Raw genomic sequence first — 51659 nt, forward strand, 5'->3', positions numbered from 1 at the left:
AAAGATCAACACGCCCTAGTTAATTATCGGTTTGCCATTAATATAATTAACCCCTAATAATTGATAAACTCACCTTTTGTTTATTGTTTATCAACCAAGAGTGTTCAATGGATAAGTTAACCAGCATGAAAGTCTTCGTCTATGTGGTGGAACAAGGTAGCTTTCGCAGCGCCGCAAACCACTTCAACCTGTCGGCGACCATGATAAGCAAACATGTCCATTCCTTAGAAGCCAGTTTGAACTCTCAGCTGATCCACCGCACCACGCGTAAGCAATCGTTAACCGATTCAGGACAGCTTTACTATCGTGAGTGTAAGCGAATTCTCGAAGACATCAGCAATGCAGAGAACCTGATTCAAACCTTAGAAAATCAACCGCAAGGCACGGTAAAAATTAACTGCCCAGTTACCTATGGAAACAAGGTGCTCGCCCCTATCGTGGCCAAATTTCTCGCACATCACCCAACCATCAACGTTGAGCTGATGTTGAATAATGACCTTGTCGACCCTTATTCATCCGACATTGACCTGATTGTGCGAATTGGCGACCTGTCCGATTCAAGCTTGGTCGCAAGGTATTTAGGGGATTATGAGATGTGTTATTGCGCGGCGCCCGAATACCTTAACCAACATGCTCAGATCAGAGTATTAGAAGACTTGGCACAACACCCATCGCTTGGATTCAGTTACAGCAGCCAAGCTCCTCACGCCACACCGAATAAAGAACGTGTGCGCTTGATGTCGAATAATGGTGATGTGTTGCGGTATGCCGCCCTGCAGGGTGTGGGCGTGTTGTTGCAACCGACTATCTTAGTCGCAGAAGAGATTGATCGTGGAGCGCTGTTGGAAATCCTACCCGGCATGGCGCCGTTACCAAAGCCGATTCACTTGCTCTACAAAACCAAGCAACTGTCGTTGAAGAACAGAACCTTTGTCGAGTTCTTGTTAGCTGCGTTTGCTGAGTAACTAAGCGCTTTCTAAACAACAAAGACCGCTAGACTGTTTGCCATTGGCTCATCAAGCGCTTGCCAAGATCAGAGGGCGTGGTGTTATGGACGATCATCTCATCACATTGGTTGAACACCATGAAGTGTTTTAGTTCATCGCATAAAGCATGAACCAACGACTCATGGTTTTTAATTCGCTCTTCCACAACCAAGTTACGGATATTGAGCAAACCACTCTTCCTGTCGACCTTGCAATCCATTCGTGCCACCAGCTCACCTTGCCACAGAATCGGTAAGCTAAAATAACCAAACTGACGCTTGGCCTCTGGAACATAGCATTCTAGGAGGTAATCAAAGTTGAACAATGATTGCATTCGCTTTCGTTGAATCAGCAGGTTATCAAACGGAGACAGTATCTTAAGCTTGGTTCTGGAAAGAGGTTGATTCAGCAATTCAAAAGCACCTGGCAGGACATAGTAATCAGAGCCTTGAATATCTACTTTCAGAACCTGCTTATCTTCAAGCATCTGTTGGAGTGCTCTCTGAATCAAAGGCTTTGTGTTCTTGAGTAGGTAGCTCATTTCCGACGCTATTCCAACTCCGTTAGCCTCTAAATAACGTGTTATCAGATGCTCGATGTACTCTTGTTCTGTCGGCTCAGAGGTATCAATTCCGCTCGGTAAAACTCGCTCGGTTAGGTCATACACCTTATGAAAGTTAACTCGGCTTGGCACCATTAAGTCGCCTTGCATGAACAATGTTTCTAATGCTTGCTTGGCCGGTTTACCGCCCCAACCGCCGGGGTTTGGCCTATCCCCTTCAAAATCTTTCGCCATCAACGGCCCTTCATTCTCAATACGTTTGAGAACATGAGCCATCAGTGCGTCATTCTTTTTATACCAATGCTTGAGCTTACCGCTCGCAAAGCCATTCTTGCGGTGTAGGCTGAATCGGAAGTCACGCATGGGTAAATACGCGGCGGCATGCGACCAATACTCAAATACTTCTCGACGCTCTAACAGCTTATCAAGATGGTTCAGTTGGTAGTCTTGATTTCGATTCCACAACGTATGATGGTGGGCTCGCTGAATCACAGAGATGGTATCAATTTGCACATAGCCAAGGTTTTCAATCGCAGACAACGTGTTCGCCAAAGCGCCCCCATTGCGTTGCTTTTTAGGTGGCAACTTCTTAGGCGGCAGCTTTTGCGAAAGCAATACCAGTTTTTGCGCTTGAGCGAGTGACAGTGATTCCATGAAATTCAGACTCTAATTGATAGCAATGATCCGTTTATGATTCAGCAATAAGCTCTTGAAGAATCTGCTTGTAGGTTTCTACCGTCTGCGCGCCCGTTACTGCACTCTTACGGTTGAACACCACAGTAGGAACCGCAGAGATCCCCATGCGTTGCCATTCAAACTCTTGCGCTTCAATTTGCTTCAAGTTGTCGGTGTTCTTTAGGCGCTTCAGTGCCTTCGTTGAGTCTAAGCCAACCGCTTCAAGCTCTTGTGCAATGACTTCAAGATCGGACAGGTCTTTTTGCTCTGTGAAGTGAGCAGCAAAGAAGCGTAGCTTTAACTCAGTCTGTTTGCCGTGCGCTAGTGCAAAATCGAGAAGTACATGTAGATGACGTGAATTGACCATTCTCATACTGTCATAGAAATTGAAATCGAACCCAACCGCTTGGCCACGAGCAGCCAGTTGCTCACGCGAACTTTGACTCTCTTCTGCGCTAGAACCGTATTTTCTCATTATATGGTCACGCAGGTTTTCACCTTCTTGCGGCATATCAGGGTTAAGCTCAAACGGCTGCCATTCAAGTTCAATTTGCTCTGCTAAGCCAAGCTCAGCAATAGCTTGCTCTAAGTTTTTGTAACCGACCACGCACCACGGGCACATTACGTCAGAAATAATATCGAGTTGAAGTTTCTTGCTCATCGTCATTCCAAATGATCATTGATAAGGCATGTCCGCTGTATAAGCAGGCATCCAATTTATCTTCAGACTACAACAACCTGAACAATCGTTCAAATTTAACTAACTGGATCTGTAGCCAACAAAAAAGCCAACTCATGTTCACGAGTTGGCTTTCATAAAAATCTGTTGGAGCTTAAGAGCGTTACGCTAGCAGCTTCTTAAGCACTTGGAATACACCTGCATCAACGTTACTTGGCGCGCCAAAACGCGCGATCTCTTTTAACTTTGGATGTGCATTTTCCATCGCGTAAGAGTGGTAGCTCTCTTTAAGCATTTCCAAGTCATTCAGGTAGTCACCAAAACTCATGGTCTGCTCGTAAGTGAAACCTAATGTGTTCTGTAGATGTTTAATCGCCGCGCCTTTTGACGCTTCAGCGTTCATCACATCCAACCAAATTTTCGCACTGACAACCACTTGGTAGTTCTCACCAAACTTGGCATCAATAGTTGGGTTCACTTTCTCTTGTGAACCGTCGAAGTGACAGATAGCCACCTTGATGAAATCGTCTTCTACCGCCAGTAAATCTTCTACTTTCTCACGGCGATGGTAGTACTTAGAGATCTCCGCTAGAGCACGCTCATCTTTGGTTTCGATGTATGCAGACTTCTTACCACATAGCACCACATGCGCGCCTTCAATAGCTCGAGCTTCTTTAATGATCTCTTTGATGGCATCAGTATCAAGTAAGCAGCTGTAAAGCTCTTGGCCTTTATGCATCACCAATGTGCCGTTTTCAGCAACGAACATCATGCGATCTTTTAGCGGGGCAAAGGTTTCCATCAAGCTGTAGTACTGACGACCCGATGCCGCAGCAAAAATAATGTCTTGAGCTTCTAAGCGCTCGTAAAGGTTGAAAAATTCTGGGTCTAACTTTCCGTGTTCATTAAGCAGAGTGCCGTCCATATCAGCAGCGATAAATTTGATGTTCTGTTGTGGCATTTCAGGGCTTACCTATTAGTAAAAATTAAAGTGCAAATTATGATTTTTCGTTATCTTGTGTAACGGTTCTAGGTTCGATTATATCGCTAGAGTCGCTGGTGAATACAATGCTTATTTTACCGCCTGTCAGTCACTGTTTCACATCTTTCCAAGGCAAACGCTAACAGAAGCGCATTCCAGTTTGAAGGGTTAAGTCCTACATACAAGATGTGCGTTAGGTCACACTCCACTATATTCTTTCCTGTCTCTCCATCACTTTATTCCGACCACAGTCATTATGATTTTAGCTATTATTACGACCTTGCTTTGCATCGTTACCGTCAAGTTTCTAATCACACTTGCGAACTTAGAGCGCCATCGTATTCACATTGAACCTAAAATATCGTTCAAAAGAACTGAGTGGCCGACTGTTTCCGTCATTATTCCTGCGCGAAATGAAGAAGACAATATTGAAATCAGCCTTGGCTCTCTATTGAAGCAGAGCTACCCAAAAGACAAGTTTGAAGTCATTGTTGTTGATGACTTTTCTACTGACTCAACCCGTGCAAAAATAGAAGCATTGATCAGTAAGTTCGACGTTAACGCGCGCTGTATTTCAGGTAGAACGTTACCGACCGGATGGCTTGGTAAGAGCAATGCATGTATGGCTGGCGCACTCAACGCGAGCGGTGAATATGTGTATTTCATTGATGCAGATACCGATTCAGCACCCGCGATGCTACAGAGCGTTATCGACTTTGCTATCCAACAAAAAACTGATCTCTTATCGTTTAATCCAAAACAAACTTTTGCGTCTGTGGCAGAAAAAGCGACCTTGCCGGGCATCTTTCTATCGATCGCATCTTATATGAACTTTAAAAACTCGAACGACATGACTAAGGAAGAAGCGATTGCTAACGGTCAGGCGATGTTGTTTACCCGAAAATCCTACGACGCAGTCGGTGGACACGCCGCAGTAGCAAACGCGATATCGGAAGACATCGCCTTTGCAAAAGTCATGAAGGTCAATGGATTTAAGATTTTCTGGGCATTTGCAGACAAACTAATGAGTACGCACATGTATTCAGACTTCAACTCAATCTGGGCTGGCTTTTCCAAAAACATGAATCTTATTGTGAATTGTCAATCGCAAGCACAAGCTTTAAAAGTCTTCATCAAAGCCAACATCATCGCATGGGCGGGACCGCTTTTGATGCTGGTATCGGCGAACGCCTTCATCAGTGACATGTCTGCCATTCATGCTTATTCGCTCATTGTCAGCTCTGTGATGCTCTTGGTGTCGATCGTCACCTACTTCATTTTGGTTAAGGAACTGTTTGTTCCCGCAAAATTTGCGTTAACCGTACCCTTCGGTATTTGTGTTCAAAGCCTACTCGTGCTGAACAGTTACCGCTTATCTAAAACCAATAAAATCAGCTGGAAAGGGCGCTCATTAACATGATGAATAAGATTATTACTTTGCTTCTTCTTGCTTGTTCAGTTTCGGTGTTTGCATCAGACACCGATGGCTGGTCACTGGCACGCGATAAAAAAGGCATCGAGGTTTATAACCGTAAAATTGAAGGCAGTCACTTTAAAGAATTTCGAGCAGAAGGCGACATCAACGCGTCCCTCACTTCTATTATCGCACTCTTTATCGATATCTCTGTTGGCACGCAATGGGTAGAAAACATCGATGACATGGAAGAAATAGAGCATTTTAGTGCGGCGCACACGATCACCAAAACCTATACCAAGGCACCTTGGCCAGTTGCCGATCGTGAAGCTATCGTAGAGAACGTCATCACTCAAGATCCAGAGACGATGGTTGTCACCATTGATCAGCATGGTAGGCCTGATTACCTGCCAAACAATAATAAAAAAATCATCAGAGTGGCTGAATTAGAGGCGAGTTGGATCCTGACACCAATCGACGAAAACACCACCCATATCTCTTATCGAGTATTGAGTGATCCAGGTGGCGATATTCCGTATTGGCTCATTAACATGGTGGCCGTTTCTCAGCCTTACAACACGCTTCGCGGGTTATCTAAGATGTTGGATTCTGGTGAGTACACCGATCGTCGCCTTGATTTCATCGAGAACTACACGTCACTTTAACAATGCAATGAATACTCTAGAGGTCTATATTGTGAAATTTCCATTCTCTCCAATCGCAGCGATATTGCTTGTAGCATCAAGTTCAGTATTTGCTAATCAAATCATTGTCGATACTAAAGGTGTTGATGAAACACAGTATCACGCCGATCTGTATGAATGTGAGCAATACGCTCAACAAGTGAAGCCTGAAGAGGTCGATTCTCTTGGCAGCGATATTGTCGGTTCAACCGCTAAGGGTGCAGCGCTGGGTGCGGTTGGTGGAGCCGTCTCTGGCGGGAGTGGTCATGATGGTGCGAAAATTGGTGCTGGCATCGGTATTATCAGCGGCGCTTTAAAGCACGGTGCTCAAAAAAGACAATCCGCCGAGCTATCTGAGCAGCAGAAGTTTCAAGTGAATCGTAACTGTATGATCAACCGAGGCTATACCGTTCTTAACTAGCGGATAACCGAGCAAAATGGCGTTTAATCGATGTTCACGCCATTTTGCGTAGCTGAGTCAAAGCAGAGTTCAACCATAGTCCCTGAATCGCCACCTTAAAGTTCGTTCAAATAGACAGTGAGCATTGACCCCTATTTAAAATAGGCTTATCATTAATCGTCTTTTAACGATTAATGAAAGTGAGACGTCAATATGAACTCAACTTGCTCGACATCTGGTGGCTGTTCTCTGCCCATCGAACACGGTGATGCTAAAGCAGAAAAGCAAATGGCCGCACTGGCGAAAGCACTCGCTCACCCAGCAAGAATACGTATATTGAGTATCCTTTCCACGTTAGAAAAATCGGGCGGCTGCTTGAACAGTGATCTGGTGAGTGAATTGGGTTTAGCTCAATCAACGGTATCAGAGCACTTAAGAATATTGAAAGCCTCAGGTTTTATTACGGCTGAGTCGATTCCGCCGAAGATGTGTTACCGCATCGACCGCGACAATATTCAACGCTTCGAATCGATATTTAACAGCATTTTAAAATAGAAGTTCACGCTTGAATGATCGGCTTTGATAGCCTTTACTTTTAAGCGTGTTTTTTTGCCACAACCAATCGTTTTTCGACGATTTACGATATCAACTAAGAGAGATTATCATGAAACCAAAGTTAGGTTTTCTAGATCGCTACTTAACACTGTGGATTTTTATTGCCATGGGCCTTGGTGTACTACTCGGCACCCTATTCCCACAGATCGAACAGTGGAACGATTCAATGTCTGTTGGCACCACTAACATTCCGCTTGCGGTTGGCCTTATCTTAATGATGTACCCACCTCTGGCTAAGGTTAACTACAACCTGCTAGGCACTGTGGTAAAAGATAAGAAAGCCATTAAGCTCTCTTTGATCATGAACTGGATCGTTGGTCCAATTCTGATGTTTGTATTGGCACTAACTTTCTTGGGAGACCACCCAGGTTACATGGTTGGGGTGATTCTGATTGGTCTTGCTCGTTGTGTGGCGATGGTTCTGGTTTGGAACGACATCGGCGGCGGTAACAAAGAGTACGGCGCGGCATTGGTTGCTCTAAACAGTGCATTCCAAGTGGTGAGCTACAGCTTTATGGCGTGGTTGTTCATCAGCGTTCTTCCACCAGTATTTGGTTACGAAGGCATGTTGGTTGATATCTCGATGATCGACATTGCACACAGTGTACTTATCTACCTAGGTATCCCATTCCTAGCGGGCTTCCTAAGCCGTAAGATCCTTGTGTCGATGAAAGGCGAGCAGTGGTACAACGACGTATTTATTCCACGCATCTCTCCAATCACACTGATTGCACTACTGGCGACTATCGTTCTGATGTTCAGCCTGAAAGGTGAAATGATTGTTGAACTGCCAATGGACGTTCTATTAATTGCGGTTCCACTGACTATCTACTTCACTGCGATGTTCTTCATCAGTTTCTTCATCGGTAAAAAGATGGGCATCGAGTACGACAAGAACGCATCAATTGCATTTACAGCAACAGGTAACAACTTCGAGCTAGCGATTGCCGTGGCTATCTCAGTATTCGGTATCAACTCAGACCAAGCGTTTGCAGGCGTTATCGGTCCACTGATTGAAGTCCCTGTGCTGATTTACCTTGTGAACGTGGCGCTTAAGATGAAAGACAAGTACTACAACGGTCAGACGGTTAAACCTAGCGTATAGCATCTACGTCTACACCTAGAACTAGAACTAACAAAAAGCAGCATCACTTTGAACAGAAAGGCTCACACGTTAAACGGTGAGCCTTTTCTTTATTCAGTTTCGTCTAATAGGCCTTTCAATGCTTGTTCAAGCCAAAGTAATGTAGGACCTTTTGAGCGTGTTTTAGACAGAACAAGATCAACCGGAGGCGACCAAGTTTTATGGTCAAATGACACATTCACCTCTACCAAGCGCTGTTTAATAAGCTCTTCTTCAACAAGGTGTTTCGGTAAGTATGCCCAACCGATATCGCTACCAAGAATCATCTCTTTAATGACGATAAAGCTGTTTGACCACCATACCTTTCCGGCAATCAGCGGAAACTGATCCATCACCTTGCCTTTGTCTCCCCTCAACATTAACTGACGATGCGGGAGTAAGTCAGTGAGTTTCGCCACACCTGTTTTTGCGAGCGCATGACTTGGATGACACACAGCAATAAACGGTAAGTGACCGATAAAGCAAGGCTCAGAACCGACATCAAAAGCCAAGTTAGTAAACATTAATCCAATGTCGGCCCTCTCTTCGATAATTAACGGATTGACCTCTGTCGTGGTACACGCAACCAGTTCCACTTCAGTCGCAGGGAATTGTTGACTGAACTGACTAAAGATCTTAGATAGATTCGGGACCAATAGTGAATCATCTAATGCAATTTTGATGAGCCCCTCTTCACCACTGCCCATCGCACTAACCGTCACATTCAGATCTTCAACCTGAAGCACGATCGCTTTCACCTGTTTAAATAACTGCTCGCCCGCTTTGGTTAGTGAAGGCTTTCGAGTCGAACGATCAAAAAGCTCAACATTAAAATCTATTTCAAGATTACTGATGCCTTGGCTCACCGCCGACTGCACCTTCCCCAAATGACGAGCACTGGCAGAAAATGACCCTAATTCAACGGCATACACAAACATTTTCAGTTGTTCAATGTTGTACATTCGGTGTCTCCCAAAACTTACTATCACTATATGTGATGCTAACTATCTTTATATTATCACTTAAGTAGATATTATTTAGCCAAGTCATTAGCCCATCGGCGGCTATTTAATCGTAAAGAGAGTTAGAAAAATGTCACATAAAGAACGCATGTTGCACATGGTGCTATTTGAATTGGTTGCTTTGGTTTTGATGGCAGGGCTTGCAACCTATATTACAGGAAACGGCGCAGGTGAAATGGCAGGCTTAGCGCTCGCAATATCATTGATAGCGATGGCTTGGAACTACGTTTACAACTATGGCTACGACAAAATTTACGGAGCAGACCGAAGCAAAAGAACCACGAAAACACGTATCCTGCACGGATTAGGTTTTGAGCTTGGCTTAATGACAGTGACTCTACCTGTCTTGATGTGGGCTCTACAACTCGACTTCCTAACCGTACTGATCATGGACATCGGCCTAGTTATTTTCTTCGTACTTTACGCGATTGCGTTCAACTGGGCGTATGACTCGGTTCGATATCAATTGGTTGCGAAAGGAAAAGTGGCAGCTCTGGTTTAGAGCGGTAAGTTTGTCTCGTATAACAAGAACATACACCCAAATGAAAACTGCCAAACTACAACATAGTTGGCAGTTTATTCATTTATGCATATAAGCTCATTTGTTAACGCCCTTGTTACATAGCAAAAACATCACACAGCCCTCCCTAATTAAGTCTAATAATCCGCCACTCACGAAGTAGTATCACAAATCCAAACATAAACTCCTCGTACCAGTTGCGCATTCATTTACATATAGGTAGTTTGAGCGGCTTCGCAACCTATCAATTCGAGCAATGACATTCATGCGAGCATCTTTTCCGAGCAAAAGTGTTCGGATTAACATTTCAAGTGACTTTAATTAACAATTTTATGCTCAAACGCTCACTTTTAATGTTCGTTTATTTTCGAGTTCGCAAATATATGCACAATACACGTGCTAGATAAGCAAAACTAAAAAGGACTCGAACATGACAACAAACAAACACCCTTCTTTATTTGGGCAATGCTTGGCTGAATTTATCGGTACAGGATTACTCATATTCTTTGGCGTTGGCTGTGTGGCCGCTCTGGTATTAACTGGTGCGACATTCGGACAATGGGAAATCAGCATCATCTGGGGCTTCGGTGTTGCGATTGCAATTTACTGTACTGCCGGCGTTTCAGGCGCACACATCAACCCAGCCGTAACGATTGCACTGGCCATGTTCCATGGCTTCGATAAAGCAAAAGTGCTGCCTTACATCATTTCGCAACTGCTTGGTGCTTTCTGCTCTGCAGCATTGGTTTACAGCCTGTACAGCAACCTATTTACTGACTACGAAATCGCACATAACTTCGTTCGTAGCAGCCAAGACGCACTATCAACTGCTGGTATCTTCTCGACTTACCCACATGCTTCACTTTCTTTCTTCGGCGCTTTTGCTGTGGAATTCGTGATTACTGCAGTGTTGATGTTTGCCATTTTAGCGTTAGGTGATGAGAACAACGGCGCATCTCGCGGTGCAATGAACCCTCTACTGATCGGTATTCTTATCGCGGTTATCGGTGGTTCTTTAGGTCCACTGACTGGCTTTGCAATGAACCCTGCTCGTGACTTCGGACCAAAACTGTTCGCTTACTTTGCAGGTTGGGATTTCGCACTAAGCGGTGCTCGTGATATTCCTTACTTCATCGTTCCAATTCTTGCTCCAATTGCTGGTGCGTGTTTTGGTGGTTGGTTGTACCCACGTGTTATCGGTGCTTACCTACCAGTAGAAGGCCAAGGCTGCACAATTCCAAACCAATGTGAAACAGAAGAAGAAGCTGAACAAGCTCAAGCTTAATTCCTAAGCGACCCTACATTTACTAAAATATAAATAACAAAAGAAAAAGGATTCTTACCATGACCGAGCAAAAATACATTGTTGCCCTAGACCAAGGCACCACAAGTTCTCGCGCTGTAATCCTCGACCACGATGCAAACATCGTAAGCTCTTCTCAACGCGAATTTACTCAGATTTATCCTAAAGCCGGTTGGGTTGAGCATGATCCAATGGAAATCTGGGCAACTCAAAGCTCTACATTGGTTGAAGCGCTTGCTAAAGCAGGCATCCGCAGCGATGAGCTAGCGGGCATTGGTATCACTAACCAACGTGAAACCACCATTGTTTGGAACAAAGAAACGGGTAAGCCGGTTTATAACGCAATCGTATGGCAGTGTCGCCGTACAGCAGACATCTGTGAAGACCTAAAAGCACGTGGCCTAGAAGACTACGTACGTGACAATACTGGCTTAGTCCTTGACCCGTATTTCTCAGGTACCAAAGTAAAATGGATTCTAGACAACGTTGAAGGCGCTCGCGAAGACGCTGAAACTGGCAAACTACTGTTCGGTACGGTTGATACTTGGTTGGTTTGGAAGATGACTCAAGGACGTGTTCACGTTACGGATTACACTAACGCGTCACGTACTATGTTGTTCAACATCAACGACCTATGCTGGGATCAAAAGCTACTTGATGAAATGGGTATCCCGTCATCAATGATGCCAGAAGTGAAGTGTTCTTCTGAGGTTTACGGTCAAACGAACCTTGGTGGTAAAGGCGGTACTCGTATTCCAATCGCGGGTATTGCGGGTGACCAACAAGCTGCACTTTACGGTCAAATGTGTGTAGAAGCAGGCCAAGCTAAGAACACTTATGGTACTGGTTGTTTCCTTCTAATGAACACAGGCCAAGAGAAAGTCACATCGAAAAACGGCCTTCTAACCACACTGGCATGTGGCCCTAAAGGCGAACCTGCATACGCACTGGAAGGTGCAGTATTCATGGGTGGCGCATCTATCCAATGGCTACGTGATGAAATGAAACTACTGGCTGGCGCAGAAGACTCTGAGTACTTCGCAACCAAAGTAGATTCTTCAAACGGCGTTTACGTAGTCCCTGCATTTACTGGTTTAGGCGCACCATACTGGGATGCTTACGCTCGCGGTACGATTGTTGGCCTGACTCGTGGTGTTAACTCTAACCACATCATCCGTGCAACCTTGGAAGGTATTGCTTACCAAACGCGTGACGTACTAGACGCGATGCAAGCGGACTCTGGCATCAAGCTAGCAAACCTACGTGTTGATGGCGGCGCAGTAGCGAACAACTTCCTAATGCAATTCCAATCAGACGTGCTAGATACAGAAGTTCACCGTCCTGAAGTAACTGAAGTTACCGCTCTGGGAGCAGCATACCTTGCTGGTCTAGCAGTTGGTTTCTGGGACAGCATCGATGAGCTTCAAGACAAAGCAGTACTAGACCGTACGTTCTTGCCACACCACGATGAAGAGAAGCGTAACCGCCGTTACAAAGGTTGGAAGCGTGCTATCAAATGTGCACAAGTTTGGTCTGAGCTGCACGATGACGACGAAGAGTAAAATCGAGCGTTCGAATAATCACTCTCTTATAGATTGAATTGTTCGTTCCTCAGTAAACGAAACTAAAAAGAGCACTATTTTGTGCTCTTTTTTGCGTTTGGAGCCAATTTTTCATGTTTTGATCAACGTTTTTGCGGTTTGGGCATAATTCCTTACCATCATTACTTCTCTCTCCTCATCAATTCGAGCACAATAGCGCGAGTTAATATTTTCGATTGTGACGCGCTAGAACCCATAGCGTGCAGGGAGTGGTAAGTTAAGTGAAGCAGATACCAAGACACCAGCAGATTGTAGACCTGGTAAAAACACAAGGATATGTGAGCACCGAAGAGCTCGTTGAAAAGTTCGATGTCAGCCCACAAACCATCAGACGAGACCTCAATGAACTTGCCGATAGCAACAAAATTCGTCGCTATCATGGTGGTGCAACCATTCCTTTAAGCTCGGAAAACACCTCTTATAACACGCGTAAAGCGCTTAACTTCAACGAAAAAGACGTGATCGCCGACGAACTGGTTAAGCACATCCCAGATGGTGCAACCCTGTTCGTTGATATCGGCACCACGCCAGAATCAGTGGCACGTGCACTCAATAAAAATCACAAACAGCTAAGAGTCGTCACCAACAACATTAACGTTGCCAGCATCCTTCTTCCGAACCCAGAGATCAAGGTTATCTTGGCAGGTGGCGAAGTGAGAAACCGTGATGGCGGTATCGTGGGTGAAGCAACACTCGATTTCGTGAAGCAGTTCCGCCTCGATTTCGGCATTCTAGGGATCAGCGGCATCGACTTTGACGGCTCACTGCTTGATTTTGACTACCATGAAGTTCGAGTGAAGCAAGCTATCATCGAAAACAGCCGCAGCATCTTCCTGGCAGTCGACCACAGTAAGTTTGGTCGCAACGCAATGGTTAAGCTGGGTAACATCTCTCAAGCACACATGGTCTTTACCAATAAACAGCCACCAGAAGAGATCCTGAACATCCTCAAGGATTCATCGATCCCATTGGAAGTGATCGAGACCGCGTCTCAACCACTAGCGTCGGACGAATAAAAAAACGCTCAGAAATCATGTTCATTAAAAGAGCCCATTATTGATAGATCACTTTATCGATAATGGGCTTTTTTGTTACTTGGAAAGTCGCACTTGAACATGATTAATATCACTTCTATGCTCGAATGAGAGTTATTTGGAACCTTCGCTGTCATAAGCGAAGGTTTTTTTATGCGCAAATCACATAAAACGCGCATAAACGAAAATAATAAATGACCGCAAACGAAAGTTAATATACGATTCAATTATGTTCTAAAATGCTCGTTCGCTCAGAAAGAGGTCAAAACCATGAGTGCTCAACAAACTAATTCAAACAATAGTACATCTTCAACTCTAGACTTAATCGTTATTGGCGGCGGCATCAATGGTGCGGGTATCGCGGCAGACGCTGCTGGTCGTGGTCTAAACGTTGGCTTATACGAAGCAAATGATTTCGCATCTGCAACGTCTTCTGCCAGCTCAAAGCTTATCCACGGTGGCCTACGCTACCTTGAACATTACGAATTTCGTTTGGTTTCGGAAGCACTCGCTGAGCGTGAAGTGTTGCTGAGAAAAGCACCTCACGTTGCACAACCAATGCGTTTCCGTTTACCGCACCGACCATTTTTACGCCCGGCTTGGATGATCCGCTGTGGCCTATTCCTTTACGATAACTTAGGTAAACGTACGACGCTTCCTGGAAGTAAAACGGTGAACTTGGCTCAATCAGGTTTGCTTAAACCAGAAATGAAAACAGGTTTCGAATACTCAGACTGCTGGGTAGATGATGCGCGTATGGTATTGCTGAACGTGTTGGCGGCGAAAGAAAACAACGCAGAAGTACGCAACTACTGCCGAGTTGAAAAAGCGCACCGCGAAGGCGACATTTGGCACGTAACGATTCTTGATGTGATGACAAACCAACGTTTTGAGCGCAAAGCAAAAGCATTGGTCAACGCTGCTGGCCCTTGGGTGAAACAGTTCTTTGATGATGGTTTAGAACAAACCTCACCACGTAATATTCGCCTAATCAAAGGCTCGCACATTGTTGTGCCACGCATTCACGACGAACCACAAGCGTATATTCTGCAAAACAAAGACAATCGTATTGTATTCATGATCCCTTACCTAGATAAGTTCTCGATCATCGGCACTACCGACCTTGAATACAAAGGCGACCCTCGTAACGTCGCAATTGATGATGTTGAAGTGGATTACTTGATTGATATCGTTAACCAGCACTTTGTTAAACAGCTTGGCCGTGAAGACGTGGTTTGGACATACAGTGGCGTAAGACCACTTTGTGACGACGAATCAGATTCACCACAAGCGATCACTCGAGACTACACATTGGAATTGGACGCAGAGCTTGATCAAGCACCACTGCTTTCGATCTTCGGTGGCAAGTTGACCACTTATCGTAAGCTCGGCGAAGCGGCACTTAATAAGCTTGAGCCACACCTAACCAACATGGGCGCACCATGGACAGCGAACGACACGCTTCCAGGCGGTAACTTTAGTTGCAGCAGAGAGCAGCTTGCGAAGATGATCCACACGAAATACCCTTGGGCATCTGAAGCGTTATTACTTCGCTACGTGACTCAATTTGGTACTTACACATGGAAACTATTGGAAGGCGCAAATAGCGAAGCTGACCTTGGCATCCAGTTCTCAAGCGAAGCCCATGGCGTTTATCAAGTTGAAATCGATTACTTGATTAATGAAGAGATGGCGATGACTGACGAAGACATCTTGTGGCGCAGAACCAAACTTGGCTTATACATGAGCGAATCCGAGCAGCAAGCGGTGACGGATTACCTGAAAGAGAAACTACAAAGCAAGGTAGTGAGCTTTTCTCAAGTAGGCTAACCCCACCAGCCTAAGCATGGTTCAAGAACATACTTAACAACGAAGCTTAGCGTCCCCCGCGCTAAGCTTTTTTATTGCCTGCTATTCCGACCTAAGAACTCGATTGATCGTCTCCTTCGCACGGACTGAGGCTTTGTTCACTCCCCCATTTTCAACAAAAACTAAATAGTGTTTTATTAATCCGGTTGATTATCAACTTCATAAAAGGTTGCTATTCTTTACCTCAATGAAACGACACATTTAAAAACGCTCACCATGTCAGCGCTTTAATAAGGAATCTATTCCATGCAAAAAGTTATTCTGATCACAGGCTCTACCGATGGTATCGGCTTCGAAACGGCAAAAGTACTTGTTCAACAAGGTCACCACGTTTTATTGCATGGACGTAACCCAAGCAAACTTAAAGACGTTGAGCAGCAACTTATCGCTCTCTCTACGGAAGCGAAGATCCAAAGCTACGTGGCCGATCTGTCCATTCTGGCAGATGTTGATGCGCTGGCTGACGAGGCGATTGCCGAGCACGATAAGATTGATGTACTGATTAACAACGCAGGTGTGTTCAACACTCCGAACCCAATCACTAAAGACAGTTTAGATGTTCGTTTTGTTGTGAATACTATTTCACCATACCACCTGACTAAACGTCTGCTACCTGTACTCGATGCATCTAGCCGAGTAGTGAACCTATCTTCAGCGGCGCAAGAGCAGTGAACATCGAAGCGCTAGAAGGTAAAAAACCGCTTTCTGATGGCGACGCTTACGCACAAAGCAAGCTTGCGATCACCATGTGGACTCGCGAGATGGCAAAAGAGTTAGGTTCTACAGGGCCAATGGTGGTTGCGGTCAACCCAGCTTCGTTACTAGGCAGCAAGATGGTGAAAGACGCTTACGGCATTGCAGGCGGCGACCTAAGCATCGGTTCTGATATTCTAGTTTGCGCATCATTGTCTGATGAGTTCGCACAAGCGGGCGGTCAATACTTTGATAACGACAACAACACGTTTGCGAACCCGCACCCAGATGCGATATACGGTGATAAGTCACAGCAAGTTGTCGCTAAAATTGAAGAGATCATCAAAGCAACACTTTCTTAATTGCGACGACTCATGCTGAGTTGATTTGCAAATCTCAATAAAAAAGCCCTGATTTTCTAATCAATTAAGTTAGAAACACAGGGCTTTTTCGTACAACGTTTGTCTCTACGTTTGTTCCCAATACGGCGGGTTGCCATAATATTCAGAGAAGTAGTCAATGAAGGCTCTCACCTTTGGCGCAAGTAACCTTGTGCTTGGGTACACCGCCCAAATCGCAGGCTCAGAGGTTAATGGGTAATCTTCTAATATTTGAATCAGTTGACCGCTTTTCAGTTGCTCATACGCACACCAATTCGACGTCACCGTGATACCCATTCCACCAGAGGCTGCGTCACGCAGTGCTTCTCCGTTATCTGCCCTGAACGATCCCAATGCTTTAATCGTCTTAGGCCCACTTTCAGTATTGAAGGTCCAGTTTTCTAAACCAATTAGGCTAATACACTGATGATCGTTAAGATCTTGAGGTGTGGCTGGCTTACCGTATTTGATTAAGTAATCAGGCGATGCACACACAATGCGTTTGTCTGTCGCTAATTTTCGGGCGATCAGTGTCGAGTCTTTCAGCTCCGAGATACGAATTGCGATATCAAAGCCACCCTCAACAACATCCACCATCGAATCAGATAACCTGAGATCGACTTTTAACCCAGGGTAGCGCTCTAAGAATCCAGGCAAAGCAGGCACAAGATGCAAACGTCCAAAAGACGCAGATGCGGTAACTCGCAGCGTTCCGGTTGGAGAATCACAACCCACACCGACCGCCGATTTGGCTGCATCGACGCTCGATAACACTTCTTCAGCATGAGGTAAGAATGCTTCCCCCTCTTCGGTTAAAGAGACCTTACGAGTGGTTCTATGCACCAAGCGAACGCCTAAATTGTCTTCCAGTTTACTGATGTGCGAGCTTGCAACAGCAGGAGACAAACCAAGCTCTTGCCCAGCCATGCTGATGTTATGTGTGGAAGCTAAACGAACAAACAATTTGAGGTGTTCAATATTCATGAGATTACCAATAAAATCTTAAAAATCGTGTGCCAGTAACCCTCATTATGCGTCATTCACATAACAATACAACGTATTAACTCAGTTGAATTGTGAGGATGCTATTGAGCCAAAACGAAAAAAACTCCCGAAGGAGTTTTTTGTCTAAGTCTGCAATTCGCCATTTAGCTAGTCAGTAAAATTACCCGCTCACTAGCCAGTTAAACGTGCATGCAGTGCATCTTTCAGTACAGAACGATCATGTTTCAGTTGGTGCATCGAGCCGTCATCAATGGGTGAATCTTTCAGCTCAAGCTTACGAATCTCTTTATCAAGGTTGTCGTACGTCTTCATGTCTGCTGCAAAGCCATCGTCAGTTTTAACAAGCTCAGCAATTTTATCTTTCATTTCAGGAAATTCGTGAACAAGAGAATGATTTTCACCTAGCATAGAAACCTCTTAAGTTGATTAAAGTGATTGGTATTACACATTCATTATTAACCTTAGCAAGGGACTCAAATGACAAATGAGATCCAGTACACAGCATAGAATATAGACAATTCAGATTCACAAATTTACAACATCCCCCTACAAAATCGAGGGTGTTAAATTGAATTGTCTCAGTAACGATATAGGCTCACGAGAATCATGAATTCTCGTAAGCACTACTTTTATCTTGTTGGATTTGAATCCAGCGAACAGGTCTCAGTTTTGAGTGAGACCTTTCAGCTATCAGTTACCTACCAGGCAAAAGTTTGAATCACGCTATCCTTCGCCATTGGATTAGATGTGATCGCATGATTCACCTTGGCTAAGAACTGCTCTCTTGAATCAAGTAGGAAACCTTTCTGAGTCACGATGTTATTGCCATGGTCACCCCAATAGAAAGTGTCGATGTTTAGATTCTCAAGCAGATACTTTTCTTCTTCTAAGATCTGAAGTTGCGTCGGCATAACGAACTTACCGTCTTTTACTTCTTGTTCCATCACGGTTCCTGGTTGGATGGCTAACGCCATTGGTGCTATCTGCTCAGGCTTCATGATATTCAGTAATCTTGTGGTTTCGACAATATGTTCACGTGATCGATCGCGACCACCAAGGCCGAAGATAAACGAAAGTAAGGTTTCAATGCCGGCTTCTTTGGCTAATGCCATGCCTTCGAGCGCTTGTTCTGGTGTCATACGCTTTTTGATGTTGTCGAGTACAACCGCATCGCCTGACTCCAACCCCGCATAAGCCATAGTGAGACCGGCACTTTTAAGCTCTTTAAGTTCGCTCAAGCTTTTACGACGGAAATCGTTCAAACCACTATAGAGCGATACTTTTCTGCTTTCTGGAAAGGTATGACGAAGCTTATCCAAAATCTTAAGGAGATAATCCGTGCGGGCGGCCATCACGTTGCCATCGATAAGGAAAATTGATTCAACATAAGGATAAATCAGGCGAGCTTCTTCGATATCTTTAAACACATCCTCAATATCACAAACCTTGAATCGTTTATCGCTGAACATATTACAGAACGTGCACGTGTTGATACTGCAACCTAAAGTGGTTTGAATCAGAATGCTCTTCGCCTCTGTCCATGGACGATATACTTTTCCCTCATATTTCATATTGGTTTCTCCGGTCTATAAGCACGAGAGCGTGCTTTAATAAAACAGAGTTTATCAACACCAGTATTCATTGATAATTCGCGATATAGTCGAATCATTTTTTAGATTTTGTATAAAATAAAAGCCTTGTGACAACACAAGGCTTTGTAGGGGTAACTCTCTACCGGAGCAGCTGAAAATGTGTTTCCACAAAAGAAGATTAGCTGCTGCACCCTTGGGTATGAACTCGATTCATGTCGTCACCGACTTGTGCTTCTTGAGACCCCGTCGATTGGCATCCTGCCACGAATAACAGCGTTACAGATAAGATAAGCCATTTCATAATAAATCCTCTTTCGGTCATGACTAAAGCATAGTGCTTAAAAGCGCGGATACCTCAGTCATTAACTAAAACCTTACCTACCGATAAGGCCTTGGTTAATGAACAAAGCATCGCTTCTTTAACTAACGACCTGCTTTTGTACAAAAAACTTTCACTTCAACGAATGAAAATCGTACAAGAGCGAAAATAGGACAGCTATGGAACTAAGAATAAGAACTAGAAGTTAGTCACTCGTCGCCAAACGTACAGCCGCTTCTGCATGAATGGCTGTGGTATCAAACAAGGGAACATCAGTGTGTTGCTGCTGAATCAGGAGGGCGATTTCAGTACAGCCCAGAATAACGGCTTCTGCACCTTGTTGGCCTAGCTTCTCAATGATTTGACGGTATACATCTCGAGATTCTTCTTTTACTTGGCCTCGACACAGCTCTTGATAAATGATGTTGTGGACTTTCTCTCGGTCACTCTCATCAGGAATCACCACATCGATACCGAATTTGTTAGTCAGGCGCCCTTTATAGAAATCTTGTTCCATCGTGAAAGCGGTGCCGAGTAACCCGACTTTCTTTACGCCCTGTTCTAGCAGCTTTTGCGCGGTAGTATCAGCGATATGTAAGATAGGAGCCGTGATCTTCTGTTCGATTTCAGGCACGACTTTATGCATGGTATTGGTACAAATTAAGATGAAGTCTGCGCCACCTTTCTCAACAGATAATGCCGCGTCAGCTAAAATATCGGCAGTCTCAGCCCAACGGCCTTGGTGTTGTAACTTTTCAATCTCATCGAAGTTCACGCTATACATACAAATCTTTGCAGAGTTCAACCCTCCCAGCGTCGCTTTAACACCTTCGTTAATGGATTTGTAATAGCTCATGGTCGATTCCCAACTCATACCACCAAGCAAACCGATCGTTTTCATTTTTTATTCCTTTAATTTCTGACTATCCCGATTAAAGCGTCATGCGTTAAAAATTTATAGTACGATCTTGCTGAAAATGAGACGAAGTCTTCGCTATTTAGCAAAAGGCTCGAATGAACCATCCGAGCCTTTGCTGTTTTGTCCGAATGTTTGTGTGGGTTAATACACCTCACACCAATCGGATTTCATGTCGATTAACGTCCAATCATCTCTGGAGTTCGCTTCGTCGAGTGCTTTATCAAGCTTACCCACATGGGACTCACGATCATACTTCCACTCGCGCTCGGCATCGGTGTGATGAACAATCATCGCCATTGAGTTTGGTTGACTGGTTGCCCACTGCATCATCGCTTGATCGCCGTCTGAGTTACCTACTGTTAGAATCGGCTTCTTACCGATAATATGCTGAATATTGCTGACCTTTCCGGCTTTGTCATCAATGGTCAAAATGGACGAATCTTTGGTAACGGTCGGATTACCGTCGTTGTAGCTGTAGTTGTATTTAAGTGCGCTACCGATGATCTGTTCTGACGGGATATTGTAAGCATCAGGAGCCCACACTCTCATGAAGTCAACACCGCCACCCGACACGATGTAAGTCTTGAAGTCATGCTCTTGAAGGTAAGTCAGCATCTCTTTCATTGGCTGGTAAGTCAGATCGGTATAGGCTTTGTTGAAGCGTTCGTCTTTCGCTGCAGCTAGCCATTGCTTAACATCTTTTTGGTATTGTTCGACTGTCATACCAGAGTGTGTCGCCATGATAATTTTCAATAAACCTTCTTCGCCGCTCCCTAGAACACTCTTGATGTCACCTTCAAGCACGAACTTAAACGGTGCTTCCGTTTTCCATTCAGGGTGTTCAAGCGCCATCTCTTTGATTCGATCTAACGCGAAAGCCAATTGGAAATAGTATGGCTTTTCAGACCAAAGCGTGCCGTCGTTATCAAATACAGCAATACGATCTTGGATCGCAACGAAGGTATCAGATTCAGCTTGGGTGGCTTGCCCAACAAAGTCGACGATAGCGGATTTGCTCTCGCTGTCCTTCCAAGAAGGCAGCAAGTTGGGATCACAATCTTTAGCAAAAGATGAGAAAGAGAGACTGGATAAGATCGCGACAGATAAGAGGGTTATTTTCTTCATAGCAACTACCATGTTGTTGAATTAATTGTAGGATTTAATTCAATTCATCCTAGTTGGTCTACTCTGATTTGCCACTTATGAACACTATAACCAATGCTCATGTTGGTATTAGATTAGTACCACAGCTAAGCTGGCTGAGGGTGCTCTGCGATGTATTTATCGAGAACTTAAAAGGAGACAAACAAAAAAGCAGAACTTCAATTCCTCAAAGTTCTGCTTTATCAATCCATGACTGCTTACACTCTGCGCTTTTTGAAAGCGTGCCAGCCAGCGCTGAGAATTGTTTTTACCACCACGCTTAATGCGCTAAGTTTAGGGTCAGCATTCTTGCCAGAGGCAATGCGCCACATTTGATGTTCATACCAAACCAGCCCGACCATCGCCATCTTGTCTAATGCGGGCTTTCCTGTGGTTGGCACCGTTAGTGGCATGCCGTGGCTAGGGTCTTCAATTAACTTGTTAGGGAAATCAGGATCAACCGCCATTGTGCGCGCAATACCAATAAAATCGGTCGCCGAGGTGTTTAATGCTTCATTCATTGCTTGCGCGGTTCGAAAACCACCCGTGACCACCAGCGGTGTACTCACGAGTTTTCTCGCCTTAACCATGTAATCCATAAAATACGCTTCACGTTTTACTGTGCTGGACTTGATTGATTCAGCTTTGCTCTTTGAACCCATCATTGATGGGCTTTCATAGGTGCCGCCGGAGATCTCAATCAGGTCGATACCGTTATCACTCAGTGTTTGCACAACCTGCATCGACTCTTCTTCAGTGAAGCCACCTTTCATAAAGTCGGCGCTGTTGAGCTTAATTCCGACAGGGAAATCGTCACCGACCTCTTTTCGAATCGCGCGATAAACCTCAAGCACGAAACGAAGTCTGTTTTCGAGTGAGCCACCCCATTTGTCTCGGCGTTGATTGTGTCTCGAAGACAAAAGCTGACTCACGAGATAACCATGAGCACCGTGAATCTGCACGCCAGTAAAGCCTGCTTGTTTTGCGAGCTTTGCACTCAGCGAAAATTTATCAATGATTGCGATTATTTCCGTCTCAGTCAGAGCTCGTGGCGTATTGAAACCTTTTTCTAATCCACGCTCTAAAGAGATAGCCGAAGGAGCAACCGGGCTATCACATAAGAATTTAGGGATTTGCTTTCCTGGGTGGTTCAATTGCATCCATATCTGCGAACCATTTTGTGTTCCAGCCTTCGCCCACTCACGAAATACGCTTAAGTCACTTTGCTCATCCAACACAACGTTTTTAGGTTCACCAAGCGCACCTCTATCGACCATCACGTTGCCCGTCATGGATAGGCCAATTCCTCCTTGAGCCCAACGCTGGTAAAGCGTGACTAAACCTTGCTTAGGGTTATGATGTTTATCACCTAGCTGTTCACTCATTGCCGATTTGAACAGGCGATTTTTGATCACTTGGCCATTAGGAAGAGAAAAAGGGTCGTTGAGGCAGATCGGATTCATGCGCGTGGTTACTTTCTTTGGTTTATATATTCAGTCCAGTATGCCCTATTTTATCCGACAGTTCTGAGCATTTGGTGCCTATTTCGAAGCAAGTTTCACTCAATAATAAAATGCCAGCGGCATAGCAGCTGGCATTAATCGATTATAAATAGAATCTCAAAAACTGGGCTGACGCTGCTGAAATATGTCAACCAGAAAGGCTCTAATGCCCTTTACGCTCATGGTAATTGTCGTTATTGTGATTCTCTACGCCATCATCACAAGGACTGTCTGAGAGTTATGAACAGCACGATTGAAACTATTCTGGGGCACCGCTCCATTCGTCAATATACAAATCAACCGATTGAAAAAGCACAACTTGATGTGATTATTCAGGCTGGTCTCGCGGCTTCGTCATCGAGCTTACTGCAGGCTGTTTCTATCGTGAGAGTGACAAACAAAGAGAAGCGTAAACTGCTAGCCGAATACGCAGGCAATCAAGCTTACGTGGAGAACGCGGCTGAGTTTTTGGTGTTCTGTATCGACTATCAACGCCACGCTCAAATCAACCCTGAAGTGAAAACCGACTTTACTGAACTGACCCTGATTGGCGCTGTCGATTCTGGCATCATGGCGCAAAACTGCATGTTGGCTGCTGAGTCTCTAGGTTTAGGTGGCGTGTACATTGGCGGGCTGCGTAACAGCGCACAACAAGTCGATGAACTGTTAGAACTACCACAACATACCGCCGTGTTGTTTGGGATGTGCTTAGGTCATCCGGCACAGCAACCAGAGGTCAAGCCTCGCCTTCCAGCTCACGTGGTGATGCACGAAAACCAATACCAACCGCTGAGCCTAGATGACATTGCCAGCTACGATGATTCGATGCAAAGCTACTACGCAAGCCGTTCAAGCAACCAAAAACAGAGCAGTTGGTCACAGCAGATCACGCAAAAGCTGTCTGGCGAATCTCGCCCGCATATCCTGCCTTACTTGAACAGCAAGCAGCTGACCAAGCGTTAAGCCGTTAAGCCGTTAAGCCGTTAAGCCATTAAGCCGTTAAGAGCTTGCAACAAACCACAGCAAACAGCAGTACAAACAAAAATGTCAGCGTAATATACGCTGACATTTTTATTTATCCGGAGGCGGCTAGCTTACAGATATTTCTCAATCGGTAACAACTGTAGGAAGCCTGACTGCATTCGTTCCCATTGACCAGTGTCAGGTTCGCTGTCCCAACGTTGATCGCCTGAATACCAATACACATCACCGTCTTCCAATTCCAAGCGCCAGCTATTATCTTCACTCATTGCTTGCTCAATAGTGTCTGCTAACGTTTCAGCAATCTCTTTATTTTCGATGATCAAAACCGATTCAGTATTGAGGTAGGTAGAGCGCAAGTTGAAGTTAAATGAGCCGATGCTCGCGATGCTGCGGTCGAATACGACTGATTTAGCGTGCAAGCCATAGGCTGTCTCAGGCGCACATTTAGACGCGTCTTGAGTCGATGCTTCACACAACTTAGATTCTGGTTTTAGCTCAAACAGATCGATGCCATGCTCCAACATATCGTAACGTCTGCCCGCATAAGCAGAATGATTAGTCACCAGATCATTAGAGGCCATAGAGTTAGTTACCGCTTTTATCTCAACGCCCTTATTGTTCAACACTTGCCACTCTTCAAGCTGACCATCATCGAATACAAGGTAAGCCGATTCCAATAAGATCTCTTGTTTCGATTCACTCGCTAACTTACCTAGAAGAATCGCGGTCGCTTTCGGTTCATCGGTATTGTCTAAATCATCAGGAACAGGCTGATCGTAAACAAAACGCGCATTCACCCATGCCATCTCACCAATCACCTCTTTCAGCAAACTATCAGCAGCCTTACGATCTAGTGGCAATTCCGGGTAATTTTGATAATGCGGAACGACAATATTATCTATCTTCGAGAGATCAGGTTGCTCGTCATCACCCAGCATATCGACAGGGTAAGACCAACGGCTGTTCCAGTATTCAACAAAACTGGTTTGGATGGTGTTAACTACCGAGCCCATGACTAATACATCGCGGTCTCGGAAATTGATTTCATCAGAAAGGTCGAAGTATTCATCACCAATATTACGTCCACCCACCACAGACAAAGTACCATCGACGGTAAACGACTTATTGTGCATACGGCGATTTAAACGAGAAAAGTCGCCGACAAAGCTCAGCCATTTACTGAAACCGCGGCGTGTTGGTGTTGGGTTGAAGATACGAATCTCGACGTTCGGGTGTGCATCCAGTGCCGACAGCAACCCTTCACGTTCGTTGAGGTTGATATCATCCAGCATTACGCGAACCTTCACACCGCGCTCGGCCGCTGCTAATAAACGGCTAGCGAGATAGCTGCCCGATTCGTCAGAGTTCCAGATGTAATATTGAATGTCGATGGTGTGCTCGGCACTTTCGACCAGCGCTAATCGCTGTGCCAAGGCATCCCAACCAGACTCTTGCAGACGAACCGCAGTGGTGCCTTGCTCTAAAGCTTCAGGCTGAAATTCATTGGTTAGAACCGATAAAGAACTAGGTGCAGGAGAGGTTGGCGGTTCTGTTGGATGATCGATGCCTTCAGGAAGTGAAGAACACCCACCTAAAACGGCGATTAAGATTAACGTTAAACTGATGCGTTGGAGCACAGGCATGTATCTGACTTCCTTTTCACGATGGCGTCTTTAGAAACTTTCCGTACAGCTTTTCAATGAACAAGCTATTCCGATCTATTCATTGATTATTACTGCTAAAGCCTGAAATTTATAGGTAATTATCCAGTATAAATTTAAAGGTCGGTAAATTGGCCCACAAATCACTTAAGTTGGGTGAGTGCCAAACAGTATAAACTCAGCGGCTTTTCGACCATGTCAATGGTGAGCTCTATTCGGTCTGGGTGATGCTTCACCATTGTTTGGAGATCTAGTTTCACCGCTTGATTTCACACTAACAGGCGTGTCGACTTACTTATATGAGATTGTGCAAACGCATTACTTACGTAAGCGCTAAAGCTGTTGTTGATCTAAGGGCATGTAAGGATCAACACCGAAAACATTGTTCACGCTACGTACCCTTTATCGTCTCTCATTCTTGATGGTAGCTGGATATTATGAAGCTCTTGGTCGATCGCACTGGTGAACAGCTTTTAGAAATTCTGGAAGAGTCAGGAGATAAACTAACAGTTCAATTCATTAGTAATGAAGGCAATCGAATAGGTAAACCATTCCAAGATAGCTTGAGTGGATTATTCCTCGCGGGTTGGAAGCCTCGCACGACCTCAACTGCAAGACCCTAAAGTCAGCTTTGCGCTACACCAACTCTACCCGCTCGGCCGAGATGTAAAGTTACCTTCTGGAGATATCGCCACAATCGCGAGTTACGCCAATACCCATGCCGATGGCTACTATATGTCTGTGCGCCTCAACGATGAATTAACCCGACTCAAGATTACACCCGATTGGGAACTGCAACCTTCCACTCAAAGATTGGCTCTGCCTTATTACCCAGCCCCAAGAACTAAAGAAGAGCTCGACAACATTGACGATTTTGATGCGTGGGCGGGCGGCTTCTAAATACTCCTCACCTACGCCTAGTAGCACATAATACCCAAGTTATTATCAATTATTTTTTGACAATAATTCAAATGTAGCACTGTTTATCGTTTCAAATATTCCCACTATTATTTATCCATCGACACAGACTGCAGCTCAATGAACAAAGAGTGGCACTGTAAACACAGACAAATCACCATTTCGGTGAAAAACAATATAGGTACCAACATGACTCAACTAACTATCGTCGCAAACATCGTCGCTAACGAAGACAAAATTGAATTGGTTAAAGCAGAGCTGCTAAAGCTGATTGATATTACTCGCGCTGAAGAAGGCTGCATCAACTACGACCTTCACCAAGACAATGAAAACCCAGCACATTTCACTTTCTACGAAAACTGGACATCACGTGAACTTTGGCAAACACACATGGGTAATACTCACCTTGCTGAATACATGGCAGCAACCGAAGGCAGTGTTACGTCATTTACACTTAACGAGATGACTAAGATCGCTTAAGTACAGTTTCTGTAGTCTGTTACTAGAAAGCACACTGACAAGCTATCGAGTTCGATTTGGAAGCCCCGCTGCACGTCAGCGGGGCTTTTTCATTTATGCGGATATCGTCAGCTGCCTTAGTTAGAGCTTCAAACGGGGCAGAATAAAGTCGATAAACGCCGAGATACGTTTAGAGACCGATGACGACTTGTAGTAAACCGCATTCACTCGCTCTCGGTCTGTGTTGGCAAGTTTGTCTTGTTCCAGAATAGGGATTAGGCGACCCGCAGCCATATCTTCCTGCACCATAAACCCCGATAAACAAGCTATCCCATTTCCAGCTAGTGCTAGTTGACGCACGGTTTCACCATTACTGGCTGTCACAGTAGGCGCGACATCACTTTGGTTTGGCAAAGGCCAATGGTTAAGCACTTTGTTACCCGCAAATCCCACAACTTGATGCGAACTCAAATCTTCAGGTTTGGTGGGCAACCCACGCTTAGCGAGATAACCAGGTGACGCCACAATATGGAGTAAGCTTTTACCTAACGGTCGAGCGTGCAGTGTTGAATCGGACAGCTTACCGATTCGAATCGCAACATCAGTTCTCTTTTCGAGAAGATCAACGAAGCCTTCGTTGGAAGTGAGTTCCAACTCAATGTCTGGGTAAGCCTCTTTGAATGACTGCACCAACGGCACTAGTTGGTGAAATACGAATGGACTGGCGGCATCGACTCTTAAACGACCTTTTGGCAACTCACCGCGCGACACGATTTCTTCTTCCGCGCTCTGAATCATCTGTAATCCCACCCTGACTGAATCGACAAACTGCCGTCCTTCCTCCGTCAATTCCACGCGTCTCGTTGTTCGGTTGAATATTGAGACGCCGAGTTGTAACTCAACCTTACTCACCGAGCGAGACACCTTGGCGACCTGCACATCCAGCGCCTCTGCCGCCGCAGAAAAACCACCAGCATCGACAACGGTGAGTACCATTTCTAAATCATCTGAACGGGTTAACATGAGGCTCCTTCGCTATCTTCATTTTGTTTAATGTCATCTCGCTTGTGCTCATCACAGCTCAAATCACGGTGTCTTTTCGATCTCATCAGCTTAATCCAATGATCGGCTAACCCTCCAATTATTGCAAATATCACAAAGGTTATTTGTTAATGATGGCATTTTTCACAAATATATTTTGCTAGATAATCCTCGCCATCAAACGAAGCGCTCCTATTGCAGTCACAAGCTGCCCCATTTTATCGCGCTCGGTACTTAACAAAGAACAGTAAGAGAGATGATTATGCCACTAGCATTACTTGCATTGACGCTCAGCGCCTTTGCCATCGGAACCACAGAATTTGTCATCGTAGGCTTGATTCCTACCATGGCGAGCGACTTGAATGTATCTCTGCCATCAGCAGGCCTATTAGTCAGTTTATACGCGCTTGGCGTTGCTATTGGCGCACCAGTCTTAACGGCATTAACCGGCAAATGGAATCGTAAAGCGGTGTTGCTGACCGTGATGGCATTGTTTGTCATTGGTAACTTATTGGCGTGGCAAGCTCCAGGCTATAACACGCTGATCGCCGCACGAATTTTGACTGGCCTTGCCCATGGTGTGTTCTTCTCGATTGGATCGACCATCGCGACAGGTTTGGTTTCAAAAGATAAAGCAGCCAGTGCCATTGCGATCATGTTTACGGGTTTAACGGTTGCATTGGTAACTGGAGTACCACTGGGCACTTATATCGGCCAAACCTTTGGCTGGCAAGCGACCTTCTTGATCGTTGCTCTGCTTGGCCTTATTGCTCTTATCGGTAGTGCTATCTTGGTTCCAAGCAACCTTAAGCAACCACCTGCGGCGAAGATTTCGGCACAACTAAAGGTTCTAACTCAACCACGCTTACTGTTGGTTTACGCTATCACAGCACTAGGTTATGGCGGTACGTTCACAGCGTTTACGTTCCTTGCTCCAATACTGGAAAATGTATCAGGGTTTGATTCGAGCTCTATCAGTCTCATCATGTTGGTTTACGGTGTGTCAGTGGCGGTAGGTAACATCTGGGGCGGAAAAATGGCCGACAAGATGGGCCCGATTAAAGCGTTGACCGTTATCTTCTCTGGTTTAGCCGCAGTACTGGTGGTATTCAACTTTACCGTAGTAAACCCTTACGCAGCTGTTGCTACCATTTTGGTTTGGGGTGCATTCGCATTCGGTAACGTTCCAGGACTACAAGTGTATGTTGTGAAACTGGCTGAGAAATACACACCAGACGCCGTCGATGTCGCTTCTGGATTGAACATTGCAGCCTTCAACGTCGGTATTGCATTAGGCTCATGGGGCGGTGGTTTGATTGTCGCGAAATCTGGATTAATGAACACCCCTTGGGTAGGTGCTGTGATCGTTTTGATCGCTCTTGTTCTGACTCGATTCAGTGGTGCGTTAGATAAGAAGCAAGCACAACAAGCTGTTCCATCTAGCATCTAGCATCTAGCATCTAGCAAGAATAGAAAAAACAAAGCCCGAACCTAGGTTCGGGCTTTATCAATTCAATCTGATTATTACTCGTTATCGATCGCTTTCAGCACTTTACATGGATTACCGACTGCAACCACATTGGCTGGGATGTCTTTGGTTACGACACTGCCCGCGCCAATCACGCTGTTTTCGCCAATGGTGACACCGGGGCAGATAATTACACCACCGCCAAGCCAAACATTGTTGCCAACATTAATCGGTGTGCCAAACTCAACGCCTTCTTCTACACGGCCTTTCACATCGAGTGGGTGACCTGCAGTCAGGATTTGAACGTTCGGACCAAGCAGCACATTATCGCCAATAGTCACTTCAGCCACATCCAAAATCACGCAGTTAAAGTTAGCGTAGAAGTTCTTGCCTAGCTTGATGTTCGAGCCGTAGTCACAACGAAATGGAGGTTCTAAATGCGCATTTTCACAGTCCGGAATGAGCTCTTGCGTTGCTGCTTCCCATTCAGATGTGCCAGGAATACTGTTATTGAGTTTTTGAAGCACCTTGCGACATTCGATACGAGCTGCATAAAGCTCTTTATCCCAAGCCTGATAAGGTTCACCTGCTAGCATTTTTTGTTTTTCTGTTTTCACGTTACTTACCTGTTCTCACATCAATTAGCTATTTTCATATTACTTATCTAGCTTCACATTACTTAACTAATGGTGGTCAATTCATCGACCAAAAACGCAATATCGCACATCTAAATAACAGTGAATAAGGAGTGTTTGAGCTTGGTTTAAGAGATGCGCATCTCGTCACTTTTTGTAGGTAAAATATGAAATTCGAACAGTGCTAATTTAGCTTCGCTATCGAATCACGTAACACCAAACTACCAGTGGTATTGATGGTGGTCGCTTGCTCTGTTTCACCGACAATTTGCAGGATCGCCTTTTGCGTCATTTGCTCTAATGGCACACTCACAGACGTTAAGCTTGGCGTTAAAAACGCCCCCACTTTGCTGTTATCAAAGCCGACGATCGAAACATCTTGAGGCAATGAGTACCCAAGTTCGGTTAACGCCTTAATCGCACCAATCGCCATATCATCGTTTTCAGACAAGATAGCAGTGAATGTGGTTCTGCTTTTTGCCAAAGCCTGAGCCGCGTGATAACCGCTCTCCATCGTCCAATCACCTTGAACAACGTTGGACTCATCCAATGCAACACCATGTTTAGTTAACACATCTTGATAGGCTTGGTAACGCAGCTCATCGGTCGAAGAACCGGCTTTACCACGAATCACTGCAATATCGGTATGACCCTGCTCGATGATGTGTTCAACCATCAAACAAGCGCTCTGATAATGGTCGGTGGTAATAGCATGATTGGGCTTCGACGGCATTTCTCGGTTGAGTACCAGAATCGGAGTGTCAGTGCTTTCGATGATCTGAGCTATCTCGCTTTCGGTTAAACATTGCGGATAGATGATGATGCCCGCGCACTTCATATCCAGCAGGAAATTGATCGCCTTTCTTTCGTCTTCAGCGCTGTGTTTGCCATCGGTGATCACCAATTGGTGATTCGACTTTTCGCTATAAGAAGCCGCGTGATACATCAAGGAAGAGAAGTAAGGGCCATTGAACAACTCATTGGTAATTACAAAGCCGATGAAATTGGTCTTCTTGGTCGCCAATTGCTGAGCCAACAAGTTCGGTCGATAACCTGTTTCTTGAATCGCATCAAATACCTTTTTCACCACATCTGGGCGCACGATGTTCTTGCCATTTAAGACACGAGAAACGGTCGATTTAGATACGCCTGCGCGGTTTGCGACATCAAGCATGGTTACCATTCGCTTCTTTTCCTTTATAAAAAATTAGCCGACATAGGCCGACTAATTCATTGCAAAATGACAGCTCACAGTTCACATAACTGCGCTGGGGAATGCATTCTAAATAGTGGCACCGTTAGATGCAATCACACATTTATACCACTCGAAAGACTTCTTGCGCTTGCGTTCTAGTGAGCCAGATTGATCGTTGTGCTTATCTACGTAAATGAATCCGTAGCGTTTTTTCATCTCGCCCGTGGTGAACGAAACTAAATCGATACAGCCCCAAGGGGTATAGCCCATCAAATCAACACCATCAATCGAAACGGCTTTTTTCATCTCTTTGATGTGGTCGCCAAGGTAAGCAATGCGGTAATCGTCATTAATGCTGCCATCTTCTTCAATGGTATCAACCGCGCCAAAACCGTTCTCAACGATGAACAATGGCACTTCATAACGTTCATACAGAGACGATAAACAGAAACGCAAACCCGTCGGATCAATTGGCCAGCCCCAATCGCTAGACTGGATGAACGGATTATCGACCGAATTTTCATGACCGCCGTCCATCGCTTCTTCTGTAGATTGGTGAGAAGAAGAATCCAAGGTATTCGACATGTAGTAGCTAAAGCCTAAGTAATCAGCCTTACCTTCTTTTAGGATCTGCTCATCTTCAGGCTGCATCTCAATGTTGAAGCCTTTGATTGCCCAGTCACGCGTAGCGTAATTTGGGTAATGACCGCGAACCATCACATCTGAGAAGAAGTAACGGTCACGCATCGCTTGTTGTGCCACCATAATGTCTTCCGGTTTAGAAGAACGAGGATAGAAAGGCACCATCGCACACATTGCGCCGATTTGAAGATCTGGATTGATCTCGTGACCTTTCTTAACCACCAAAGCACTTGCAACAAACTGATGGTGAACCGCTTGATACATCGCCTCTTGCGGCTTTTCGCATTGTGGAAACTTCACGCCTGAGCATAACCAACCGAAGATGTCTGCCGAGGTGTTCATCTGGTTGTTGATCTCGTTAAACGTCATCCAGTATTTCACTTTGTGTTGGTATCGTTCCATCACTGCAGTTGAATACTTAACGAAGAAGTCGATCACTTTGCGGTTCATCCAGCCGCCATATTCCTTAGCTAGATGGTAAGGCATTTCAAAGTGGCTCAGTGTTACCACAGGCTGAATGTCGTATTTCAACAGCTCGTCAAACAGATCATCGTAAAACGCTAAACCCGCTTCACACGGTTCAGCTTCATCGCCATTTGGGAAGATACGCGTCCACGCGATACTGGTACGGAAACACTTAAAGCCCATCTCAGCGAATAACTTAATGTCTTCTTTGTAGCGATGGTAGAAATCCACTGCGACTTGGTTAGGATAGTTTTCGCCATCAATCACGCCATCGGTGATTCGACGTTGTACACCATGAGCGCCCGCTGTTAATACATCAACAACACTGACACCTTTACCATTCGCATCCCAGCCGCCTTCTAGTTGATGCGCTGCTACTGCACCGCCCCATAAAAAATCGTTCGAAAATTCGTTGTTCATACCATTACTCACTACAAGTTATTCGTGAAAAAGATCAGAATTTGAGCTGCAATTACAACTCTGAAATCGATTTCAATAAAAGCAAAGATACAGATTGAAACCGGTTTCAGCAACAGTTAAAAGATCTTTTTTGATCAATCTAAAGACTAATCAACAGTCAGCATTACGATCAATGCTGTTCAAAATACTGATCATGCAGTGATTTGCCAGATTGGTCTTGAGTGCCAGGGTAGAACTGAACGAGTGTCTGATCGGCTAAAGTGAGGTGAATCCAACCCTCTTTGACTTTCAGCCAATTGGTACCGTTGGTCTCATAGACGGCAGGAAACTTGCCCCAGCCAGACTCTGATACCTGCAGCTCTTGAAATAGGTTAATCGGGGCTAGCTTATTGCTGTCGAAGTTTGCGTCGGCATAGACAGATAAAGGCTCGATGGCATCGTTTGGCTTAAACGTATAACAGCTCACAGAGGCTGAAGTGCGATCAAACCACTGGTAAGGTTGTGCACCGATTAAATCGTAGACCGTGCAATCATTGAATTGAATCGCCCACTCTTGGTGAGCTTTAAAACCGAGGTAACCTATGGGTTGTGATGGTTCAGGCTTTGAGTCCGCCTCCTGCTCATACACCGGTTCTGAGGTAGCACATCCCATAAGCCCAAGACTAAAAAGGAAAGTCACAGCAAGCTTCATCATTGTCATACCTCAGTTCCGTTAGTAGATGAGTAACTCAATTAAGTCTCTACATTAAACGGTAAGTTCCAAACGATTACCATCCGGATCGAGTACACAGCTCTCATAATAGCCATCGCCTGTTCTTCTTGGGCCATCTAAGCGCTCATAGCCGTCTTCGACCAAGTGTTGAGTCAGTTGATCGACCGCCTGTTCCGAACCTAATGATATCGCCATGTGAATGAAGCCTGTGAACTGGTCATAGATGTAGTCTTTCGATTCAGGGACAGAGTCCATTTCCATAATCTCTAAACGACTTCCCGTATCAAACGAGAGGAAGTATGAAGAAAACCCTTTAGTTGGGTTGTGATATTTTGAGTTCAATGTCGCGCCGAAATAATCTTCATAAAATCGCTTCAGTACTTCGAGTTGTTTGGTCCAAATTGCGATGTGTTCAATCTTCATTTTGTTTGCCTAAGTTTGATGTCTAACGCTAGATTACTCATCAAATAAGGAACAATAAACAGAACGAAATTCATCGAAATTGTTCCTGATTAACGGGCTCGATTTTATGTCCATAACTGCACAGTATTGGCATCTATGTTTGTGTAATAGTTATCTTTCCTCCATAGTCAGGTTTTACACAATCTGAGATTCAAACTGTGAGCTTTTTAAAACTGATACTACTTGCGGCTATATGGGGAGGCTCGTTTCTTTTCATGAGAATGGCCGCCAATCCATTAGGGCCCGCAGTCTTAATTGAAGCGCGAGTTCTGTTTGCAGCACTTACTCTGCTTTTAGTTTCTTTCTATTTAAAAAAGAAGCTCTCTTTTCATGATCACGCAAAACACTTCTTCATTCTCGGCCTGTTTAACACCACACTTCCTTTTTTGCTTTTCGCTTATGCCGCGCAGACACTTAACGCCTCGACACTCGCCATCTTGAACTCTACCGCGCCAATATGGGCGGCAATCATTGGTGCAATATGGACCAAAACAGCACTCGAGGCGAAAGTTCTATTGGGACTTGGGATTGGGGTAACAGGAGTTGGCGTGTTAGTCGGTTGGGATGCGATGAACATTGGCCGTGAGGCTATGCTTCCTATCTTTGCAGCAGTGATGGCGGCCTTTAGCTACGGAATAGCGTCAAACTATACCAAACAAGCCCCTAAAGTTGAGGCATTCAACAATGCTCATGGCAGCATGTGGACTGCGGTATTGCTGGTTTTGCCGTTTGTATTCTTTATTCCGATGAGAGAAACACCCGACGTTACGATCACTACATCGGTTGTCTTATTAGGCGCGGTATGTACTGGGTTAGCGTATCTACTTTACTTCAATCTCGTCTCTGAACTCGGCGCACCTTCAGCCCTGTCCGTGACCTTCATCATTCCGGTATTTGGTATTCTATGGGGTAACTTATTCTTAGATGAAGCAATTGGCATCAATACGATTGTTGGTTCAATTCTGGTTATCACCGGCACCATGTTGGTGACAGGAATGACGCCTTCTAAGATGATAGAGAGCGCCAAACAGAAACGAGCAGCAAGAGCGGCTCGTTAATCAGCCATATATTGCTGAATCTTGTTTCTCAGCCACTGATGAGCAGGGTTCAAATCGGTTCTTTTATGCCAAATCATGTATTGCTGCATAGGTAAGATTTCAAACGGCTGATCAAGGACTTGAAGCTGGAAGGATTCGGAAAATTGATTGGCAAAACCACGCGATGTACTGCCGACACAATCTGAGCCCGATACCAGCACACACATGGTCATCAGCGAGTCACACTCGGCACTCACTTTTCTCTGTTTCAGTGGCGACTTGGTAAAATAATCTGCCGTGTATAAACGGGTTCGACGCATTCTAAAAGTAACATGCTTTTCGTTGTAATATTGCTCTTGCGTCACAGAGCCATTGATTCTCGGATGCCCCTTTCGAGCTATCAGCACCAACTCATCTTCAATCATCGGCTGCTTCATGTAGCCGTTAACTTGCGGGTAATGGATATCAATCGCTAAATCAGCTTGTTGCATGCTCAAGCCTTGCAATAATTCTTCTTCGTTGTTCGGCACCATATTGAATTCAATCGAGATATTGCCCAACGTCTCATCTTGCTCGACGAGAGGTTGAAGCTTGGTTAATCCAATCTCATTCACCAGGATACGAAACACATGATGCTGCTGATTATCAAATGTCTTTAAAGTGCTTACTGCGCTGCTTATCCCTTCTAGAGCAGGCTCTACTCGGTCTGCCAATTGCACCGCAGCGTTAGTCGGAATAATCCCACGCCCTTCACGAATAAACAGGTCTGTATCAAGCTGAGATTGCAATCGCTTCAATGCCCCACTAACCCCAGGCTGAGTCATACCAAGCGATTCTGATGCAAGCGTGATCGACTTTAATCGATACACTTCTAAGAACACGCTCAATAGATTTAAATCCAACTTTTCCACGTCGCTCACCGTTACTCTCCCTGTCAATGTAGTCTTAATCAATCATAGGTCAGGATTCGTCTTCGTCGCCCAACCATTGCATGATTCAATACATAGCCAATCGTGATGTATTAAATAAAGCTTACTTTATTTTTTGCTATATGTCTTATTCCTATAATCGCCTCAACGAAACAAAATTCTGAAATGAAGAGGCTCTTATGACGACTTCACGCACGTTCAAAAATGCATCACTGTTCCTAACTATCTCGCTCGTATTCCCTGCAGTTGCAGCTAACCATGACCACGCACACTTCAGCGAAATTGGCGACCAAGGTGGCAAAAGCGCAACCGAGATGACGACTAAGGCAAACCAAGAGTTCGCAAAAACACTTAACTTTGCCGACACTCGCGCTTTCGACAATAACAACAAGGGTCTTATTGCTAGCTTCGACCAAGAGACGGGCGACATCATTCGCAATAGCTTTAACTTTATCGACCCAAGTGTGACGAATGCAGACCAAGCACCAGATTCAGTAAACCCTTCACTGTGGCGCCAAGCGGTATTGAACCAAGCAGCAGAAGGCTTATATGAAGTTGTTCCGGGTAAAGTTTACCAAGTTCGAGGCGCGGATTTAGCGTCTATCTCTTTCATTCGTAGTGACAACGGTTGGATCGCTTATGACGTACTTCTTACCAAAGAAGCGGCCGCTAAATCTCTAAAATTCTTCAAAAACAATGTGCCTGATGGCGGTGAACTGCCAGTCGTTGCAATGATTTACTCTCACTCGCATGCTGATCACTTTGGTGGCGCAAGAGCAATCAAAGACGCATGCCCAGATGTAAAAGTGTACGGTTCGAAAAACATTACTAAAGAAATCGTCGACGAAAACGTATTGGCGGGTAATGCAATGTCTCGTCGTACCGCATATCAATATGGCGCTACCCTGAACCGACACGAACACGGTATTGTGGATGCGGCACTGTCGAAAGGCCTATCAACCGGTAGCATTACTTACGTACTGCCAGACTACGAGCTGAACCATAACGAAGAGATTGAAACTCTGGTTATTGACGGCCTAGAAATGCAATTCATGGATGCTTCAGGTACCGAAGCGGCCTCTGAAATGGTGACGTATATTCCAAGCATGAAAGCACTTTGGACTGGCGAGCTGACTTACCAAGGCATGCATAACCTGTACACGCTGCGTGGCGCTAAAGTACGTGACGGCTTGAAATGGTCTAAGAAGATCAACGAGATGTTAGTCACTTGGGGTGAAGATACTGAGGTGCTGTTTGCGTCTCACTCATCGCCAATCTGGGGCGAACAAGAGATCTCTGATTACCTAAAAATGCAGCGTGACGCTTACGGTTTTACTCATAACCAAACGCTTCGCTTAGCCAATAACGGTGTGGTTCTACAAGACATCGGGGACGAGATTTACAAGGTCATGCCAGACAGCATTCAACAGTCTTGGCACACCAACGGTTACCACGGTACTTACTCTCACAACGCCCGCGCGGTGTACAACATGTATCTTGGTTACTTCGACATGAACCCAGCTAACCTAAATCCACTACCAATCAAGCCAGAGTCAGTGAAGTTTGTTGAATACATGGGCGGCAGCGACGCTGTGATTGAAAAAGCGCAGCAAGACTTCCAAGAAGGTGAATATCGCTTCGTTGCAACAGCACTGAATAAGGTGATTCAAGCAGAACCAGAGAACAAAGTTGCACGTGGCTTATTGGCAGATACATACGAGCAGTTGGGTTATCAATCAGAAGGTGCAGGTTGGAGAAACATCTACCTAACCGGCGCTCAAGAGCTTCGCATTGGCACACAACCGGGCGCACCAAAAACTGCATCTCCGGATGTGTTAGCGAACATGACCATTGAGAACTTGTTGGATTACTTAGCAGTTAAAGTGGATTCGCTAAAAGCACAAGAAACACCATTTACGTTGAATATTCAGCTACCAGACGTGCAAGAGTTCTACTACGTTGAGATGTCTAACGGTAACCTGAACAACATTCAAGTGAACGAGCTGCAAGACGCCGATACCACACTGATCATCAATAAGTCTGACGTGTCTGACATCGTGCTTAAGAAAACAAGCCTTGGAAAACTGTTAGAAGACGGACAAGCAGGCGTGAAAGGTGATAAGACATCACTTAACAAACTGCTGTCTTCACTGACAGAAGCTGACACCTCTTTTGAGATTGTACCGCGCCCAAGTAAAGGCGAAGAAGTTGATGCAGAGCTATACCAAGATTCAGCGGTACACGCTCATTAAACGCCGGATACACTAAATAAAAACAACAGCAGTTAGCTAGAAAAACGTTCTATAAAGAACATAAAAACAAGCCCCTCCCTTTTGGTTGGGGCTTTCTTATTTGTTCTCAATATATGCTTCTGAATCGCTATTGAGTTTGCCCGTTTACGTCGCAATCCCAATAAGAAGGTGAACCATAATATTGAACAAAGTAATCGATAAATACGCGCACCTTTGGTGCAAGTAACTGAGCACTCGGGTATACCGCCCAGATAGCCGCCTCATCCTTTAAAGGGTAATCCGGCAACACCTCAACCAGCGAACCTTCCGCGAGCTGCTTGTATGCTATCCAACTCGCGCACATGGCAATGCCCAAGCCATCGACACATACATCCCTTACCGCTTCACCGTGATCGACGCGGATAGCACCTAGGCTCTCTTCGAGTTTTCCGATATGAATACTGGCTACCGGAGGTGACAACCCAAGCTCTTGTCCTGCTTGACCTATATTGTGCGTAGACGCGAGTCGCACAAACAATTTTAGATGTTCAATGTTCATCAATAATGGCTAGCCTGCGCTGAGTACACGCTGCTTATTGGCCGCAGCGGCACGGGGAATAATGTGAGTTTTAATATAGGCATTAAGCTTAAACCATGCAAAAGCGCCCGCTAAAACATTGGCGACTGTCGCAGCAATAACCGCATTGACCATGTCTCCGGTTATCGAGCCGATCCATAAAGCGGGAATGTAGAAAACAAACAAGCGTAGGAAAGAGACATTCAAAGCTTTACGCGGCACACCCAAGGCATTAAAGACCGACGCAACCAACATGCAAAGCCCAAGCGGCCCATAGCTGAACGGTATAAATAACAAGGTCACTTCAAACCAGCTGCGTATGCTTTGTTCTTCCGAGATAACAGGAATAATCCAGCCACTAAACAGCGCCAACAATGTTGCCATCACGGTGTGGAAAACCAATAAGAACTTCGCTGTTGTATTCAATAGCTCAGGGATTTTGCATCGCTGCTGCGCCCCTAGGTAACGACCAATCATAGGCGGGATAGACATCGTCAGAGCAAGAGAAAACACCAGCATAAAACTTTCAACACGGGCGAGTAAGCTCCAAAAAGCCATCTCATCGGTTCCGATTCTCGCAATCAATAGCATTGAGAAGAACGCGCTGACCGCAGGTAATATCTGATTCGCAGTGGTTGGCATTACCGTCTTGAATAACTCAAAACTGTAGCCTTTGATTCGGTTACTGCACGCGCCATTGAAGCCAAACCAACCTTTGCCGCGAGACTTGATTAGCATGTAGATTGCGCCGAAAGCGTAGCCAATGCTCGATGCGATCGCCGCCCCTGCGATGCCCATATCCAATCCAAAGATCAGAATAGGGTCGAGAATTAGGTTAATCACGCTAGCAGCCAAGAACATGCTTCCGGTTGTTTTGGTATCGCCATTGGCACGATAAACGCAGGTGGCCAGATAAAGCACCGCCACCATCAATGCACTGAACAACCACAGTGGCCAGTACACATTAAAAATAGACAGCATGGATTGGTATTGAGCGTCAGAGACATCATTCACAAACGACGCAAAAACAGAATCGCTAAAAACAATCAGCCCTATGCAGATCAAAGCAATCACCAACACTCCAAATCCAACCGACAGCGTCGCAATTGAAGTAGATTTACGTTGTTCTTTTGCCCCTACCGCTTGAGAAATAATGGACGTTGCCGCCACACCGATGCCCACTTGAACCCCGGTAAACGCCGCTTGAAATGGCAAGGTGATACCGTGAACCGCCAATTCATTCACCCCTAGCTGACCAATAAAGATCGAATCGACCAATTGAACCATCATGATCGCAAACACACCCAGCGTCAGTGGCAGCGTTTTCTCAATAATGGTTTTCAAAGTCGCGGATCTCATCTGCATAAGTCGGTTCACTCTTGTCTGTACCTTGGGGCTAATTACCTAGTTGAGCAGTATACGAAGCTAAATGAAAAGGATAAGAGCGCCAGACAAGGAATGAGTTTTTAGATTTCGTTGACAATCGAATTAGCAAGATACCTTCAACGTTAAAGTATCCATCTAAGACACTGAATAAATTGAAATTATCAAACGCGCCAACACTCTTAATAATTCGTTAATAGTGTTTCGTTTAATGGTTAATTGTTGGTTCGAACATTCCTCGCTAGCCTGAATTTAGGTCGCATTCACACTGAATAGGCTGAAATGAAATCTCTCAGAAGGAATATGGAAATGGTATATCAAGGTTATACAACGTTTAAAGCTCAAGCCGAGGATGGGATTCTTACCGTCACTTTTGACTTCGGTACTGTGAATGTTCAAGGGCAAGAGACTTTGATGCTGACGAAGCCGAAGCACTCAAAGCGGAAGCTTATTGGTTGTATCAAGCTACGAGCAAAACCCCTGCGGTTAAGCGCTTCCAAATTGCCGATGAGCAAGGCCTAGAGCACGATATGGAAAACCAACGTAACTGGGAAACTCTGGTTATGAACGTTCAAGACATCAAATAACTCGGTCACTTCTCTTAATTTGGGTCAGTCACAAACTGACCCATTGTCTTACTTAATCGTTAAACGCCAACGGTTAACCACCAAGTGTTAAAATGGTCATTATTTGCCCCATAGACTCACATTTGAGTCTTCAGCTTGTGAGCCAAATGCAACTATGTGTCATTAATCTTTGTTATAACGTTGTTCAAACTATTTTTTGAAGGACGGAATATGCAAAAAATAATTCTGATCACAGGTGCCACGGATGGCATTGGTTTAGAGACCGCAAAAGCACTAACGCAGCAAGGGCACCATGTTCTAATTCATGGCCGCAACCCAGCTAAGGTCAATAAAGTCGTGACCGCTCTGTCTCGCCTGTCTAAGAATGCAATCATCGAAAGCTACATCGCAGACCTATCGACGCTCTCTGAAGTTGAGGCGCTCGCAACCCAAATCAAAAGCGATCACAAACGACTCGATATACTCATTAACAACGCAGGTGTGTATAAAGTGTCGGACATCACCACTCCAGACAATCTTGATGTGCGTTTTGTCGTAAACACCATTGCGCCGTATCTACTGACACAAAAGCTGCTTCCTCTTTTTGATGCGACAGGTCGTATCGTCAACCTATCTTCAGCAGCCCAAGCACCCGTAGATCTAGATGCATTAATCAGTCCGAATGCGGGCGAACTTGATGGTCCGGTTTACGCGCAAAGTAAGCTGGCGCTAACGATGTGGTCCATCGAATTAGCCAATACTCTTTTAGACAAAGGCACCGCAATTATCCCTGTAAACCCAGCTTCTTTCCTTGGTAGTAAATTAGTGAAAGATGCTTATGGCGTTGATGGCAACGACCTTGCGATTGGAGCCGATATTCTTTGTCGTGCTGCGCTCAGTGATGAGTTTGCCAACGCTTCTGGTCAATATTTTGATAATGATTCTGGGTTGTTCAAAGACCCGCACGCCGACGCATTAGACAACACTAAGAACCACAAGCTGGTGACAGTGCTTAATCAATTACTCGAAGAAAAGCTGTGCGTTACGCACTGATCATTCATTAGTAAAAAACGACCACTAACACTCCCCCCCACCACCACACACAATCCAAGCCGCAGTTCTATCTATACAGACAAAGAACTGCGCGCTCTTTCGATTATTAAGATTTCTTTAATACTGATTCCCCGCTTTGCCCAATTATCACCCAAGATGCAGATTGCTAAACTTGCCCCCGTCGAAACAACACAGGCTACGGCCGAGGAGCATTTATGCGTTTTGAAGGTAAAGTTTATCGTCCTTGGATGGAATCAGAGAGCGTACTCATCCAGACAACATTGGGGTGCAGTAATAACCAGTGTACCTTCTGCACGATGTTTGATGATAAGCGTTTCAAAGTAAGAGACATCAAAGACATCTTTGAAGATATTGATGCGGCGAGAAAAATCTACCCACATGTTGAATCAATCTTTTTGGTCGATGGTAACGTGATGGCGATTAGAACCGAGATACTGATTTCGATTCTGGATTACATCAAGATCACCTTCCCAGAGATCAAGAACATCTCTCTGTATTCAGGGTTTAATGACTTCCGTCGTAAGAGCTTGTCTGAATTAAAAGAGATTAAGTCGGCAGGTTTAAGCATGGCTTATTCAGGCTTGGAGTCCGGTGACCCAATTGTGCTTGAACGCATTCAAAAGCGCATGACGCGTGAGCATGCAATTGAAGGTATGAACCTAGCCCGTGAAGCAGACATCAAGGTACTGGCTTCTTTCATCTTTGGCCTTGGCGGCAAAGAGCGTTCTGTCGAGCATGCGATTAATACCACCAGCTTGCTGAACATCATGCAGCCAGATGCGATTGCACCGATGGCTTTAGCCGTTCAACCGGGATCGGTATTGGAAAAAGAAGTAAACCGTGGCGAGTTTGTTTTACCAACGCCATTGCAGATTCTGGAAGAAGAAAAATACTTGCTCGAAAACCTAGAAGATTTCGATTGCTACTACTGGGGTGACCACGGCAATAACATCTCACCAATGCGTGGCATGTTGCCTCAGGCTCGTAAGCCGTTTCTTGATAAGATAAATCAAGACATCGCGCATAACCCAATCACTAAGCAAAACGTCATTAAAACCTTTGCTTGGTAACGAGTAACCTCTACATCGTTTGAAGCAGCCACAAAAAGGGCCAGTGTCAGCTGGCCCTTTCATTTTCTAGCTATGTATCTCTCTATCGAACTATCTGGAGCCGACCGCTCGGACTAATTCTGCGATTCCATCCCAATCACCCTTGTCCATTTTGTCTGTCGGTACCATCCAAGTTCCACCGCAGGCAACGACTGATTTCAGTGCTAAGTAAGACTCAACGTTCGCTGGGCTTACACCGCCTGTAGGCATAAAGTTAACCGGGTAAACAGCCGTCAACGCTTTCAACATTGCGACACCGCCAGATGGCTCGGCAGGGAAGAACTTTAGTGTCTTAAGCCCCATTTCCATTGCTTGTTCAACCAAGCTTGGGTTACTCACTCCAGGAACAATCGTAACCCCTCTTTGCTGACAGTATTTGACTGTGGTTGGATTCAAACCTGGGCTGACAATGAAATCAACACCCGCATTAATGGCAGTATCCACCTGCTCTGTAGTCAGCACAGTACCTGCGCCAATCAGTAACTCAGGGTAGGCTTCACGCATCAAACGAATCGACTCTGCTGCCGCTTCTGTACGAAATGTCACTTCAGCACAAGGCAAACCATTCTCAACCAATACTTTCGCAAGCGGCACAGCCTGAGCAACGTCATTAATGGCGATCACCGGAACGATGCGAATATCTCTGAGTCGCTGTTCAATTGTTTTCATTGTTCATTTCTCTCATTATCAAACAGACAAATTAAGCCAAGTCGCTGCCGTTGCTTGCGATCACTTTTTTGTACCAGTGGAATGACTTTTTAGGAATACGATTTAACGTACCATTGCCTAGGTTGTCTCTGTCCACGTAGATAAACCCATAGCGCTTGCTCATCTCTCCGGTCGACGCCGCAACAAGATCGATACAACCCCAAGGTGTGTAACCCATCAATGGTACACCGTCTTCCATTGCTTCATGCATCGCAACAATGTGCTGACGAAGGTAATCAATGCGTTAATCAGCTCTTACAACGATATGTTAAGCGCTCACCAGCCGTATCAACACTATCCAGATCAGATCAAAAAGGCGTTAGCTAAGTTCGGCCACACCTCTCAAGTAGCGGGCTGTGTTCCCGCGATGTGCGATGGGGTAACTCAAGGCCAACCAGGCATGGATATGTCTTTGTTTTCAAGGGACTTGATTGCTCAATCGACCGCTCTTTCACTGAGTCACAACGTGTTTGATTCAACCCTATTGCTTGGCATTTGCGACAAGATAGCTCCAGGACAACTGATGGGCGCGCTCTCTTTTGCGCATCTACCAACTGCCTTTGTTCCGGCAGGCTTGATGGCAACGGGCATCAGCAATGATGAGAAAGTACACATTCGCCAAGAGTACGCGGCTGGCAAGGTAGGAAAAAGTGCCTTGCTGGACATGGAGTGCAACGCTTATCACTCAGCGGGCACCTGCACTTTTTACGGCACAGCCAATACCAATCAGCTGGTATTTGAAGCGATGGGGCTGACGCTTCCGGGCTCAGCGTTTGTTCACCCTGACTCTGAATTGCGCGCATCACTCACTCAGCATGCCGCCATTGAAATTGCTTCAATGACACCACAAGCCGCAAACTTCCGCCCACTTTCTGAAGTCTTTACCGCTAAAAGCTTAATCAATGGCATTGTTGCCCTACTCGCATCAGGTGGCAGTACCAACCACAGCATTCACATGGTCGCGGTAGCACGCGCAGCAGGATTTATTCTGACTTGGCAAGACATCAGCGATCTATCCGATGTGGTGCCTTTACTTGCTCGAGTTTATCCCAACGGCCCAGCAGATATGAATGCGTTCCAAGCGGCAGGAGGAGTTCCCGCGCTGTTACGCCGTTTAGATCAAGCCAACTTACTGCACCGAGATGTCACACCTACCTTTGGCTCGTTTGAAGATCAAATGAGTATTCCAGAGCTTGAAAATGGAAAGCTAACGTGGAAAAAATGCAAACAGTCGGCAGATGCAGAGGTAATTGCAGGCCAAGAACAGGTATTCCAAAGCACAGGCGGAACGCGAGTCCTTTCAGGGAACCTTGGCAACGCAGTGATTAAAGTGTCAGCGGTTGCAGAAGAGCAACGTGTAATAGAAGCACCTGCGGTAGTTTTTGATTGCCAACATAAGGTAGAAGCTGCGTATCAACGAGGTGAGCTCAACAAAGATTGCATTGTTGTGGTGATAAATAATGGACCAGCTGCGAACGGTATGCCTGAACTGCATAAGCTCATGCCGATTCTAGGTAATGTTCAGAAACAAGGGTTTAAAGTGGCTCTGGTTACTGATGGGCGCCTTTCTGGAGCCTCAGGAAAGATCCCATCCGCGATTCATGTCTCACCAGAGGCCATTCGAGGAGGAACTATTGGGCTTGTTTGCGAAGGCGATATCCTGCGCTTAGATTGCGCGAGTGGCGAACTCAATAACCTCAACGACATGCAATCTCGCCAAGCGAAGGTATTTGAGGCAGACGCCAACCAGCAAACCATGGGGCGCAACCTATTTAGCGTGATGCGCCAAAGCGTTTCGAGTGCAGAACAAGGGGCGAGTTTTATCGTCTAGCTGTGTCATTACTTAAATGTAAAAGCAAAAGGGGCATCATTTCGATGCCCCTTTCAGTTTCCACGATACTTGGTTAAACGCTTTCGCCATCAGTGATGCGATAGCCCATATCCACTACCGTTTCCGTAACTGGCTCACCTTTCAATCGGGCAAGCAGTAGCTCGGCACTTTTCTTACCTATTTCATAACGTGGCGTATCCACGCTAGTCAGTTTTGGGCGTATGGTTTGACCAATATCTAACGCGTTATAGCCCACCACAGATAGCTGTTGCGGCACTTGGATTCCACGTTGCTGGGCAATGAGCAAGGTACCTATCGCGATGTCATCATTGGTGCAGAACACGCCATCTAGATCTGGGTAATCCGCAAGAGCGCGATCAAGCAGATCTTCAGCCAAAGAGAAGTTAGAGTGCTGTTCAGTCAACACGTGTTTAGGCTCTAATCCAGCCTCATACATCGCTTTGTCATAGCCTTGCAAACGCAACTTAGTTCGCGCATCCAATCGAGCGCCAAAGTAAGCAATAGAGCGTTTACCAGCTTCAATCATTCGCTTCACGACATGGTAAGAAGCATCAATATGGTCCAAGCCAACAACCATATCGATCGGATTGGTTGGGAGTTCCATCGTTTCAACAACAGAAACACCTGAATTCTTGATCATCTGTAACGTGCGGGGGGTGTGGTGGCTTTCCGTCAATATCAACCCATCAACTTGATACGAAAGCAGCGAAGCAATCTTTTCCTCTTCTTCCACAGCATCATAGCTAAAGTGAGCAAGCAACGTCTCGTAGCCATTCTCTTTAGTAACCGTTTCGATACCTTGAACAAACGCGGCAAAGATTTGGTTTGATAACGAAGGGAGCAAGATACCGATCGCTTTACTCGACGATTTAGAGAGCATAGCTGGCGCTTTGTTTTCGATGTATCCCATCTCTTCAATAACCGCTGCAATTTTAACGCGAGTTTTGGCTGCGACTGAATCGGGATTGCGCATGTAACGAGAGACGGTCATCTTTGTGACCCCCACTTTGTCTGCAACATCTTGAAGTGTGGTTCGAGTTTTCTTCTGCTGTTCTGTCATAACTATTTGAACTCTTTATTATGTTACAAGTAACATTATAAAGTTCTCACCGCCTTAAGTTCAACCCATTCGTTTTCATCGACACATAGTATTGAAATCGTTCTACCATCGGCAAATTAGTTTGGCGTTAACGAAAGGTTGGTATCACGCATGCTTGATGAAAGCTTGGCTTAACTGCCGAAAGAGTGAGTCTACGTTGGGTAGAGTTGTCAGATGTGCGGACAACGGAGTATGAACTTGCGCGTCCACCACGGTTGGATTTCCACAAACTTGATTATAAAAATTTACGGGTGCAACGATGTTCTCTAGGTCGACATCCAACAAGATACAAGCTTGCGAAAGTACGATTTGGCCGCCCCCTTGTTTAAGCAAAACACGCTGCGCCGTGCCCACTATTTTTTGTTTATTGATATTGAGGTTGTAGTCACCATCACAATAAGAACCGGGAGTCGCGTGTACATCCACATCGATGCCCAGTTCTTTAAAAAACAGGGTTAAGACATTGCACAGATGTAGATACGCTTTTTGGATGTTGTAGGCTTCATCACGAGGCCAATGATAAATATGCGATAAGTTAATGATCCCCGGCAGTTGGGGAACGGGAGCGCCGCCTGTTTTACGTGAGGTGAGTTGCCAACCTTGTGCCGCGAGTTGTTTTCTAGACTCTACGGTCACAGGCCACTTTTTACCTGCGGGCAAAACAAGTGTCGGCGCTTTTGCTTGCCACAACATTAAGGCTTGCCCAATCTCACCCGCCTGAATTTGCTGCAATAATTCAGCTTCTTTTTCAAACGCACGATCAACATCAATGTGCGGGTAACGTACGAGTTTATTGGTTAACTTCAATGCACTTTCCTCTACAGATTGTGGTGACCTATCATTTAACGTTCTGCAATGGTTGATGAGATATGGGACTATGTGCGATGAAACATAGCACCAAAAGTTAGTTATTGGCGCCATAGTAGCTTGTCAGTTGCCCATCTCAAAGGTGAGTGCTAACATTTGTACACACACCAATAAAGGAATATATCATGGACACTAGAATTCAATTTCGTGTTGATGAAGAAACAAAACGCCTAGCTCAACAGATGGCTGAGAGCCAAGGTCGCACACTGAGTGGTGCTTGCCGTGAGCTTACTGAGCAACTCGCTGAGCAACAAAGACAGACATTATCTCACGATGCATGGCTAACTGAACAAGTAAACCTAGCATTTGAGAAGTTTGACTCAGGAGAATCCGTTTTCGTTGAACACCAAACTGCTAAATCTCGAATGGAAGAACGCAAAGCCAGAATACGTAATCGAGGTAAGCAATGATTTTATGGGAAGAAGAATCACTCAATGATCGTGAAAGGATCTTTGAGTTTATCTATGACTTCAACCCTGATGCGGCAGAAAACGCTGACAACCTCATTGAAACAAAAGTAGAAAACTTGCTTGAGCAGCCTCTAATGGGTGTACAGAGAGACGGCATTCGTGGGCAATTACTTATAATTCCTGAGATTTCAATGATCGTCTCCTATTGGATCGAAGGCGACATTATCCGAATTATGCGCGTAATCCACCAGAAACAAAAGTTCCCAATGGATTGATTACTTCCTCTGGGCAACTAGCCCAATTAAGGGGTGAACAACGCCTCCACCCAACCTAAAGCATTGTGCCATAAACACTTAACTTGAAGTAGGAGCAAAAGTGCCAAGCGTTGTGAATCCCTCTTAAATTGCTTGTTATAACACAATTGCTACACGTCACTTTCCGTTAGTATCTGACGACAATTTCGTACTGTAAGGACGCGAATTTCATGGCTGAGGCTATATATGATTCGATAGTGACCAAACAAAATTTCACGGTAATTGGTATGAGGCAGCTCAGGAACCATTCGCCCCATGTCAGGCATACTTGAGAGTAAATCAGTTTTATCAAAAACCTCATTAACCCAGTTTTCTGCCGCCACTGGATTATCCAGTGAAATAAACTCGGCTGCATCACCTAACTTTTGTAATGCTAGTGGTGACCAGACTACTTTCATTTCTTAATGCGCCCCAATACTTGAGCACGAGCGTCTTCATTGGAAACACCTAAACCTGAAGCTAATTGTGCTTCAGCAGTACGCATTTCTTCCAGTAACTCGATCTTCTCTTGCATTGCTTCATATTCTGCAACATCAAGGACAACCGCAACACCCTTACCACGTTGTGTGATAACTAGTGGTCTGCGAGTTTCGTTAATCTGTTTAATAAATGACGTCACGCCAGCACGAAATTCAGACAAAGGCTGAATATCTTGATCAAAATGGATGCGGCTCATGTTGAACTCCCTATGGTACAATTTAATGTACAAATAATAGTTCAAATAGCAATTTTGAGCAATAGCCTGATTTTGTGTTATAACGAATGACATGGATTCCCCCTACCGAGGATCTGCCACACTTATGTGGTACTTAAATGCATCGGAGGCACCATGTCTGATTATTCTTATTTCTGCGGTATCGACCTAGCTAAAAACCACTTTAGTCTTCATGCCGTAGACCAAAATGGTAAGGTCATACTTCATAAGTCAGTAACCCGCTCTAAACTACTGACTACAATAGCAAATATGCCACTCATGCGTATAGGCGTTGAAGCGTGTGGTGGTGCACATTGTTGGGCAAGAACACTCAATAAACTGGGTCATGACGCCCGCATCATGGCCGTTAAATACGTGGTTCCTTATCGAACTAAAGGGAAGAACGACCTTAATGATGCAGTAGCTATCTGCGAAGCTGTTCAGCGACCATCCACTCGCTTTGTGCCCGTAAAATCACCAGAGCAACAAGCCATCCTATCGGTACATAGAATGAGAGAGCATTGGGTTCGTGAACGCACCGCGCTTATGAATCGCATGCGCGCCCTACTTTCTGAGTTCGGGTTGATCATTCCCGTTGGTCGCTCTTCATTGATGAAACAGATTCCCTTAATGCTCGAAGATGCAGAAAATGAACTGCCACATCTCGCTAGAACGGTGATTGCCGATGCTTATCACCACCTTGGAGAGTTGAATCAACGTATCGCCGATACTGAACAAGTCTTCGACTCTTTTGCTAAGGTCAGCGCTAATGTTCACGAGTGATGAAAGTTCGAGGTATTGGGCCGCAAACCGCTACTGCGATACTTGCTTCGATAGGCAATGGTTCTCAATTTGATAAAAGCCGTGATTTCTCTGCTTGGCTAGGACTCGTACCAAAGCAATATTCCACAGGAGGAAAACCTCGCTTAGGCCGAATAACCAAACACGGTGATAAATACTTACGAACACTATTAGTTCATGGCGCAAGGACCGTGATTGCCAACCTTGGCGACAAGCAAGATAAGTTAAGTCAGTGGTGTCGCGGCGTTCTAGAACGAAGAGGAATGAACCGAGCAATAGTGGCACTGGCCGCGAAGAACGCACGAATTATATGGTCGCTTTTACACAATCAAACAGAATATGAAAACTATGCTGCTTAAGTAAAAAGCTAAGCAACATAAAGAGTTAAACCCACCGGGTCATTGCAGACGCTAATGATGGAGATAGGTTAAGACCACTTGCGGAGAGCCTGTTAATGCGGCGGACACACTAGATGTCATCTAACGAATAAGGCACCGCAGTCGCGCAAGTCATCAGGGCCACGACGTATGCGAATCGTCGATAAGTAGGCCGAATGTAGAGCGGCAGTCCAAAACCCATCAACATAAGTTTAGCGGATGTTTGACAACCGGGGGAATCCATGTAGCCCTGTTAAGGGGTGAGCAACGCAATACTGAAGCCGCCGCATACCACCTTAAACACGAAAACCAACGCATAGTGAAAATGCCGAGCGTTGGGAATCTGCCTTAAACGCTTTGTATGGATAATAAGCACTCCAATCGGGTAATGTGAGACCCAGGCTTTAGCTGCAACTAAAGCTTTCTATGTAGTAGTTCGTTTAAACGCTGGCTCCTCTATCGAGAGACCGATAACAAACATGAACGCTACATAGGACTTCAAGCATAAACCTCGAATAGTCGACTGGGTCTCGAACCCGCATTACGCAAGCATGAGTTAGCTTATTATGAATACCAAAATCAATCAAAGCATCAACGTTGGAGTTGATACCGGCAAAACACAATTAGACATCCACATCAGGCCACTAGACCTATTTTTCTCAGTAGAGAACAATGATAAAGGCATCAAAAAAGCACTCAAAACGATTAAGAGTCACAGTCCTGAACGAATCGTTATTGAAGCAACAGGCCGATTAGAAATGCCTTTTGTTCTTGCATGTGCAGAGGCTCAATTACCTATTGTCAGAGCAAACCCTGTCCACATAAAACGGTTCGCTGGTGCTATTGGCCGCAGAGCCAAAAATGATCGTTTAGATGCAGAATTGATTGCTCACTATGGAGAAGCAATCAAACCAGCTCTTACTGTCATAAAGCCAAAAAACATACGCCTAATGAGTGACTTAGTCATTCGCCGAAACCAGTTGTTATCCATGCAAACCATGGAAAAGAACCGAATCCAGATACTTCCCGCTTCTCTCCATCCGACTATCAAACCGATGCTAACCACGATAAAAAATCAAATCACCAAGTTAGAAGAAAAGCTCGTTAAACTCATTGAAGATAGCCCTGAATATCAGGCTAAAAACACAATATTGCAGAGCGTCCCTGGAATAGGAAACATTGCCGCTGCATCAATAATTAGCAACGTACCAGAACTTGGCTACATCACAAATAAACAAGCGGCATCACTAATTGGTGTCGCTCCAATAACACGCGAAAGTGGGCGCTACAAAGGTAAGCGCGTGATCCAAGGCGGTCGAGCGCAAGTACGTACAGTGTTATATATGGCAATGATGTCAGCCATGCAATGTAACCCCGTATTCAAAGCAACTTATGCTCGACTTGTAGCTGCCGGAAAGCCTAAGAAAGTCGCAATAATCGCGTGTGTTCGAAAGATGGTTGTGACTCTTAACTCTATGCTGAGAGATGGCGCCATGTGGGATGAAAACACTGCCAAAAATTAATCATTGACGCCATAGTCGTTTGTTA

47 protein-coding genes and 6 pseudogenes are annotated in these 51659 nt (G+C 45.1%); 26 read left to right on the forward strand and 27 right to left on the reverse strand.

Going from position 1 to position 51659, the window contains the following annotated elements; translation table 11 throughout:
* The first annotated feature begins 107 nt into the window (after window positions 1–107).
* On the forward strand, window positions 108–965 hold the full coding sequence (locus tag AB4384_RS09540) for a LysR substrate-binding domain-containing protein (protein ID WP_372129369.1): 858 nt from the start codon (window positions 108–110) through the stop codon (window positions 963–965).
* 28 nt (window positions 966–993) lie between these two features.
* Here AB4384_RS09540 and AB4384_RS09545 read toward each other — a convergent pair whose 3' ends face one another.
* The 3 genes from AB4384_RS09545 to AB4384_RS09555 all read right to left on the reverse strand — a co-directional run bounded on the left by AB4384_RS09545 (window position 994) and on the right by AB4384_RS09555 (window position 3863).
* Window positions 994–2202: a winged helix-turn-helix domain-containing protein gene (locus AB4384_RS09545; protein WP_372125810.1), complete on the reverse strand. Its 1209-nt coding sequence runs from the start codon at window positions 2200–2202 to the stop codon at window positions 994–996.
* A 34-nt stretch (window positions 2203–2236) separates the two neighbouring features.
* A complete protein-coding gene (locus AB4384_RS09550) occupies window positions 2237–2884 on the reverse strand; it encodes a DsbA family oxidoreductase (RefSeq protein ID WP_372129371.1) in 648 nt (215 codons plus the stop codon).
* Between the two features lie 181 nt (window positions 2885–3065).
* Complete coding sequence (locus AB4384_RS09555) at window positions 3066–3863, reverse strand: Cof-type HAD-IIB family hydrolase (RefSeq protein ID WP_017078543.1); 798 nt, start codon at window positions 3861–3863, stop codon at window positions 3066–3068.
* Window positions 3864–4140: 277 nt separating this feature from the next.
* Here AB4384_RS09555 and AB4384_RS09560 point away from each other — a divergent pair, with 277 nt between their 5' ends.
* The 5 genes from AB4384_RS09560 to arsB all read left to right on the forward strand — a co-directional run bounded on the left by AB4384_RS09560 (window position 4141) and on the right by arsB (window position 8101).
* Window positions 4141–5304 (forward strand): glycosyltransferase family 2 protein, encoded by a 1164-nt coding sequence (locus AB4384_RS09560; protein WP_372129372.1) that lies wholly within the window; start codon window positions 4141–4143, stop codon window positions 5302–5304.
* Window positions 5301–5963 (forward strand): START domain-containing protein, encoded by a 663-nt coding sequence (locus AB4384_RS09565; RefSeq protein ID WP_372129374.1) that lies wholly within the window; start codon window positions 5301–5303, stop codon window positions 5961–5963. The genes AB4384_RS09560 and AB4384_RS09565 overlap by 4 nt, the downstream gene beginning before the upstream one ends.
* Window positions 5964–5994: 31 nt before the next feature.
* On the forward strand, window positions 5995–6402 hold the full coding sequence (locus AB4384_RS09570) for a glycine zipper family protein (RefSeq protein WP_029235181.1): 408 nt from the start codon (window positions 5995–5997) through the stop codon (window positions 6400–6402).
* A gap of 192 nt (window positions 6403–6594) precedes the next feature.
* Entirely contained in the window at window positions 6595–6936 is a 342-nt protein-coding gene (locus AB4384_RS09575) for a helix-turn-helix transcriptional regulator (protein ID WP_017064015.1), read from the forward strand.
* A 109-nt stretch (window positions 6937–7045) separates the two neighbouring features.
* Entirely contained in the window at window positions 7046–8101 is a 1056-nt protein-coding gene (arsB, locus tag AB4384_RS09580) for an ACR3 family arsenite efflux transporter (RefSeq protein WP_102320692.1), read from the forward strand.
* A gap of 89 nt (window positions 8102–8190) precedes the next feature.
* Here arsB and AB4384_RS09585 read toward each other — a convergent pair whose 3' ends face one another.
* Complete coding sequence (locus AB4384_RS09585) at window positions 8191–9081, reverse strand: LysR family transcriptional regulator (protein ID WP_372129375.1); 891 nt, start codon at window positions 9079–9081, stop codon at window positions 8191–8193.
* Between the two features lie 130 nt (window positions 9082–9211).
* On the opposite strand from AB4384_RS09585, the gene AB4384_RS09590 reads away from it, so the two are divergent.
* The 6 genes and pseudogenes from AB4384_RS09590 to AB4384_RS09615 all read left to right on the forward strand — a co-directional run bounded on the left by AB4384_RS09590 (window position 9212) and on the right by AB4384_RS09615 (window position 16523).
* Window positions 9212–9643 (forward strand): PACE efflux transporter, encoded by a 432-nt coding sequence (locus tag AB4384_RS09590; protein WP_372129376.1) that lies wholly within the window; start codon window positions 9212–9214, stop codon window positions 9641–9643.
* 448 nt (window positions 9644–10091) lie between these two features.
* Complete coding sequence (locus AB4384_RS09595) at window positions 10092–10946, forward strand: MIP/aquaporin family protein (protein WP_050646013.1); 855 nt, start codon at window positions 10092–10094, stop codon at window positions 10944–10946.
* Between the two features lie 59 nt (window positions 10947–11005).
* Window positions 11006–12526 carry a glycerol kinase GlpK gene (gene glpK / locus AB4384_RS09600; RefSeq protein WP_372129379.1) on the forward strand — a complete coding sequence of 507 codons (1521 nt, stop codon included), beginning with the start codon at window positions 11006–11008 and terminating at the stop codon, window positions 12524–12526.
* Window positions 12527–12786: 260 nt separating this feature from the next.
* Window positions 12787–13581, forward strand: coding sequence for a DeoR/GlpR family transcriptional regulator (locus tag AB4384_RS09605; RefSeq protein ID WP_004740378.1), 795 nt, complete (start codon window positions 12787–12789; stop codon window positions 13579–13581).
* Window positions 13582–13869: 288 nt separating this feature from the next.
* Complete coding sequence (gene glpD, locus AB4384_RS09610) at window positions 13870–15429, forward strand: glycerol-3-phosphate dehydrogenase (RefSeq protein ID WP_372129381.1); 1560 nt, start codon at window positions 13870–13872, stop codon at window positions 15427–15429.
* 285 nt (window positions 15430–15714) lie between these two features.
* Window positions 15715–16523 (forward strand): annotated as a pseudogene (locus AB4384_RS09615) (SDR family NAD(P)-dependent oxidoreductase).
* 105 nt (window positions 16524–16628) lie between these two features.
* On the opposite strand, the gene AB4384_RS09620 reads toward AB4384_RS09615, so the two are convergent.
* The 7 genes from AB4384_RS09620 to AB4384_RS09650 all read right to left on the reverse strand — a co-directional run bounded on the left by AB4384_RS09620 (window position 16629) and on the right by AB4384_RS09650 (window position 22982).
* The gene (locus AB4384_RS09620) at window positions 16629–17525 is read right to left on the reverse strand and encodes a LysR family transcriptional regulator (protein ID WP_102394238.1); all 897 of its coding nucleotides are present in this window, start codon (window positions 17523–17525) and stop codon (window positions 16629–16631) included.
* Window positions 17526–17717: 192 nt separating this feature from the next.
* On the reverse strand, window positions 17718–17954 hold the full coding sequence (locus AB4384_RS09625) for a YdcH family protein (RefSeq protein ID WP_017067743.1): 237 nt from the start codon (window positions 17952–17954) through the stop codon (window positions 17718–17720).
* 290 nt (window positions 17955–18244) lie between these two features.
* On the reverse strand, window positions 18245–19117 hold the full coding sequence (locus AB4384_RS09630) for a radical SAM protein (RefSeq protein ID WP_372129382.1): 873 nt from the start codon (window positions 19115–19117) through the stop codon (window positions 18245–18247).
* Between the two features lie 199 nt (window positions 19118–19316).
* A complete protein-coding gene (locus AB4384_RS09635) occupies window positions 19317–19439 on the reverse strand; it encodes a hypothetical protein (protein WP_258182976.1) in 123 nt (40 codons plus the stop codon).
* A 223-nt stretch (window positions 19440–19662) separates the two neighbouring features.
* Window positions 19663–20358 carry an aspartate/glutamate racemase family protein gene (locus AB4384_RS09640; RefSeq protein ID WP_108209326.1) on the reverse strand — a complete coding sequence of 232 codons (696 nt, stop codon included), beginning with the start codon at window positions 20356–20358 and terminating at the stop codon, window positions 19663–19665.
* A gap of 159 nt (window positions 20359–20517) precedes the next feature.
* Window positions 20518–21501 (reverse strand): HAD family hydrolase, encoded by a 984-nt coding sequence (locus AB4384_RS09645; RefSeq protein WP_372129384.1) that lies wholly within the window; start codon window positions 21499–21501, stop codon window positions 20518–20520.
* Between the two features lie 236 nt (window positions 21502–21737).
* Window positions 21738–22982, reverse strand: coding sequence for an NADH:flavin oxidoreductase/NADH oxidase family protein (locus AB4384_RS09650; RefSeq protein WP_372129385.1), 1245 nt, complete (start codon window positions 22980–22982; stop codon window positions 21738–21740).
* A gap of 279 nt (window positions 22983–23261) precedes the next feature.
* Between AB4384_RS09650 and nfsA the strand changes: the two genes are divergently transcribed.
* The gene (gene nfsA / locus AB4384_RS09655) at window positions 23262–23984 is read left to right on the forward strand and encodes an oxygen-insensitive NADPH nitroreductase (RefSeq protein ID WP_017066969.1); all 723 of its coding nucleotides are present in this window, start codon (window positions 23262–23264) and stop codon (window positions 23982–23984) included.
* A gap of 131 nt (window positions 23985–24115) precedes the next feature.
* Here the strand turns inward: nfsA and AB4384_RS09660 are convergent, their stop codons facing one another.
* Window positions 24116–25648 carry a phospholipase D family protein gene (locus AB4384_RS09660; protein ID WP_372129386.1) on the reverse strand — a complete coding sequence of 511 codons (1533 nt, stop codon included), beginning with the start codon at window positions 25646–25648 and terminating at the stop codon, window positions 24116–24118.
* Between the two features lie 455 nt (window positions 25649–26103).
* Here AB4384_RS09660 and AB4384_RS09665 point away from each other — a divergent pair.
* Window positions 26104–26566 (forward strand): annotated as a pseudogene (locus AB4384_RS09665) (hypothetical protein).
* A gap of 207 nt (window positions 26567–26773) precedes the next feature.
* A complete protein-coding gene (locus AB4384_RS09670; RefSeq protein WP_017062386.1) occupies window positions 26774–27064 on the forward strand; it encodes a putative quinol monooxygenase in 291 nt (96 codons plus the stop codon).
* A gap of 120 nt (window positions 27065–27184) precedes the next feature.
* On the opposite strand, the gene AB4384_RS09675 is transcribed toward AB4384_RS09670, so the two are convergent.
* Window positions 27185–28066 carry a LysR family transcriptional regulator gene (locus tag AB4384_RS09675; RefSeq protein WP_102320704.1) on the reverse strand — a complete coding sequence of 294 codons (882 nt, stop codon included), beginning with the start codon at window positions 28064–28066 and terminating at the stop codon, window positions 27185–27187.
* Between the two features lie 280 nt (window positions 28067–28346).
* Here AB4384_RS09675 and AB4384_RS09680 point away from each other — a divergent pair, with 280 nt between their 5' ends.
* On the forward strand, window positions 28347–29534 hold the full coding sequence (locus AB4384_RS09680; protein ID WP_372129389.1) for an MFS transporter: 1188 nt from the start codon (window positions 28347–28349) through the stop codon (window positions 29532–29534).
* 74 nt (window positions 29535–29608) lie between these two features.
* Here the strand turns inward: AB4384_RS09680 and AB4384_RS09685 are convergent, their stop codons facing one another.
* The 5 genes from AB4384_RS09685 to AB4384_RS09705 form a co-directional block, all read right to left on the reverse strand.
* The gene (locus AB4384_RS09685; protein WP_017064028.1) at window positions 29609–30169 is read right to left on the reverse strand and encodes a sugar O-acetyltransferase; all 561 of its coding nucleotides are present in this window, start codon (window positions 30167–30169) and stop codon (window positions 29609–29611) included.
* A gap of 202 nt (window positions 30170–30371) precedes the next feature.
* Window positions 30372–31370, reverse strand: a complete 999-nt coding sequence (locus AB4384_RS09690) for a LacI family DNA-binding transcriptional regulator (RefSeq protein ID WP_017064029.1) — start codon at window positions 31368–31370, stop codon at window positions 30372–30374.
* Between the two features lie 99 nt (window positions 31371–31469).
* Entirely contained in the window at window positions 31470–32909 is a 1440-nt protein-coding gene (locus AB4384_RS09695) for a 6-phospho-beta-glucosidase (RefSeq protein WP_372129390.1), read from the reverse strand.
* A gap of 169 nt (window positions 32910–33078) precedes the next feature.
* On the reverse strand, window positions 33079–33603 hold the full coding sequence (locus AB4384_RS09700) for a hypothetical protein (protein WP_029235182.1): 525 nt from the start codon (window positions 33601–33603) through the stop codon (window positions 33079–33081).
* 51 nt (window positions 33604–33654) lie between these two features.
* A complete protein-coding gene (locus AB4384_RS09705) occupies window positions 33655–34044 on the reverse strand; it encodes a VOC family protein (protein WP_372129391.1) in 390 nt (129 codons plus the stop codon).
* A 197-nt stretch (window positions 34045–34241) separates the two neighbouring features.
* Between AB4384_RS09705 and AB4384_RS09710 the strand changes: the two genes are divergently transcribed.
* On the forward strand, window positions 34242–35141 hold the full coding sequence (locus tag AB4384_RS09710) for a DMT family transporter (protein ID WP_372116725.1): 900 nt from the start codon (window positions 34242–34244) through the stop codon (window positions 35139–35141).
* Here the strand turns inward: AB4384_RS09710 and AB4384_RS09715 are convergent.
* Entirely contained in the window at window positions 35138–36040 is a 903-nt protein-coding gene (locus tag AB4384_RS09715; protein ID WP_372129392.1) for a LysR family transcriptional regulator, read from the reverse strand. The genes AB4384_RS09710 and AB4384_RS09715 overlap by 4 nt on opposite strands.
* Before the next feature lie 188 nt (window positions 36041–36228).
* Here AB4384_RS09715 and AB4384_RS09720 point away from each other — a divergent pair, with 188 nt between their 5' ends.
* Entirely contained in the window at window positions 36229–38301 is a 2073-nt protein-coding gene (locus tag AB4384_RS09720; protein ID WP_372129393.1) for an alkyl/aryl-sulfatase, read from the forward strand.
* Window positions 38302–38428: 127 nt separating this feature from the next.
* Here AB4384_RS09720 and AB4384_RS09725 read toward each other — a convergent pair whose 3' ends face one another.
* Both AB4384_RS09725 and AB4384_RS09730 read right to left on the reverse strand, forming a co-directional pair.
* Entirely contained in the window at window positions 38429–38839 is a 411-nt protein-coding gene (locus AB4384_RS09725; RefSeq protein ID WP_017059460.1) for a LysR family transcriptional regulator, read from the reverse strand.
* Between the two features lie 9 nt (window positions 38840–38848).
* Window positions 38849–40222, reverse strand: coding sequence for an MATE family efflux transporter (locus AB4384_RS09730; RefSeq protein WP_017064035.1), 1374 nt, complete (start codon window positions 40220–40222; stop codon window positions 38849–38851).
* A gap of 446 nt (window positions 40223–40668) precedes the next feature.
* On the opposite strand from AB4384_RS09730, the pseudogene AB4384_RS09735 reads away from it, so the two are divergent.
* The 3 genes and pseudogenes from AB4384_RS09735 to AB4384_RS09745 all read left to right on the forward strand — a co-directional run.
* A pseudogene (locus AB4384_RS09735) lies at window positions 40669–40827 on the forward strand (enoyl-CoA hydratase/isomerase family protein); the annotation flags it as partial.
* A gap of 210 nt (window positions 40828–41037) precedes the next feature.
* Entirely contained in the window at window positions 41038–41859 is an 822-nt protein-coding gene (locus AB4384_RS09740) for an SDR family NAD(P)-dependent oxidoreductase (protein WP_102320416.1), read from the forward strand.
* Between the two features lie 215 nt (window positions 41860–42074).
* Window positions 42075–42950: a radical SAM protein gene (locus AB4384_RS09745; protein WP_372129394.1), complete on the forward strand. Its 876-nt coding sequence runs from the start codon at window positions 42075–42077 to the stop codon at window positions 42948–42950.
* A 90-nt stretch (window positions 42951–43040) separates the two neighbouring features.
* Here AB4384_RS09745 and AB4384_RS09750 read toward each other — a convergent pair whose 3' ends face one another.
* Together AB4384_RS09750 and AB4384_RS09755 are read right to left on the reverse strand one after the other, a co-directional pair.
* Window positions 43041–43658, reverse strand: coding sequence for a bifunctional 4-hydroxy-2-oxoglutarate aldolase/2-dehydro-3-deoxy-phosphogluconate aldolase (locus tag AB4384_RS09750; RefSeq protein WP_065583747.1), 618 nt, complete (start codon window positions 43656–43658; stop codon window positions 43041–43043).
* A 31-nt stretch (window positions 43659–43689) separates the two neighbouring features.
* Window positions 43690–43941: pseudogene (locus tag AB4384_RS09755) on the reverse strand (family 1 glycosylhydrolase); the annotation flags it as partial.
* On the opposite strand from AB4384_RS09755, the pseudogene edd reads away from it, so the two are divergent.
* Window positions 43933–45528, forward strand: a pseudogene (edd, locus tag AB4384_RS09760) (phosphogluconate dehydratase); the annotation flags it as partial. The pseudogenes AB4384_RS09755 and edd overlap by 9 nt on opposite strands.
* A gap of 73 nt (window positions 45529–45601) precedes the next feature.
* On the opposite strand, the gene AB4384_RS09765 reads toward edd, so the two are convergent.
* Together AB4384_RS09765 and AB4384_RS09770 are read right to left on the reverse strand one after the other, a co-directional pair.
* Window positions 45602–46609, reverse strand: coding sequence for a LacI family DNA-binding transcriptional regulator (locus tag AB4384_RS09765; protein WP_017059450.1), 1008 nt, complete (start codon window positions 46607–46609; stop codon window positions 45602–45604).
* Window positions 46610–46753: 144 nt separating this feature from the next.
* Complete coding sequence (locus AB4384_RS09770) at window positions 46754–47455, reverse strand: lipoyl protein ligase domain-containing protein (protein WP_017072145.1); 702 nt, start codon at window positions 47453–47455, stop codon at window positions 46754–46756.
* 185 nt (window positions 47456–47640) lie between these two features.
* Between AB4384_RS09770 and AB4384_RS09775 the strand changes: the two genes are divergently transcribed.
* Window positions 47641–47925 carry a hypothetical protein gene (locus tag AB4384_RS09775; protein WP_017059448.1) on the forward strand — a complete coding sequence of 95 codons (285 nt, stop codon included), beginning with the start codon at window positions 47641–47643 and terminating at the stop codon, window positions 47923–47925.
* Window positions 47922–48200, forward strand: a complete 279-nt coding sequence (locus tag AB4384_RS09780) for a type II toxin-antitoxin system RelE/ParE family toxin (RefSeq protein ID WP_372129395.1) — start codon at window positions 47922–47924, stop codon at window positions 48198–48200. The genes AB4384_RS09775 and AB4384_RS09780 overlap by 4 nt, the downstream gene beginning before the upstream one ends.
* Before the next feature lie 149 nt (window positions 48201–48349).
* On the opposite strand, the gene AB4384_RS09785 is transcribed toward AB4384_RS09780, so the two are convergent.
* Complete coding sequence (locus AB4384_RS09785) at window positions 48350–48637, reverse strand: type II toxin-antitoxin system RelE/ParE family toxin (RefSeq protein ID WP_017064044.1); 288 nt, start codon at window positions 48635–48637, stop codon at window positions 48350–48352.
* The gene (locus AB4384_RS09790) at window positions 48634–48915 is read right to left on the reverse strand and encodes a type II toxin-antitoxin system Phd/YefM family antitoxin (RefSeq protein WP_011080399.1); all 282 of its coding nucleotides are present in this window, start codon (window positions 48913–48915) and stop codon (window positions 48634–48636) included. The genes AB4384_RS09785 and AB4384_RS09790 overlap by 4 nt, the downstream gene beginning before the upstream one ends.
* 153 nt (window positions 48916–49068) lie before the next feature.
* Here AB4384_RS09790 and AB4384_RS09795 point away from each other — a divergent pair.
* Both AB4384_RS09795 and AB4384_RS09800 read left to right on the forward strand, forming a co-directional pair.
* A pseudogene (locus AB4384_RS09795) lies at window positions 49069–50093 on the forward strand (IS110 family transposase).
* Window positions 50094–50677: 584 nt separating this feature from the next.
* Complete coding sequence (locus tag AB4384_RS09800; protein WP_017064050.1) at window positions 50678–51634, forward strand: IS110 family transposase; 957 nt, start codon at window positions 50678–50680, stop codon at window positions 51632–51634.
* The last annotated feature ends 25 nt before the right edge of the window (window positions 51635–51659 follow it).

It is taken from the genome of Vibrio sp. 10N.261.51.A4 (assembly GCF_041471945.1).
In the GTDB taxonomy this organism is placed as follows: domain Bacteria; phylum Pseudomonadota; class Gammaproteobacteria; order Enterobacterales; family Vibrionaceae; genus Vibrio; species Vibrio crassostreae_C.

Bases quoted from the DNA above. Each gene is read 5' to 3' on its own strand.
- AB4384_RS09540 (WP_372129369.1), top strand. From the start codon at position 108: ATGGATAAGTTAACCAGCATGAAAGTCTTCGTCTATGTGGTGGAACAA.
- AB4384_RS09545 (WP_372125810.1), bottom strand. From the start codon at position 2,202: ATGGAATCACTGTCACTCGCTCAAGCGCAAAAACTGGTATTGCTTTCG.
- AB4384_RS09550 (WP_372129371.1), bottom strand. From the start codon at position 2,884: ATGAGCAAGAAACTTCAACTCGATATTATTTCTGACGTAATGTGCCCG.
- AB4384_RS09555 (WP_017078543.1), bottom strand. From the start codon at position 3,863: ATGCCACAACAGAACATCAAATTTATCGCTGCTGATATGGACGGCACT.
- AB4384_RS09560 (WP_372129372.1), top strand. From the start codon at position 4,141: ATGATTTTAGCTATTATTACGACCTTGCTTTGCATCGTTACCGTCAAG.
- AB4384_RS09565 (WP_372129374.1), top strand. From the start codon at position 5,301: ATGATGAATAAGATTATTACTTTGCTTCTTCTTGCTTGTTCAGTTTCG.
- AB4384_RS09575 (WP_017064015.1), top strand. From the start codon at position 6,595: ATGAACTCAACTTGCTCGACATCTGGTGGCTGTTCTCTGCCCATCGAA.
- arsB (WP_102320692.1), top strand. From the start codon at position 7,046: ATGAAACCAAAGTTAGGTTTTCTAGATCGCTACTTAACACTGTGGATT.
- AB4384_RS09585 (WP_372129375.1), bottom strand. From the start codon at position 9,081: ATGTACAACATTGAACAACTGAAAATGTTTGTGTATGCCGTTGAATTA.
- AB4384_RS09590 (WP_372129376.1), top strand. From the start codon at position 9,212: ATGTCACATAAAGAACGCATGTTGCACATGGTGCTATTTGAATTGGTT.
- AB4384_RS09595 (WP_050646013.1), top strand. From the start codon at position 10,092: ATGACAACAAACAAACACCCTTCTTTATTTGGGCAATGCTTGGCTGAA.
- glpK (WP_372129379.1), top strand. From the start codon at position 11,006: ATGACCGAGCAAAAATACATTGTTGCCCTAGACCAAGGCACCACAAGT.
- glpD (WP_372129381.1), top strand. From the start codon at position 13,870: ATGAGTGCTCAACAAACTAATTCAAACAATAGTACATCTTCAACTCTA.
- AB4384_RS09620 (WP_102394238.1), bottom strand. From the start codon at position 17,525: ATGAATATTGAACACCTCAAATTGTTTGTTCGTTTAGCTTCCACACAT.
- AB4384_RS09625 (WP_017067743.1), bottom strand. From the start codon at position 17,954: ATGCTAGGTGAAAATCATTCTCTTGTTCACGAATTTCCTGAAATGAAA.
- AB4384_RS09630 (WP_372129382.1), bottom strand. From the start codon at position 19,117: ATGAAATATGAGGGAAAAGTATATCGTCCATGGACAGAGGCGAAGAGC.
- AB4384_RS09635 (WP_258182976.1), bottom strand. From the start codon at position 19,439: ATGAAATGGCTTATCTTATCTGTAACGCTGTTATTCGTGGCAGGATGC.
- AB4384_RS09640 (WP_108209326.1), bottom strand. From the start codon at position 20,358: ATGAAAACGATCGGTTTGCTTGGTGGTATGAGTTGGGAATCGACCATG.
- AB4384_RS09645 (WP_372129384.1), bottom strand. From the start codon at position 21,501: ATGAAGAAAATAACCCTCTTATCTGTCGCGATCTTATCCAGTCTCTCT.
- AB4384_RS09650 (WP_372129385.1), bottom strand. From the start codon at position 22,982: ATGAATCCGATCTGCCTCAACGACCCTTTTTCTCTTCCTAATGGCCAA.
- nfsA (WP_017066969.1), top strand. From the start codon at position 23,262: ATGAACAGCACGATTGAAACTATTCTGGGGCACCGCTCCATTCGTCAA.
- AB4384_RS09660 (WP_372129386.1), bottom strand. From the start codon at position 25,648: ATGCCTGTGCTCCAACGCATCAGTTTAACGTTAATCTTAATCGCCGTT.
- AB4384_RS09670 (WP_017062386.1), top strand. From the start codon at position 26,774: ATGACTCAACTAACTATCGTCGCAAACATCGTCGCTAACGAAGACAAA.
- AB4384_RS09675 (WP_102320704.1), bottom strand. From the start codon at position 28,066: ATGTTAACCCGTTCAGATGATTTAGAAATGGTACTCACCGTTGTCGAT.
- AB4384_RS09680 (WP_372129389.1), top strand. From the start codon at position 28,347: ATGCCACTAGCATTACTTGCATTGACGCTCAGCGCCTTTGCCATCGGA.
- AB4384_RS09690 (WP_017064029.1), bottom strand. From the start codon at position 31,370: ATGGTAACCATGCTTGATGTCGCAAACCGCGCAGGCGTATCTAAATCG.
- AB4384_RS09695 (WP_372129390.1), bottom strand. From the start codon at position 32,909: ATGAACAACGAATTTTCGAACGATTTTTTATGGGGCGGTGCAGTAGCA.
- AB4384_RS09700 (WP_029235182.1), bottom strand. From the start codon at position 33,603: ATGATGAAGCTTGCTGTGACTTTCCTTTTTAGTCTTGGGCTTATGGGA.
- AB4384_RS09705 (WP_372129391.1), bottom strand. From the start codon at position 34,044: ATGAAGATTGAACACATCGCAATTTGGACCAAACAACTCGAAGTACTG.
- AB4384_RS09720 (WP_372129393.1), top strand. From the start codon at position 36,229: ATGACGACTTCACGCACGTTCAAAAATGCATCACTGTTCCTAACTATC.
- AB4384_RS09725 (WP_017059460.1), bottom strand. From the start codon at position 38,839: ATGAACATTGAACATCTAAAATTGTTTGTGCGACTCGCGTCTACGCAC.
- AB4384_RS09730 (WP_017064035.1), bottom strand. From the start codon at position 40,222: ATGCAGATGAGATCCGCGACTTTGAAAACCATTATTGAGAAAACGCTG.
- AB4384_RS09740 (WP_102320416.1), top strand. From the start codon at position 41,038: ATGCAAAAAATAATTCTGATCACAGGTGCCACGGATGGCATTGGTTTA.
- AB4384_RS09745 (WP_372129394.1), top strand. From the start codon at position 42,075: ATGCGTTTTGAAGGTAAAGTTTATCGTCCTTGGATGGAATCAGAGAGC.
- AB4384_RS09750 (WP_065583747.1), bottom strand. From the start codon at position 43,658: ATGAAAACAATTGAACAGCGACTCAGAGATATTCGCATCGTTCCGGTG.
- AB4384_RS09765 (WP_017059450.1), bottom strand. From the start codon at position 46,609: ATGACAGAACAGCAGAAGAAAACTCGAACCACACTTCAAGATGTTGCA.
- AB4384_RS09775 (WP_017059448.1), top strand. From the start codon at position 47,641: ATGGACACTAGAATTCAATTTCGTGTTGATGAAGAAACAAAACGCCTA.
- AB4384_RS09780 (WP_372129395.1), top strand. From the start codon at position 47,922: ATGATTTTATGGGAAGAAGAATCACTCAATGATCGTGAAAGGATCTTT.
- AB4384_RS09785 (WP_017064044.1), bottom strand. From the start codon at position 48,637: ATGAAAGTAGTCTGGTCACCACTAGCATTACAAAAGTTAGGTGATGCA.
- AB4384_RS09790 (WP_011080399.1), bottom strand. From the start codon at position 48,915: ATGAGCCGCATCCATTTTGATCAAGATATTCAGCCTTTGTCTGAATTT.
- AB4384_RS09800 (WP_017064050.1), top strand. From the start codon at position 50,678: ATGAATACCAAAATCAATCAAAGCATCAACGTTGGAGTTGATACCGGC.